Genomic DNA, 56,563 nt, shown 5'->3' on the forward strand with positions numbered 1-56,563 from the left:
GTCAATGCGGAGCCGGTTGTCTATCGCTGGAAATGGAAGCTTGAAGACATCGAGTCCGCATTTACTTAATTGATAACGAATTTATAGATTGAACTACTAGTCGCTGCACTTGGGGTGTTATGCCGAGACGGTTTGTTACAGTTTCGTCTTCGACACGAACAAATTCTAACAATTTGTAATATTCTTGAAAAGAATTTTTGTGAAGTTACAATTTTTTTTAGTGGATACACAAAATAAATACCCATCTAAAAGAAGAACAAAAAGTGTTTAGGATCAACAAAATATGAATGGTTGTTTTGTACTTTACCCCTTTGAGCTAGGAGAAACCCTAACAAAAAGAATAAATGTAGGTGTAAGCACGGACAATAGTTTCGGCTGCGAACTCGCCGAAGATGTTGTTTGCATGGAAGATATTCCGCCTTATGACGTGTCGCTGAGAGACGGATGGGCGATTAGCACAACTGAGGGTAATCACACCTTAGTGGGTGAGCCGGTCAAAAACGGAGAGCAGCCCGCTTTGTTACAAAAAAACGGTTCCCGATGGATCAATACCGGCGGTTTTCTCCCGCTTGCTGCCGATGCCGTCGTTTCAGATTCTGATCCACAAGCCCCGGATTTTGCTGCTGATGTGTATCCCTACGAGAACGTCCTGCCGCGCGGGACAGAATGGACCAAAGGGTCTCTTATTCTGAAAAAAGGTACGGTCCTTGGCGCCGGAGCGCAGGCGCTGCTGTTTGAGGCCGGCATCGAAAAGATTCGCGTCTGGAAGCGCCCCTCGGCCGCGATCCTGGCGACGGGGCACGAGATTGCTGAAGCCGGCGCTTTGAGTTCAGCGGGACGCCACTCCAGCAATGCGGTCTATCTCATGAATCTTCTTTCCGGGCTGGGACTGACGGATACGGCGATCTTTTACGCGAAGGACGAAGCCGATTCGATTGCCGACCGTCTGGAAGTGCTTGCTCAAAGCTTCGACTTTATTATCACGGTCGGAGGAACCGGACAAGGTAAGAGCGATATGCTGCGGCTTGCGCTTAAGCGCGCCGGAGCGAAGCAGTCCGAAGATCAGACAAAACTCTCGAGTTCACTGCCTTTTGTATGCGCAAATCTCAAAGGTGCGGTTTTGTTCGGCCTTCCTGGTAATCCGCTCGGGTTCGTCAACATTGTTCAGCGGGTCGTGCTCCCCGTCATTTGGCAGTCTTTCAGAACGGATCCTTTCTTTGTGAGACGTCAAAAAGTATTCATGGGATTTGATTACGAAGGCAAAGCCGGCGACATTTGCGTGCAGTTGGCGCCGTTCGAGGGCAGAGTCATTGCACTTCCCGTACAGAAGGGAAGCGGCCGTTCGTCGGCTTTTCGAGATGCAGCGGCGGCGATTCCGAATCCCCAGGGCCGAAGGATTGAAGCCGGAGAAGCCGTGGAAGCGCAGCTGTTTTTTAACGGCTTATTGAGTTAAAGCGCTTCTGGCTCGGTAAGATAGGTTAGAAAACCAAAAGACCCGAATCCCATGACCCGTTTGACTCGATTGTCTGCAGCTGCGCAGGCACACTATGTTGTCCTCAGAAGTGTGCCGGAAATCTCTTTGATTCCGTTTGATAAGAACATCGAGAAGCTCTTTCAGATCTTCTCAGACGGCTCTCGTGCGTACAGCACTGACATTTCGGCCTTTGCGGTTTTTACCGACCAAATTCATCTGCTGCTGACGCCGCGAGAAAAAGCGGAGGATCTCTCTCGGTTCGTGCAGCAGCTAAGCCGTCTGTACAGCCATTACTTCAATGACGAGTTTTCGCGAAACGGCAAGATTTGGCAGGGCAGATTTGAGTCTTCGCTTCTGCAGGGAAAAGGCAGGCTTTTGGCGGCGACAATTTATATGGAATGGCTGCCGTTCGTTTACGGTTACGGAGAGCCGCAGTTTTATCCGTGGAGCAGCTACTTCCATCACGCCGGCATCCGCAGCGATTACTTCATGGTGCCTTCCATCGAGTATTGGGCACTGGGCAATACGCCGTTTGAGCGGCAAAAAAATTACAAGGATCTTTTTGAACGCGGTCCTGATAAAGTTTTCGGGGAAAGGCTGATGTCTTGTGTAAAACGCGGCTGGCCGATCGCAGACAAGAAGTTCTTAGAGTCTATAGGCGTTGAGGCTGAACGGATGGAGCCGCAGCGCGGAAGAGGTCGCCCCCGCAAGGCGTCCGCAATAAACCCTCTTGAATCTGACACCAATTTATTAAATAAATAAAGAAAATTTTTATAAATTAGTGTCACATAAAAATATTTCTTTGCATTTTGCGAAGTTAAATCTTCTATAACAAACAAGTCTTCAATAAAGAATCCATTCAGGAGAACCCCATGAGCACTCGCTCAGACCAAAGGAAAGATGCTGCCGAGCACGGACTTTATGATCCCGCTTATGAGCATGACGCTTGCGGTGTCGGTTTCGTCGCCAGTGTCAAAGGACAGGCCAGTCACGAAATCGTGACGCAGGCGCTGCAAATTCTAAAAAATCTTGATCATCGCGGCGCGGTCGGTGCTGATCCGCTGTGCGGCGACGGCGCCGGTATTTTGATTCAAATTCCGGATGCCTTCTTCCGCGCCGAAATGGCTAAACAAAACATCCTTCTGCCGCCCGCAGGCGACTACGGCGTCGGCATGATTTTCCTGCCGCGTGAGCACGCTTCTCGGCGCGCCTGCGAACAGGAATTGGAACGCGTCGTGAAGGCCGAAGGCCAAGTTGTTTTAGGCTGGAGAGACGTTCCGGTTGACACCACTATCAGAATGTCGAAGACGGTTTTGGAAACCGCTCCGGTTATTCGTCAGATCTTCATCGGCCGCGGTCCCGACGTCATGGTGCCGAACGCCCTTGAACGCAAGCTGTACGTCATTCGCAAGCTTGCCGGTCACAAAATTCAGGCTTTGAAATTAAAGCACGGCAAAGAGTTCTACGTGCCTTCAATGTCGACAAAGACCATTGTGTACAAAGGTCTTTTGCTGGCAGATCAGGTCGGTGCCTACTACAAAGATCTCAATGATCCTCGTGTCGTCAGCTCCATTGCTTTGGTTCATCAGCGTTTCTCGACCAACACATTCCCGAGCTGGGAACTTGCCCATCCGTACCGCATGATTGCGCACAACGGCGAAATCAATACGGTTAAAGGCAACTTTAATTGGTTAAGAGCCCGCGAACGTGCCGTTGAAACAGCCGTCCTGGGAGATGACGTCAAGAAGCTGCTGCCGATCATCTACGAAGGTCAGAGCGACACGGCTTGTTTAGACAACATGCTTGAACTTCTGGTCATGAGCGGCTACCCGCTGGCTCAGGCCGTGATGCTGACCATTCCTGAAGCTTGGGAGCAGGCAAAAGGACAGATGGATCCGGCTCAGCGCGCTTTCTACGAATACTACGCAGCCATGCTGGAACCTTGGGACGGTCCGGCAGCTGTTGGATTTACCGACGGTGTGCGCATCGGTGCCGTACTCGACCGAAACGGTCTTCGTCCGGGTCGCTATATTCTGACCAACGACGATATTGTGATCCTGGCTTCTGAAGCAGGAACACTGCCGATTCCTCAGAGTCAAATTAAAAAGAAATGGCGTCTGCAGCCGGGCAAGATGTTCATGATCGATACCGAACAGGGCCGCATCATTGAAGACGAAGAAATCAAACGTACCCTGGCTCTGAGCAATCCTTATAAGGAATGGACAAAGCGCCTGAACATTCATCTCTCTGACGTGGTTGCTCCGCCTCCGCTGCCCAACAATAATCCGGTTCCTCTGATCAAACGTCAGGAAGCGTTCGGCTACGGCGAAGATGACATTAAGTTTGTTCTGCGCCCGATGGCGGAAAAAGGCGCAGAAGCAATCGGCTCCATGGGAAACGACACACCGCTTGCGATGCTCTCTCACCGAGCCAAGCCGTTCTATCAGTACTTCCGTCAGCTGTTTGCTCAGGTGACCAATCCTCCGATTGACCCGATCCGCGAACAGCTTGTGATGTCGCTGGTTTCCTTCGTGGGTCCGCGTCCGAATCTTCTCGACATCAACAACGTCAACCCGCCGCTGCGTCTGGAACTCTCCCAGCCGATTCTCGGTATGGAAGAAATGGCGAAGATGCGCCGCATCGACCGCTACACCGGAGATAAGTTCCGCTCCTATGAAATTGACACGACTTATCGTGTTGCGTGGGGCGAAGAAGGTGTAGAAGCTCGTTTGGCTTCTCTTTGTGCACGGGCTGTGGATGCCGTTAAAGACGGCTACAACATTCTGATCCTGACGGATCGGAAGATGAGCGAAGAGCGTGTCGCAATCCCGATGCCGCTTGCTATCAGTGCGATTCACCAACACTTGATCGCGGCAGGTCTCCGCACGAATACCGGTCTTGTCATCGAAACCGGAAGTGCGTTTCAGACGCACCATATGGCCGTTCTGGCTGCCTACGGCGCCGAAGCAATTCATCCGTATCTCGCACTGGAAACCATCGAACAACTCTACAAGCCGGGCAACCCAAGCGGGATCGATGTAAAGACAGCAACGCAGAACTACATTCACGCTATCGGTAAAACCTTCAAGAAGATTATGAGCAAGATGGGTATCTCAACTTACATGAGTTACCGCGGCGCCCAGATCTTCGAAGTACTTGGTTTGGATAAAGAGTTCGTCGATCGCTACTTCCCCGGAACCAGCTGCAAAGTCGGCGGCTTGGGCATCTTTGACGTGATGCGCGAAGCTATTGAACAGCACAAGGAAGCCTTTGCCGATAAGAACCATCGTCACAAACTGCTTCCGACCTTGGGCGAATATCAATGGAGAGCCCGCGGTGAAGAACATATGTGGACGCCTGAAGCAATTGCCAAACTTCAGCACGCCACACGCGGCAACTCTTATCAGACTTACAAGGAATACGCCGAAATCATCAACGACCAGAGCAAGCGCCAGATGACGTTGCGCGGCCTGATGGAATTCAACGTGGATCCTTCCAGGGCCATTCCGCTGGAAGAAGTGGAACCGGCCAAAGAAATTGTGAAGCGTTTTGCGACCGGCGCCATGTCGCTCGGCTCTATCTCTGCAGAAGCCCACGCGGTCCTTGCCGTGGCCATGAACCGAATCGGCGGCAAGAGCAACACCGGTGAAGGCGGTGAAGATCCGAAACGCTATGAAGCAGAAATGCGTGAAGGCCTTTCGCCTGTTAAGAAGGGCGACACGCTGAAGTCGATCTTGGGCGAAGACCGCATCGTGGCCGACGTTCCGTTGGAAGAAGGCGACTCTCTGCGCTCCCGTATTAAGCAGGTTGCGAGCGGCCGTTTCGGTGTGACTGAAGCCTATTTGTCGAGCGCTGACCAAATCCAGATCAAGATGAGTCAGGGCGCCAAGCCCGGCGAAGGTGGTCAGCTGCCCGGTCATAAGGTTAGTGAATACATTGCTCAGTTGCGTTACTCCATCCCCGGTGTCGGTTTGATCTCGCCACCTCCGCATCATGACATTTACTCGATCGAGGACTTGGCTCAGCTGATCCGAGATCTCAAGATGGCCAACGACAAGGCAGACATCAGCGTCAAGCTCGTGAGCGAGCAGGGTGTCGGCACAGTTGCTGCCGGTGTCGCTAAGGCAAAGGCCGATCATATTGTGATTGCAGGCCACGACGGCGGTACAGGCGCTTCTCCGCTTTCTTCCATTAAGTTTGCCGGTACGCCTTGGGAACAGGGCCTTTCTGAAACGCAGCAAACTTTGGTAATCAACAACTTGAGAGACCGCGTCCGAATCCAGGTGGACGGTCAGATTAAGACCGGCCGTGACGTTGTCATCGGTGCGCTCTTGGGTGCTGACGAATTTGGCTTTGCGACGGCTCCGCTGGTTGTGGAAGGCTGCATGATGATGCGTAAGTGCCATCTCAATACCTGCCCGGTCGGTATCGCAACCCAGGATCCAGAGCTCAGAAAACGCTTCCACGGTGAACCGAAGCACGTTGTGAATTACTTCTTCTTCGTTGCCGAAGAAGTTCGTGAAATCATGGCAAGCCTGGGTATTCGCAAGTTTGAAGACTTGGTCGGCTGCTCCGATCTTCTGCGCCAGAAGAAGATGCACCCGGCTAAGTGTGCTCACCTCGACCTGTCTCGCGTTCTCTATCAGCCGGAGGTTGACGACCCGAACAAGCGCCGTCAAAGCGTCAAGCAGAATCACGGTCTGGAAAAGGAACTGGATTACCAGCTGCTGGATCTTTGCCGCAATGCCATTGAGAAGAAAGAAAAAGTCAGTTTTATCTCTCCGATCAAGAACATTCATCGTACGGTCGGTACGAAGATTTCTTCCGAAATCATTCGCTGCTGGGGTGCCGAAGGTCTGCCTGAAGATACACTGCACATTCAGCTGACAGGTACAGCCGGCCAATCCTTCGGCGCTTTCCTTGCCAACGGTGTCACGCTCGACCTGGTCGGCGAAGCCAACGACTATGTCGGTAAGGGCCTATCCGGCGGCCGCATCATCGTTCGCTGCCCGACCGACTTCCGCGGCAGAGGCGACGAAAACATCATCGCAGGCAACACGGTTCTTTACGGTGCCACCAGCGGTGAAGCCTTCTTCAACGGTGTGACAGGCGAGCGCTTTGCGGTTCGACTTTCCGGTGCAACAGCAGTCTCGGAAGGCTGCGGAGATCACGGATGTGAATACATGACCGGCGGAACTGTCGTGGTTTTAGGCGATGTCGGCCGAAACTTCGGCGCCGGTATGTCGGGAGGTATTGCTTATGTCTACGACGAGGACGGAACGTTTGCGAAACGCTGCAACTCTGAAAGCGTCGAGCTCTGTGCTGTGCTGCCGGATAAAGACCAAGCCGCTTCGGGCGACCACAGCGCCTGGCACCTCGGCAAGACAGACGAAAGCATCCTGAAAGACCTGGTCAATCGTCACTTCCTCTACACGGGAAGTCAGAGAGCTCGAGACATTCTCGACGATTGGCCGAGAAGCCTTCAGAAGTTCGTGAAGGTCTTCCCGAAAGAATACAAACAAGCTTTGCTCAAAGGCATTGCTCATTCAGCCGCCTGAGGTGAACCATGGGAAAAGTAACAGGATTTATGGAATTTGAGCGCCTCGAACAGGCGCACGAACCGGTTGCTCAGCGTAAGACGCATTTTCGCGAGTTCATTACTCCGCTGAGTCAGCAGGAAGCAAAGCAGCAGGCCGCTCGCTGTATGGACTGCGGAACACCGTTCTGCACATTCAGCTGCCCGCTGCACAACGTCGCACCGGAATTTAACGATTTGGTCTACAACGAAGATTGGGAGAAGGCTTATCACGTCTTGTCTTCAACCAATAACTTCCCGGAGTTCACTTCTCGTGTCTGTCCAGCGCTGTGCGAAAACGGCTGCATCATGAATTACACGCAGCGAGCTATGGGCGTTAAGTCCATTGAGCGCGCCATTATCACGAATGCCTGGAATCAGGGCTGGGTCAAACCAGAGCCTCCCAAGGAGCACAAAGATAAGTCGGTCGCGGTCGTAGGCAGCGGTCCTGCGGGACTCGCCTGTGCGCAGCAGCTGGCTCGCATGGGCTACGCCGTCACGGTGTTTGAAAAGAACAAACGCCCCGGCGGCCTGCTCCGCTACGGCATCCCTGACTTCAAGCTGGATAAGAGTCTGATCGATCGCCGGATTGCACAGATGGAAAATGAGGGCGTGCAGTTCCGCTGCTCTACGTCTATCGGCGTTCCAGATCATCCGCACGGAATTTGGAACGACAGTGAACGGACGATCGATGTTTCCGAGCTCCTTCGAGATTTCTCAGTCGTCGTGCTTGCTGTGGGTTCCGAAACGCCGCGAGATCTGCAGGTGAAAGGCCGTGATCTCAAAGGTATTCACTTCGCGCTCGAATACCTCCCGGTACAGAATAAGCACAACGCTTCTGAGCCCTTTGACGAAGATATCAGTGCCAAAGATCGAAAGGTTCTGATCATCGGCGGCGGCGACACCGGCAGTGACTGCCTTGGCACCGCGATTCGTCAAGGTGCAGAAAAGGTCCTGCAGATCGACTTGGGTCCGAAGCCGCCGGAAACCTACGATAAGTCGATGGTTTGGCCTAATTGGCCTGCCGTTATGCGTACCTCTACCTCTCAGGAAGAAGGCGGTGAACGGGACTATGCGATTTCCACGAAGGAGTTTTTGTCCGACGGCGAAGGACGGGTCCGCGGTGTTAAAGCCGTGCGTCTGGAGTGGATGAAAGATCCGGTTACCGGCCGCAGAACTTTCAAAGAAATCCCGGACAGCGAGTTCGAAATCGAGAGCGACCTGGTTCTGCTTGCAATGGGTTTCCTGCATCCGAGCAGCCCGGTGATGGATGCGTTCGGCGTTCAAACCGACATGCGCGGCAATGCCCAGGCGGCGTACGAAGGAAAAGATGCCTTCCGCACGAATGTTCCGAAGGTCTTTGCAGCCGGCGATTGCCGCAGAGGCCAGAGCTTGGTGGTTCGCGCTCTGGCTGAAGGCCGTCGGTGCGCTGAGGCTGTCGACAAGTTCCTCAGCGACGAGCAAAATTAATTCTTTTTTTGCATACTGCTCATGGAACGAATTTTCCGATTTCCGATCAAGGTCGGCAAAGAATCAATTGATGTGCTGGGTCATACCAACAACAAAGAGTATCTGCGCTGGATGGAAGAGGCGGCGCTTGCTCACTCGGACTCTCTTGGGTGGACGATGGACCGCTATCTGGGAATCGGGAAAGTGTTTGTTGCAAGTACTCATAAGATTGAGTACTTGCGGCCCACGTTCGAAGGCGACGAACTCACCATGCTTACTTGGGTAGAGACCATGGACGGCGCCAAAAGCCGCCGCTGCTTTTATCTGAAGCGGGACAATAAAGTCTGTATGCAGGGTTGGACTGAATGGACTTTTGTCGATCTTCAGACGGGGCGGGCCGCAGATATTAGTGCGGAGGTTAAGAAAAATTTTCCGCTTGTGCCTCCGGACGATCCGGACCTCAAAGCATCAGGCGTTCGAAGAAGTCCTTCACAGGCATGATCTCGTAAGTTTGGGCGGCTTCGGCTGCCTTTATTCTTTTTCTGCATAAAAAATGTAAAAAATTCTTTACCCCGTGATTAGCTGAATCCGATTTAACGCCTTTAATCAAAGGAATAGCCCGCGCGGGTGTGGCATAATCGATCAATTAGGCATTTGTGTAAGAATGCCTGTTTTGGTTTTATTGGGTCGACGATGGAGAGACAGGACAACGACTGGATTGTCGAAATTAAGGATATGAGCTTTTCTTATGCGGAAGGCTCCCGCGTCATTTTGGATGACGTGAGCTTATCCTTCCGTAAGGGCGAAGTGATTGCCATTATGGGCGGCTCCGGCATGGGCAAGACAACCCTTCTGAAACTTATCGGAGGTTTGCTGACGCCGGATAAAGGAGAGGTCTTTATTGACGGAGAACGGCTGAATACGGCCAACCTCGAATCTCTGTACCGCATCCGCAGAAAGATGGGAATGCTGTTTCAGTTCGGAGCGCTGTTTACGGATATGACGGTGTTCAATAACGTCGCTTTCCCGCTGCGTGAGCACACGGATCTTCCGGAAGCTTTAATTCGTGACCTCGTTTTGCTCAAACTCAATGCGGTCGGACTTCGCGGTGCCGCTCAACTGTACCCGTCTGAGATTTCCGGAGGTATGAGCCGCCGCGTAGCGCTCGCCAGAACCGTTGCGCTCGATCCGATGCTCATTATGTATGACGAGCCCTTTGCCGGCTTAGATCCGATTTCTATGGGCGTGACCGCTCAGCTGATCCGCAATTTGAACACTGTTCTCGGCTCAACAAGTCTGATCGTCACGCACGACGTTCAGGAAACGTTCGGCATCGCAGATTACGTCTATATGATTTCCAGCGGAAAAGTCGCTGCACACGGAACACCTGACGAGCTGCGTCAAAGCAAAGATCCGTTCGTCTATCAATTTGTTAACGGTTTGCCGGACGGTCCCGTCCGATTCCAGTATCCGGCCGAACCGCTGAATCAGGAGCTTGGTCTGAAATGATGGGTATTTTTAATTGGATCAGTTCCGTCGGCGCCTGGGCGCTTTCCGGCGTGCGTACGCTCGGAAACTTCTCACGCTTTCTTTTCCGTTTAGTTGTAAACCTCGGCCCGTCGTTTACGCGTTTTCAAGACACACTCAAACAGCTGTATTTTGTAGGCAATTACTCACTGGTCATTATTCTGGTGAGCGGATTATTCGTTGGCTTTGTGCTCGGTCTTCAGGGCGACTACGTCCTTTCGAGCTACGGCAGCGAGCAGGCGCTCGGCGTTTTAGTTGCTCTGTCCTTGCTCCGAGAGCTGGGACCGGTGGTGACGGCACTTCTTTTTGCGGGGCGCGCCGGTACGTCGCTTACGGCGGAGATCGGTTTGATGAACGCCGGTGAACAGCTTTCCGCTCTGGAAATGATGGGTGTCGATCCTATCCGCAGAATTTTGGGACCGCGTTTTTTGGCCTGCGTCATCTCGATGCCGCTGCTTGCGATCATGTTCTCCGCTGTCGGCATTATCGGCAGCTGGGTCGTGGCTGTTCCGTTGATCGGATTGGATTCCGGCGCCTTCTGGGCACAGATGCAGGCCGGTGTTGAAGTCGGCCCCGATATCGGCAACGGCATTATCAAAACCTTTGTGTTCGGCGTAGCCGTCGGAGCGATTGCGCTTTACGAAGGCTATACAGCTCGTGCAACGCCGGAAGGTGTTTCGAGCGCGACTACGCGAACAGTTGTTGTTTCATCTCTTGTTGTTTTAGGGTTGGATTTCATTCTGACCGCCTTTATGTTTACGCACGGTTAGAAAGGAAAGTCAGTCATGCAGAATCAGAATACAAAAATTAATTTCCTCGTCGGCTTGTTTGTCCTCGGCGGCATTGTTGCTCTGTTGTTCTTAGCGCTCCAGGCCGCAAACCTGAGTTCGTTCTCTACTTCCAAGGGCTACGAAGTCACCGCCTACTTCGATAACATCGGCGGTTTGAAAGCCCGCGCTCCGGTCAGAAGCGCCGGTGTGCTCGTTGGCCGAGTCAAATCCATCAGCTACGACAACGACACGTTCCAGGCAAAAGTCGTGATCTCTATGGAGAACCAATTCAAGTTCCCGGCAGATACCTCTGCGAAGATTCTTACGGCCGGCCTAATCGGTGAGCAGTATATCGGCCTGCAGCCCGGAGCCGATGATAAGGACTTAACAAACGGCGGAAGAATAGAATTTACTCAAAGTGCTGTTGTTTTAGAGAACTTGATCAGTCAATTCATGTTTAATAAGGCTGAAGAAAACGCTGGCTCGAAGAAGGAATAACAAAATGAAAAAGAAGATCTTGGCTCTTGCGCTCGTCGGAGCTGCTTTACTGTCCGGCTGTGCCTCCGTCCCGAAAGACTCCGGTCAGAATCCCGACGATCCCTGGGAAACCTTGAACCGTCAGACCTTTGCTTTTAACCAAGGTTTGGACTTTATTCTGATCCGTCCCTTGGCAAAGGGCTATCAGTTCATCACTCCGAAGCCCGTGCGCGAAGGTGTGACCCGCGTGTTCCAGAACACGATGGAGCCGTCTAATGCGGTCAACAATGTTCTTCAAGGAAAAGTCGAAGAAGGCATTCTTTCCTTGTTCCGTCTCATGATTAACTCCACTGTCGGCGTCGTTGGTATTTTCGACGTAGCCCAGATGGTTGATATTCCCCGTATGCCGGAAGATTTCGGTCAGACCCTTGCAACTTGGGGCGTTCCGAAAGGCCCGTATTTTGTCATTCCGGTCTTAGGACCTTCAACCGTTCGTGACACCGTCGGCTTGGTTCCTGAAGTCTTCCTGGATCCGAACACGTACGTCGGCAGGGACTGGTTCGTATGGCCGTGGTGGGGCGCCAAGTTCGTCAACGCCAGAGAGCGCCTGCTTCCGGTCACGGATATGTTGGATAAGACCGTCGACCCGTACGTTGCGACACGAAACGCTTACCTGCAGCAGCGCCAGAACTCGCTTCAGAACGGTGACGGCCCTGCAATGATTCAGCAGCCGCTGCTGAGCCCGTTCGGCGATGATGACGCTGACGATGCTGATAAACCCGCTATGGATGAAAAGAAATGAAAAAACTGATTAGCCTGATTGTCGTGTTTTTCCTCTCCGTTTTCGGAGTCGCGGCAACTGCTGAACCGAGTCTTGCTCCGGAGAAATTGGTCATGGACGTATCTACTCAGGTTCTAGATGAAATTAAGAAAGACCCGGCTTTGGCAGCAGCCGACCCGGCGCATGTTAATCAGCTTGTAGATAAAAAGATTCTGCCCTATACAGACTTCGCCACGATGACACGTATGGCCGTGGGTCCTTCTTGGAGAAAGGCTAACGAAGCTCAGCGCAAAGAGATCATGCAACTGTTCCGCACGCTTCTCGTTGCTGTCTACTCGGGCGCCTTGAAGGAAGCCAACAACTACACGGTCGAGCCGGCAAAATCTCGTCCGAGCAATGATCCTCGTCTGACGATCGTCCGCACACGCTTGGTAGCCAGCCAGCGCGATCCGATTCAGCTGGACTACCGTCTGATGAATACCGGTAAAGACTGGAAGATCTTCGACGTTTGCGTCGGCGGTGTTTGGCTCGTTGAGAACTATCGTTCTCAGTTTGCTTCCGTTATCGGGAACTCCGGCCTTACCGGTTTGATCGCTCAGCTGAAAGACCGCGTGCAGAAGCTTGAAGCCAATAAAGGGAAGTAAGGATGAAGTTGCAGGCTCAGCACATCGGCTTTGATAATGCCGTTGCGATTTTGAACCAAGGCATACAGGCCATTGATTCAGGTGACAGCGTGATGGATATGCAAGATGTGCAGAAAACCGACAGCGCCGCGGTGGCCGTCGTACTGGAATGGATGCGAAGGGCTCAGGCAAGAAACGCCGAGCTGAAAGTGATCAATGCTCCTGAGTCCTTCCAAAATTTGGTCAAGCTTTACAGTCTTTCCGACCTGATCAAGTAAGACCTTGAGATATGAAAAAAGCCCTCGAAATTTCAGAGGGCCTTTTCGTAACTGCGTCTAATCAAGGCTGGGCCGAAGCGGGTGCTTGAGCCGGGGCAGGCGCAGCAGCCGGAGCCTGATTCTTCAGGCTGTCGATTGCCTGCTGCTGGCGAACCTTGTTCAGGTCGATTTCGGTCTGAACTTTGGAGCGCTTGGCTTCTAAGTCGAGGCGTTTGCTTTCCAAATCCATCTGCATCATCTGATCCTGATAGTTTTGGAGTTTCTGTTTCTGAGCAGCGGCTTCCGCTTCAGCTGCCTGCTGTTTAGCCTGCTGAGCAGCTTTAGCTTCGGCTTTTGCCTTGGCCTGACGAGCCTGAGCAGCAGCACGCTGGCGAGCGGCTTTCTCAGCAGCGCGAGCCTTTTCCAAAGCGACTGCTTGTTCGTTTGCCTGAATCTGACGTTCAGCCTGCTGGACGTTAAGAATCTGTTGGTCCGACGGAGAAAGAGGGACCAGCGGAGTCACGGTCTCGGTGATCTGAGCCGAAGCGGCCGAGCCGATCGCAAATGCGCATACAGCGGCGAGAAGTTTAAGTTTCATATTCGTTGAACCTCACCAAAACACGGGAACAAAGGTTATCGCTTGCAGCCGTACGGGTTGTTCGGCTGAATACGAGTGCTTGTGGGGCCTGTGGATGTCATGATGGCAGGGCCGTACTTGAATTCGCACATCTGACCGACCTGAGCGGAGTTGAAGATTCTGCCGTTCATCTTGAAGGTCAGCTGGACGCCGTCAACCAAAGAATTTTGCGGAGAGGCCGCGCTGGATCCGGCTGCGCCCAAGGCAGCACCGGCGATAGCGCCGATAGCAGTGCCGCTGTCTCTATGATGTGTTACCTGGTTGCCGATCACAGCACCGAGAATACCGCCGAGGGCGGTACCGACCATCTGAGAAACGTTGCGGTCGGACTGATTATTCACGGCAACGCGGGCAGGCTGAATTGCAATAATTTCAACTGTCTGCACCTGCTGGGCCTGGTTGACCTGGTTGCTCCCGTAAACATCGGAACGATACATGTCGCCGTTAGTCTGACATCCGGCAAGAGCGAAAAGAGCAACTGCAGGAACCAGCAATTTTGTTTTGATCATGGCTGACAAACCCCTTTGTCTGTAAAAGTAAATTCTGATCTCTCAATGATAATGAACAATCCTCGGGGTCGGATACTTCCTTTGCGCCTAACTGAGCCATAAGGCCGGCGGAAGGCTAAAAATTGTAAAGATTAGTGTTGGCGTCGGTGGGGAAGGAAAAAATTCACACATGCAAAAAGCTTATCGATTGTGCAAGATTTGGGGATCGGGCCACTTCTTCGTTCGCAACGCTTTTATACTAGGCGCAGTACTTCGAAGCGACACTAAATTGATATGCTGTTCTCTCAGATTCTTTCCCAGGTGAAAGTGCATACCGGCAGGCTGTCCCGTTGGTTAACGAATAACTGTTCGGGAAAATGGAGCTACCGAATTAATATGTTTTGTTTCGGTTTGGCTTGGCTGATCTTTCCGATTGAGAACAGGTTCTATCAAAAAATTGTTAAAAACCGAACCTATTATTTTCCGCAGATCGACTTTCATAATCTGCGGCCGCTTGATCCCATTCGAGGCCTCATTCAGCTCAGCTTTCTGATGTTTGTTGCTGGCAGCAAAGAAGATGCCGCCAAACGTCTGTCGCATTCGACGTATGCCAGCCGCTTCTTTCTGTTCCGCTGGGTCAATCACATTTTCAAGAGGATTAACCGCGGGACACGAATGATCGCTGAGCGAGTTTCTAAAAAACTGGCTTCGGAAGGCAAGGAAAAGACCGGACAGCATAAGCCTCAGCACCAGAAACTGTCGCTTTTTAAGAAGATCTTCGTGGGCTTTTTGCTCGCGATCGGCTTCGTGCTCTACGTGCTCTGTATCACTCAGCCCTTCAGTTTGGAAGAACAAGTCATCTTCCTGCTGATCTTAGGTGTGATCGCGCTTACACTCTTTCAGGCGCAAACCCGCTTTACGCTGCTGATGCTGATCGTGATTTCGGTCATCGTGTCGTCCCGCTACGTTTGGTGGCGTTATTCGGAAACACTGAATCCCAACAGCTACACCTCTGTGATCTTTACATGGCTGCTGATCATCGCTGAAACCTATGCCTTCATCGTGATGCTGCTCGGCTACTTCCAGGTCTGCTGGGTGCTTGACCGTAAACCCGCCTCTTTGCCGAAGGATAAGGAGCGCTGGCCGAGTGTCGATATTTTCATTCCGACTTACAACGAACCGCTGGACGTTGTGAAACCGACGGTGTACGCAGCGCTCACCGTAGACTGGCCCAAAGAAAAACTCAATGTTTATATCTTGGACGACGGCAGTCGTAAGGAATTTAAAGACTTTGCCTGTGAAGTCGGCGCCGGCTATATCGAGCGCGAAGAACACAAGCACGCCAAGGCCGGCAACATTAACCACGCGATGGGCATCACTAAGGGCGACTTCATTGCCATCTTTGACTGCGACCACGTACCGGTAAAAACGTTCCTGCAAAAGACGATGGGCTGGTTCTTAAAGGACGAGAAAATCGCTCTGGTGCAGACGCCTCACCACTTTTACTCGCAGGACCCGTTTGAAAAGAACCTGCATCTCAAAGAGAATGTTCCGAATGAGAACTCGCTCTTCCATGACTTCATTCAGAAGGGCAATGACACATGGAACGCAACGATGTTCTGCGGCTCCTGTGCCATCATGCGCCGTAAAGCATTGGAAGAAGTCGGCGGCATTGCTGTGGAAACGGTGACCGAGGACGCGCATACCTCTTTGAAGCTCAACCGCAGAGGCTGGTCTTCGGCTTTCTTAAGTACGCCCCTTTCTGCCGGTCTGAGTACGGAAACTTTGGCGGCGCATATCGGACAGCGAATCCGCTGGGCCCGAGGCATGGTGCAGATTTTCCGCTTGGATAATCCGCTTTTCGGCAAGGGCCTGACGATTCCGCAGCGCCTGTGCTTCTTAAATGCGATGATCCACTTCCTGCACGGACTGCCGCGAATCATCTTCTTAATCGCTCCGCTGCCGTTCCTCTTTGCCAATATCTACGTGATTTACGCCAGTGCGATCGCTATTTTCGTGTACCTGATCCCGCATATGGTTCACTCCACGATGACGACGTACATGATTCACCGCGGCTATCGATTCCCGTTTATCAGCGCGCTCTATGAAACGATTTTATCCTGGTACATCTTCGTGCCGACACTCGTTGCACTTATCGCGCCTCACAAGGGTAAATTCAACGTGACGGCTAAGGGTGGCGTAATTGATAAAGAATATTTGGACTGGGCTGTCGCTCGTCCGTACTTCTATTTGCTGCTCCTAAACCTGGCCGGCTTCTTTATCGGCCTCTACAGAATGGTCGGAGCCAGCGCCTACGAAGTTCTGATGCTTTTGATCAACCTCGGCTGGATTATCTACAACCTGATCATTCTGTTTGCCGCGATGGCCGTGACGGTCGAAAGTGTCCAGAAACGCAAATTCCCGCGTGTGTCCTTCACCGCACCGGTACACCTTCAGGTCGGAGAGATTTCGATTCCGGCCGTTATGTCCGCTTTCTCTCAGAAAGACTGCGTCGTAGACTTGAAAAACGCTTCAGACCTAAGCAAGGTTTCGCTCGAAGAGCCTGTAAAGCTGGTTTTTGGCCCTAAGAAAAAGCCTTCGACAACGTTTGACTGCACAGTGACGGCCGCTTTTGAAAACGGCGTTGTCGAGCTTTTGGTCTCTCAGCCGACGCGTACCAAAGAAATGGAATATGTCGAGTGCACGTTCGGAACGCCGGATATTTGGATCCAGAGACAAGCGAAGGTTAGAGACTATGGCATGTTTGACGGCTTCTTTGCGCTGCTGCACATGGCGCGCATGGGCGCTGAGGCATTTGCGCATTTTTCGAATCCTCAGGCCGGCTGGTTCCTGAAGGCCTCGGTTTGGACATTTAAGTGGGTCATCAGTTTTATTCCTCGAGTCCCGTCACTTAGACGCGAAAACAAGAATTCTCCTTTTGAGGAAACCCATCCGCTCTACTTGCCTAAAACAATTTGCCTAAAACAATTTCATCGGCTCATAGCGCGTAATAACAAACTAAAATCTTACGCAGTTAGAAATAATACGGATTAATGAGTAATTCGGAAGATCTCGGTCAGATATGTTTAAGAATAAAAGATTCTCTCTTCTTCTATCCGGTACAGTGCTCTGCGCACTGAGTGTAGCTCTTGCGAGCGTTGCGTCCGCCGCCCCTGAACCCGCCACATTTATGCGGGATGTTCAGCCGGCCTTCCGGACAGACGAAATCCCGGTGATCCGCAAAGACAGCCCCTTGTTTAATTACTCCACGGAAGGAGCGATTGAACAGATCAAGATGACAGGCATCTACAACGAAAGATCTTTCCGTTTTTATTCTGCAAAGAACGAGCTGATTTCCAAGGCTTCGGTCACGCTCCGCTACACGCCGTCTCCGGCCCTGATTCCTCAGCAGAGCCAGCTCAATGTTTACTTAAACGGCCAGCTGCAGAAGAGTCTTCCGATTACCAAAGATCAGCTCGGCAATCAGGTTTCCGCCACAGTCGATCTCAATGCGAAGCAGTTTGACAGCTCCAACCGCCTGACGCTGGAGTTTGTCGGTCAGTACACGCAGATTTGCGGCTCTCCCGCAAATCCTGCTTTATGGCTGACGGTCGACTCTTCGAGCTACCTGTCTTTGAATACTCAGAAGCTGCGTTTGGCCAATGATCTTTCGATCCTGCCGGCGCCTTTTGTCAACACCATCAGTCCGTCTGCAACGACGCTGCCGATGGTTTTTGCTTCTACACCTGATAATCGCTTCAAAGAAGCTGCCGCGGTACTTGCTTCATGGGCCGGTGTGCGCTCCGAGTGGCGCGGAATTGAATTCCCGGTCTACTACAACGAACAGCCGGCCGAGCAGAACTATGTCGCTTTTGTCACCAACGACAGCCGTCCCGACTTCCTGAAGTTCCTGCCCAGAGTCGAAGCGCCAACGATTTCGATCGTTAATGCGCCGAACAGCTTATACGCCAAGGTTTTGGTGATTGCCGGGCGCAACGCCGATGATCTGCTGACAGCTGCCCGTTATCTGGCGGCTGCTGACGCAGGAATTGCCGGCGGTATGGTCACGATTGAAAACTTCAAAGGCGAACCGGATCGCAAGGCTTATGACGCGCCGTCTTGGGTCAACACCGATCAAAAGATTCCGTTCGAGAAGCTTTCCAAGTATCGCGGCCAGCTCACCAGCACCGGTCTGCATCCGGCTCCGATCAAGCTCGACGTACGTCTCCCGCCGGACCTTTTCATGGTCAATCGCAGCAATGTGAATCTAGACCTACGCTATCGCTACACGCGTCCGATGGGCGGAGAACCGGCCCAGATGCGTTTCCTGCTGAATGACCAGTTGGTCGAGTCCTATGACCTGAGCCCGACAAAAACGAGCAACTCGTTTATGTCGCAGTTCTCGTTCATTAATGGCTTGGCAAATCTGTGGAACAACACATCGATTCCGAGCCGCCTGCTGTCCGCGGAAAATCAGCTGACGTTTGACTTCCAATACGGTTTGGCGGTTGACGGCGGAACTCAGGCCAACTGCAAGTCCGTGACCTTGATTCCGAACCAGGTGGAAATCGATCCGAACTCCACGATCGACTTCTCCGGTTTCTATCACTTTGCACGCCTGCCGGATCTGAAGCTCTTTACCGTGAGCGGCTATCCGTTTACGAAGTATGCCGACTTGTCTCAGACCTTGGTGCTGATGAAGAAAGATGCGCCGGCTAACGTCATGACGACGATGCTCAATACAATGGGCCGCTTCGGTGCGCAGACGGGTGCTCCCGTCACGAAAGTTACGTTCGACTCTGCCATCCAGAATGATAACGCTCAGCACCGCGACATTCTGGTCTTTGCTGAAAACAGCGCCGATATCGATAATCTCGGCAAACTTGAGCCCGAGATTATTCTTGAAAAAGTTAAAGGCAACTTGAAGTCTAATTTCGAAGCAAAGTCTAAAGACGCTGCTCCTCAGTCCACTGTCACGGAAGACACCGGCATTGCCACGATTGCTCAGTATGAATCTCCGTACGGCAGCGGCCGCTCGGTCGTCGCAATCTTAGGTGACGGTCAGGACGGAAGCTACCTCCTGAACAAACGCCTGATGAACCCTGGAGACCTGAAGATGGTCGGTGGCGGTGTGGCGATATTCAAACCGAATGCTCAGCCTGCGAGCTACATGGTGGGCCCTGACTACTACACAGGATCCCTGCCGTGGCACCAGAGAGTTTGGTATTCGCTCTTAGACCAGCCGCTTCTTCTTGTGCTCTTCACATTGGTGTGCGCACTGCTCTTTGCAGGTGGCATCTACTACCTGATGCATTCTTTAATCCGCTTCCGCAACCGCCGCAACTAAGAGGAAGGAGACCACAACATGAAAAAGAACTTTCTTCTTGCCTGCCTGATCTCTGCCGTGTTCGCAGCTCCTGCGGGTGCCTGGGAACTTTGGGATCAATTTAAAGCAACGAATCTTACGCCCGAAGGCCGCGTCGTTGACTACAGCGAAGCCAAGCTGATTACGACTTCTGAAGGACAGTCCTACGGGATGTTCTTCGCTCTGGTTGCCAATGACAAAAAGGCTTTTGACGAGATGTTTGCCTGGACGGAAAAGAATCTCGGCGAAAATCAGCCTGCTTGGCTTTGGGGTATTCCGGACGGCAAGCCCAATGGAACAGGCAAGATCTTGGATACCAACAACGCCACCGACTCGGACATGTGGATTGCCTACTGTCTGATCGAAGCGGCCCGCATCTGGAATGATCCTTCCTACCTTCCGAAGGCTGACGGTTACCTTGCCAAGCTTAAAGAGCTCGTTCGTGACGTGCCGACCGTCGGCAAGATCATCCTTCCGGGCCGCGTCGGATTTGAAGAGAAGGGCGTGATCACCATCAACCCAAGCTACTATCCGCCGCACATCCTGCGCCGCTTTGCCGATTACGATCCGTATTGGCTCCCGGTGCTGGAAGGTTCCATCAACGCCATGGTGCGCTGCTCTCCGAGCGGTGTGGCGCCGGACTGGGCTAAATTTGACGCTCAGGGACGCCTTGTCGATCCTCAGCAGATGGAAGGCAGCTACAACGCCATCCGAACCTACCTGTGGTCCGGCATTCTGTCGCCTAAAGATCAGAACTATGAAGTGCTGATGCGCCAGTACGAACCGATGATTAATCTCGTCAAGGCAACCAATATTCCGCCTGAAAAAGTCAACATCGGCGACATGACTGTCAACAATCGTCAGGTCAATGCTTTCGGCGCCTGCTTTCTGCCCTATGTGGCTGCAGATAAGGCTGGTGCGGTGATTCGTACGGTGCTCACCTCGACGGAAATGAAGGGCGATAATTATTACCGCAACGTGCTGACTGTTTTCGGTCTGGGCTTTGATAACCGCACCTATGCCTTCGACGAGAAGGGGCGCCTGATTCTGCCTACCGACAACGTGGCCGTTAAAACAATGACACCTAAAAACAACTAATAAAGTTAAGTTCTGAGCATGGCTGCGACTGAAAAAAACAAGCAGACGAAAGTGAAATGGACCGGCCTCGGTCTGTGGAATGTATTTTTTATCGGAGAATTTTTACTCGGAGGGTTCGGATATCTCTCGCTGAACCTTCTGCAGAATGTTCTGCTCTTGGTTTTTGTCCTCTTCCCGATCGGCAACCGCTATCTGCGCTGGTTTCGTACTTTAGTTGCCGTGGTCTGTGCAGCCGCATTGGTTTACTCCGAAAGCTGGCTGCCGGGGTTGGACAGCATTCGAGGCAACTTCCATAACCTTGCGGCGATGGAAGGCGGCTATCTCCTCGACTCAGCTCTGAACTTTTTGAACTTTGAGATGATCGGCGCCGGAATCGCGCTCATCATCATCTATTACGCAATCCGTGACTATATCCGCGTGACGACGTTTACTGTCGGCTATTTGTTTATTCTTCTTTGCGCACCGCTTTGGCAGCCCTTTGTGGCCCAGCTCAGAGCACCGGCGCCGGCAACTGAGGTTGTCGCTTCAGTTGACAACGCCAAGAAACCGGCAGAAGAAGAAAAGAAGAGCGACCTCATTCCTCAGACTGCTGAACCTACCTCAAAGAATCTCGATGAATGGCTGAAGCGTTTCCACGACACGGAAAAAGACCGCAGAGCCGAGTGGCCGGACAAGCTGGCGAAAGATTCAACGCCGTTCGATATTCTTCTGCTGAATATCTGCTCACTTTCCAACGACGACTTGAAGGCCGTGGGTCTGGAAAATCACGAAGTTCTCAAGCAGTTCAATATCCGCTTCGAGAACTTTAACTCCGCGACGTCTTATTCCGGTCCGGCTGCGCTGCGTCTGCTGAAGTCGGTCTGCGGACAGCCTTCTCATGAAGATCTGTACGAAGGCCGCAATCCCGACTGCGAAATCATGAACCGTCTGGCTCGTTTGGGCTACAACCAGCACGTTTTCATGGACCACAGCGGTAAGTACGACAACTTCTATCAAAGTCTGCGTCATCTGGCCGGGCTTTCACCGCAGCTTGCGGAAATGAAGTATCCGAAGCGCTATGACTCTTTTGACGAAGAGCCGATCGGGGACGCCCGCGCCGTCTTTAAGGATTACGAAAACACCATTGCTGCGGACAAGGGCGGCAGAAGTGCAACCTTTATCAACATGATCGCGCTGCATGACGGCAACCGTTTTGCCAACAAGCGCCGTTTAGCTCCGTTCAAACCCAGAGCTCAGGCCATGCTCGATGACTTAGGCAGCCTGATTACCGATCTGGAAAAGAGCGGACGCAAGGTCATGCTGGTTGTTGTGCCGGAGCATGGCGCAGCGGAAAAGGGCGACAAGGTTCAGGTCGCGCACTTGCGTGATATTCCGAGCCCGGCCATTACACATGTGCCTGCTTTGGTGAAATTCATCGGCGTAACGCCCGCAGACAGCCCGGTTACCGTAGATACTAAGACGAGCTATCTTGCCGTGAGCTCTCTGATCGGCCGTGTTCTAGAGACTAACTACTTCGGAAAACCGGAAGGGGAAGTTCCTCTGAAAGACCTTGTGAAAGACCTGCCGCAGACGCATTCTGTTTCTGAGAATGCCAATGCCAAGGTCGTGAACTATAAAGGCAAGGACTACGTCAAGATGGATAACAAAGATTGGCGCGAATACGCTAAGTAAAAATCTAAAAATCATTGCCGTGATCTTGGTTAAACTCGAGATCACGCTTTAAACTCATTTTGTCCATAAATTAAGAGAGTTAACGCGGAGGTTAACGCTCAAGACGCTGATTCGATTGGAGTTGTTCAGTGCAAAAATTAGTTATCACCGGCGGTGTCGCGCTTGAAGGTGAGATCAAAGCTTCCGGAGCTAAGAATGCGGCTCTTCCCCTTTTGGCTTGCGCACTTCTTACAGATGAGCCGATGACTTTTGTGAACGTGCCGGATCTGGCTGACGTTCATACCATGCTTAAGCTTTTAGAGGAACTCGGCTGCAAGGTCACGCAGGAAGGTCATAAAGTGACGATCGATGCCTCGCATATTACTTCAACCGAAGCTCCTTATGATTTAGTTAAAACGATGCGTGCTTCCATTCTGGTGCTCGGCCCGCTGCTCGCACGCTTCGGAAAGGCCCAAGTGTCGCTGCCCGGCGGATGCTCGATCGGAGCTCGTCCTGTAGATCAGCACATCAAAGGTCTCAAAGCACTCGGGGCCGATATTTCTATTGAACACGGCTACGTCACGGCGCATGCTGACAAGCTTATCGGCACCAATATCGTGACCGACATGGTGACTGTGACCGGCACGGAAAATCTGTTAATGGCCGCCGTTCTGGCCGAAGGCACAACCGTGCTCGCCAACGCTGCCCGTGAACCCGAAGTCGCTGACTTGGCGAACTGTCTGGTGAAGATGGGTGCCAAGATCAAGGGCATCGGATCTCCTCAGATGGAAATCGAAGGCGTCAAAAAACTTCACGGAACGACTTACCGCGTGATTTCCGACCGTATCGAAGTCGGAAGCTTCCTGGTTGCCGCCGTGATGACTAAAGGCAAAGTTCGAGTGACAGACTGCGATCCCCATACGCTGACCGCAGTGATCGAGAAGCTCGAAGAAGCCGGCGCCAAAGTAACCGTCGGAGATGATTGGATCGAGGTTGACGGCACAGGGGAACATCAGGCTGTGGATATCCGCACGGCTCCGTATCCCGGATTCCCGACCGACATGCAGGCCCAGTTCATGGCGCTCAATACGACAGCCAAGGGTGCTTCGCACGTTGCCGAAACGATTTTTGAGAACCGCTTTATGCACGTACCCGAACTGCAACGTTTGGGGGCCGATATCACCATTGACGGCAACAATGCCGTGGTGCGCGGCGTCGATCTTCTTTCCGGAGCCCCGTTGATGGCAACCGACCTGCGCGCCAGTGCTGCGCTCGTGATTGCCGCTTTAGCAGCCGACGGCGAATCGACGGTGGATCGTATTTATCACTTGGATCGCGGCTACGAAAAAATGGAGCAGAAACTTTCGTCCCTCGGCGCCAAGATTAAGAGAGTAAAAGCATGATTACGTTGGCATTATCAAAGGGAAGAATCTTTACTGAGACGCTTCCGTTTTTGGCCGCAGCCGGAATTTATCCGTTAGAAGATCCGGAAACTTCCCGCAAGCTCATTATCGGAACCAATAATCCGGATCTGAGAATCGTGGTTGTCCGCGCGAGCGACGTCCCGACCTACGTCCAGTACGGCGCAGCCGACATGGGCGTTGCCGGCAAGGACTCCTTGTACGAACACGGCGGCGCCGGTCTTTATGTACCTTTGGACCTCAATATCGCCAAATGCCGCATGTGCGTAGCCTGTCCCCGCGATTTTGACTACGCCGCCCGCGTCAAACGCGGTGCACGCTTAAGAATCGCGACCAAGTACATGAAGTACTCGAGAGACTACTATGCGCGCGTCGGTGTGCATGTTGATCTCATCAAACTCTACGGCTCGATGGAGTTAGCTCCGATTTCCGGTTTGTCGGACGCCATTGTTGACTTGGTGAGTACCGGAGCAACACTTAAAGCAAACAACTTAGTTGAGGTGGAGACGATTGACTACATCTCCTCCCGCCTCATCGTCGGCAGTACCGCAATGAAGTTGAAGCGCCAGGAACTGCTGCCCTTAATCGAAATTTTTGCAAACACGGTGAAAAAAGAATGAGCATTAGAAGATTGAATACACAGCAGCCCGATTTCGCGGCCAAATTCTCTGAGCTTGTTGCAGTCGACAGCTCTGTTGATCCCGAAATCACACGCCGCGCCGAAGCCATCGTTCAGGATGTCCGCGCCAGAGGGGACGAGGCCGTCCTTGAGTACACCAATCGTTTCGACCATATGGACGCCAAGAGCGTTGCCGAATTCCGTCTGACCGAAGACGACCTGAAAGAAGCTCTTGAAACGCTTCCGAAAGACCAGAAAGACGCCCTGACTCAGGCTGCTCAACGTATCCGCGAGTTCCACGAACACGAACTCGGACAGAGCTGGTCCATTACGGAAGAAGACGGAACAAAGCTCGGCATCCGCTACATTCCGCTCGATTCCGTCGGTCTCTATGTTCCTGGCGGTAAAGCCGCGTACCCGTCTTCCGTTCTGATGAACGCCATGCCTGCTCACGTTGCCGGCTGCAAGAAGATTGTGATGGTTGTTCCGACTCCGGGCGGCAAACCCAATCAGCTCGTTCTTGCCGCGGCCTGCCTGGCCGGCGTTAAAGAGTGCTACACCATCGGCGGCGCGCAAGCCATTGCCGCTTTGGCTTACGGCACGGAAACTATTCCTGCCGTTGACAAGATCGTCGGACCGGGCAACGCCTACGTGGCTGCTGCCAAGCGCTATGTGTTCGGTACCGTCGGCATTGATATGATCGCCGGTCCTTCTGAAATTCTGGTGATTTGCGACGGTAAGACCAATCCTGACTGGATTGCTATGGATCTTTTCAGCCAGGCAGAACATGACGAATTGGCTCAGGCAATTTTGCTGACCGATGACGCCGAATTTGCCGACAAAGTGGCCGAATCCATTGATCGTCAGATCAAAGGCATGTCCCGCAAAGACATCATTTCCGCTTCGCTCAATAACCGCGGTGCCATCATCGTGACGCGTTCCATTGAAGAAGCCTGCAAGGTTGCCGATACGATCGCTCCCGAACACTTGGAACTCTCTGTTCAGGACGCCGACAAATACATTGACCAGATTCACCACGCCGGTGCGCTCTTCGTCGGCCCTTACACTTGCGAAGCTTTAGGCGACTACTGTGCCGGCCCGAACCATGTTCTTCCGACCTCCCGCACCGCCCGCTATTCTTCCCCGCTCGGTGTTTGGGACTTCCAGAAACGCATGAGCGTTTTGAAGGTCAGCAAACACGGCGCAGAAAAACTCGGCCGTATTGCCGACGTGCTTGCCCGCGGCGAATTCCTGACGGCCCACGCTGCCAGCGCCATGTACCGCGTTCACGATCTGGAAAAGAAATAAGGATTTCATCATGACGAGACGAGCCGATGTAAAGCGTCAGACGGCAGAAACATCGATCCTGGTATCGATGGATCTTGACGGCAGCGGTAAAGCTGATATTCGTACGGGTATCGGATTCTTCGACCACATGCTGCACCAGATTGCACGCCACGGCCAAATCGATTTAACCGTGATGTGCGACGGTGATCTTCATATCGACGGACACCACTCCGTCGAAGATATTGGAATCGCGATGGGCCAGTGTCTGGCCAAAGCATTAGGCGACAAAGCCGGAATCACACGTTTCGGCTCTGCCTACGTGCCGCTTGATGAAGCGCTCTCACGCACGGTTTTGGATATCTCGGGCCGTCCTTATTTGGTCTGGAATGTCGATTTCACTGCCGCGATGATCGGCGAATTTGATACCCAGTTGCCGAGAGAGTTCTTCCTGGCGCTCGCGAACAATGCCCGCATCACGCTCCACATTGACAATCTGCGCGGCATCAACGCTCATCATCAGTGCGAGTCCGTCTTTAAGTCCTTCGGCCGCGCGCTGCGCATGGCCTGCGAGTACGATCCCCGCGCCCGCAACGTTATCCCGTCCACAAAAGGTGTGTTATGAAAATAGCCATCGTTGACTACGGCTCCGGCAATCTGCGCAGCGTCAGCAAAGCCATTGAAAAAATTGCACCGATCAGCACGCAGGTGCTGGTCACCGGTGACCCCGAAGAGGTTCTGAAAGCAGACCGTGTGGTCTTCCCCGGACAGGGCGCGATGCCCGACTGCATGAAGAATCTTCGCACGACCGGTATGGAAGAAGCGGTGCGTGACGCGATCCGAAACAAACCGTTCTTTGCCGTTTGTGTGGGCGAGCAGATGCTCTTCGAACACAGTGAAGAAGGCGATACGCCGGGCCTGGGCATTTTCCCGGGCGACGTCGTTCGCTTTGCTTCCGACCGTGTGGATCAAACTGGCGCACGCCTCAAAGTTCCTCAGATGGGCTGGAACCAGGTGACGCAGACCCGCGAACATCCCATGTGGAACGGTATCACCAACGGTGCTTGGTTTTATTTTGTTCACAGCTATTACGCCAAACCGACAGAAGCAGACTTGACCGTCGGAACGACGTTCTACGGCGAGGAAGTCACCGTGGCTGTCGCCCGCGACAACGTTTTTGCAACGCAGTTCCATCCTGAAAAAAGCGCTGCAGCCGGTTTAGCTCTCTACCAAAACTTTTTGACTTGGAATCCTTAACGAGTATTTATCATGTTGTTAATTCCCGCTATTGACATTAAAGACGGGCACTGTGTTCGTCTTCGCCAGGGAGATTTAACTTCCAACATTACTGTCTTCAATACCGACCCCGTTGCTCAGGCCCGTCATTGGGTTGAACTCGGCGCCGAACGTCTGCATCTGGTTGACTTGGATGCGGCCAGAAGCGGAAAGCCCGTGAACCTTTCCGTGATCCGCAAGATCTGCAGTGAATTCGCAGAAGACGTTGAAATTGAAGTCGGCGGCGGTATGCGCACGCTGGAACGCGTCGGCGAAGTGCTCGACCTCGGCGTGGACTATGTCGTGATCGGAACGGCTGCCGTGAAAGCTCCGGGATTCCTGCATGACGTCTGCAGTGAGTACGGCGGCAGCGTCATTGTTTCCTTGGATGCCAAAGACGGTATGGTTATGACCGACGGCTGGACAAAGAACACTGGACACTCTGCCACTGACTTAGCTAAGAAATTCGAAGGCTACGGTGTGGATGCCATTCTTTACACCGACATCAGCCGTGACGGCATGCTTACCGGCTGCAACGTTGAAGCCACGGCCGAATTAGCCAGCCAGCTGTCTATTCCCGTTATTGCTTCCGGCGGTATCCGAGACCTGGATGACATCCGCAAGCTGCTTGCCGTTGAAGACGACGGCGTGACGATGGCGATTTTGGGCCGCTCTCTTTACGAAGGTACCTTGGACTTCACACAGGCGCTTGATTTAGTCGAGGCGACAGAAGCCGCAAAAGACAATCAGGCTAATAACGAAGGATAAATTCATGCTCGCAAAACGCATCATTCCGTGCTTAGACGTGACCGGCGGCCGCGTGGTCAAGGGAACGAATTTCGTCGACCTGAGAGACGCCGGAGATCCGGTGGAAATTGCTCGCCGATACGATGAGCAGGGCGCCGATGAACTGACCTTTCTGGATATCACGGCGACTTCGGACGAAAGAGATCTGATCCTCAAAGTGATTGAAGACGTTGCGGCTCAGGTCTTTATTCCGTTGACCGTCGGCGGAGGGGTGCGTAAAGCGGAAGATGTTCGCCGTTTATTAAATGCCGGTGCGGATAAAGTCTCGATTAACTCCGCGGGCGTCAATAATCCCGATTTGATTGCCGAGGCCTCTTCGATTTACGGCAGTCAGGCCATTGTGGTTGCCATTGATGCTAAGCGCAGAAGCGACGGCACGTGGGAGGTTTATACCCGCGGCGGCAGAACGCCGACAGGCATTGATGCGGTTGAGTGGGCAAAGAAAGTTGAAAAGCTCGGCGCCGGCGAAATTCTTCTCACCAGCATGGACGGCGACGGAACGAAAGCCGGATTTGATCTGGAACTGACACGCGCTGTGAGCGACTCGGTTTCGATCCCGGTGATTGCCTCCGGCGGCGTCGGAAATCTCCAGCATTTGGTTGACGGCATTGTTGAAGGTCATGCCGATGCGGTACTCGCCGCTTCGATTTTCCACTTTGGCGAATACACCATCGAAGAAGCCAAGCGCTATATGCAGGAGCGCGGTATTCCTGTCCGTCTTGACTAAGGATCGTTTCGAGAATGATTGAAGAAGTCCGCTTTAACTTAGACGGTCTGGTTCCCGTGATAGCACAGGACGCCCATGACGGTACGATTCTGATGCTTGCCTGGGCGAATAAAGAAGCCTTGGAAGAGACGCTCAGGACCGGATTCGGTACTTATTTTTCTCGCTCTCGCCAAAAGCTTTGGCGTAAAGGCGAAGAGAGCGGCAATCGTCAGAAAATTTTTGAGATTTTGCTCGACTGTGACGGTGATTCCGTTATCTACAAGGTCGAACAAAAAGGAAATATTGCCTGTCACACCGGCCATAGAAGCTGCTTTTACCGCAGCTGGGACGGTAAAGACTGGAAAGAGAATGCTCCTGTCCTGAAGTCTCCGGAAGAGATGTACGGCAAGGGACATCACTAAAGGAATAAAAAATGGAACGAGTTCCTGTAATCAGCGAAATTGCCGATGTCATCGATAGCCGCAAAGGCGGAGATCCTAAGGTTAGTTACGTTGCTAAATTATTTTCGAAAGCACCCGATGCCGCATTAAAGAAGGTCGGTGAGGAAGCTACCGAGGTCGTGATGGCCGCAAAAGACGGCGATCGCGACCATCTGATCTACGAAACGGCCGATCTCTGGTTTCATTCCATGGTTGTGCTCTCCCAGGCCGGAATCCGTCCTGAAGAAGTGCTGCAGGAGCTCGCCCGCAGAGAAGGAACCTCAGGTTTGGTCGAAAAAGCGAATCGAAAAGAATCGTGAGAAAGCGTTAATGAGAACCCTATGGTAGGGTTATCCATATTGAGCCGACGGCTGAATTCTTTAAAAATATAAAAGTAACTTGGAGAATGGTATGCAAAAGGAAGATTGCCTTTTTTGCAAAATCGCAAGGGGAGAGATCCCTTCCCAGAAAGTTTATGAAGATGACGAAGTGATTGCCTTTAAAGACATTCACCCTGCTGCGCCTGTTCATCTCCTGATTATCCCCAAACAGCATTACGACTCTTTGGCTGTCATGGGCAAAGCAGAAGAGCCGCTTTTAGGTAAAATGCTGGCTTTAGCGCCTGTGTTGGCAAAAGAAGCGGGTGCAAATAACGGCTTCCGCGTTGTGATCAACACCGGACATGACGGTGGTCAGGAAGTAAATCATATTCACGTACATGTCTTGGGCGGCCCGCGTCCTTGGACAAAACTCTAGGAGTAAAAAATGGGTTCTCTTTCCATCTGGCATTGGTTAGTTGTGCTGGTTATCGTTGTTCTGATTTTCGGTACCAGCAAACTTAAGAACATGGGCAAAGACCTCGGCGGCGCCGTTAAGGGCTTCAAAGAAGGTATGAAGGAAGCTCAGGACGAACCGGCTAAACCGGCTCAAGTTGCCGACCAGAAACCGGCTGAAGCACCTGCTGCTAAAGAAGAAGCTAAACCTGAAGAAAAGAAACAGGCTTAATTCAAACACGATTGAGTACATATGCTTGATTTAAGCATGGGCGAAATCGGGGTCATCGCGGCCATCGCGTTGGTCGTCCTCGGCCCCGACAAACTCCCTCAGGTAGCAAAGACTGCGGGCTCTCTTATGGGGAAAGCCCAGAGATTCGTCTCGCAGGTTAAAAACGATATCGACAAAGAGGTCGAACTTTCTGAACTGAAAAAGATTCAGGAGGACGCCAAGAAGATGGCGAGCGACCTTCAGTCGAGTCTGAAGAACACAACCGACTCTATTGAAAAACAGGTCAGCGATGTGCGGGACTCCGTCACTTCCGCCGGCCAGGAAGTCAAGTCCACGATGGACAACGCTTCCAAGGAGCTTAAGGATCAGTGGATGGAATCCACCGCTCCGAAAGCCGAGCTTTCAATGGAGAACATCGTAGACGGTACTGCTAAGACCGAAACTGCTTCGACCTCTGTCGCTGCCGGTCAGGGCAAGAACGCCGCCTGGGAAAATCTCGACAAGTCGGTCGACACCTCTATGCTGGAAAAGGCATTTGACTGGGGTGCATCCGACATCAAACCGACGTTGCCTCAGGAACTGAGCGGCCCGGCTCCTACTGTCGACTCCTACAATTTCGGACAAGCGCCGGCCAATGCGCCGATGGCCGACCCCAACGCTCCTACGCTTGCCGACTTAATGCGTGAAATCAATGCGCTCAAGCAGCAGGTTGAGGCTCAGAAGGTCGCTTCTGTTTCCAAAACCGGCGCCGGACGCTTTGCGCCGCGCAGTCATGTTAACAAAACCCGTATTTCACGCGTTTAAATAATGAGTGATAAAGATTTGGTAGAACGCCCGGAAGACGGGCCGGAAGATGACCGCGAGCAGACACTCGTCGCTCATTTAATTGAGCTTCGCTCCCGTATTGTCCGTATGGCTGTGTCGGTTCTGCTGGTTTTTGCCTGCTTGTCGCCGTTCATGAAGCAGATTTTCGACTACCTGAGTAAGCCGCTGATGGTGGCTTTGCCTCAGGGCGCAAAACTGCTGGCCACCGGTGTGATCGCACCGTTTATGGTGCCTTTGAAAGTGACGCTGTTCGTCGCTTTCGTGATTGCACTGCCTTATGTGCTGTGGCAGCTCTGGGGCTTTATCGCTCCGGGACTTTATCGAAAAGAGAAGAAACTTGCCGCTCCGATCATTATTTCGAGTTTGGTGATGTTCTTCCTCGGAATGGCTTACTGCTATTTCATTGTGTTCCGTATGGTGTTCCAGTTCATTGCCGGATTCTCCCCGAACTCTGTGAACTTCGCACCAGACATTGATTCGTACTTTAGCTTTGTGCTGGCGCTCTTCTTAGCGTTTGGTTTAACGTTTGAAGTGCCGATCATTGTGGTTGTCTTGAACCGCATGGGCATTACTTCGATTTCAAAGTTAAAGAAGGCTCGCCCTTATATGGTCGTCGGCGCTTTCGTTCTAGCCGCTATTGTGACGCCGCCGGATGTTCTTTCCCAGTGCTTGCTGGCATTGCCGCTGGTGATTCTGTACCAGGTCGGCATTTGGCTGTGTGCAGTATTCGGCAAGAAGGATGAGCCTGAGGAAGAAAGCGCAGAGTCATCTTAAAGAAATTTAAGTAAAGAAAAATCCCGCTCTCACCGAGGCGGGATTTTTCTTTGAGTGCTTTATCGCGAAACCGGTCTAAAGTCTCGTTTTCCTGTGATCACAGAAAAAAATGAGAAGGAGGCCAGCTAATAAGAAGACGAAGCTCCAGCTAAACGAAGCAAGCTTGATGTCGCCGATTCCAACCAGCGGGGCGGCTAAACCTCCCGCGAGATAGCCGAGGCCTCCGACAACGGAGGAAGCAATACCTGCGTATTTTCTGCCTTTCTCCATGGCCAAGGTGGTTGAGCTAGGAAACATGAAACCGAGTCCGAAGAGCATCAGGGCGACAGGAACTAGGTAAGCGAGGAGCGACTGACTAAGGAAATATAAAAGCAGACAACAGCCCGCCCCGAAAAATGCAAGAAGTGCTCCGAACTTTAAAGATTTTTCAACAGAACTGAATTTGACGGACAGGATCGAGCCGCAAGCGATGACCAACGCGTTGAAAGCAAAGATGAGGGAGAACTGTACGCCGCTCAAGTTATATTCCTGTTGAATGATGAACGGAGCTGCTGAGATATAGCAAAAAATGGCGGATATTGAGCATGCATAGGCAAGGGAGGCGGGAATGAAACCTTTTTCTCTGAGAATGTCGCCGAAACCCTTTAAAACATTTTTCCAGCCAGCACCGCTTCTTCTATCCGGAGGCAGACTTTCTCGAAAAAACAAAGACCCTAACGTCAAACAAATTCCTAAGGACAAAAGGATCAAAAAAATTCCCCGCCAGCCGACAATTTGGGCAACGAGGCCTCCGCTCAGTGGGGCGGCGATGGGCGCTAATCCGTTGATGGCACTAATGAATGCAATTATTTTGGCGAGTTGTCTCCCATGATAGAGGTCGGTTGCAACGGAGCGGGAGAGGACGATACCTCCGGCAGCTCCAATCCCTTCAAGAAAGCGGAAAAAAGTAAAAATCCAGATTGATTCGCTGCAGAGACAGCCGACAGTGGCGGATAGATACAAAAACAGAGAAAAAAGAAGAACCGCTTTTCTTCCGAACCTATCACTGACCGGACCGAGTAAGACTTGGCCGACGGCTAAGCCGCCCATGCAGAAAGTTAGACCAAGCTGGATGACGGAAGCAGATGTTTTAAAGACATGTGTCATCTCAGGCAAAGCCGGAAGATACATGTCGATCACGAACGGGCCAAAACCGTTTAGAAGACCTAAAAATAGGACGAGGTAAAGGAAATAGCCTTGAGAGCTTTCTTTTTCCATTATCAGAAATTGAAGATATTATTTTCTTTTGAGACAAAGCCTGTCGACACCGAAGCACCGAACCATTCTGTAAGCAGTGAGGCGAATTCATCACGAGCTTTGATAACGTCGTCATCGTTGGTTCCGATGAAACCATCAAGCGGAATCAGGTATTCCGTGGTGAGGTTGGTGATTTTTCCGTCATCGCTTTGTCGCCAAATGAATCGACGCGTTTTCACCTGATGTCTAGAAACGTAAACAAGTTCTCCCTCCGGAACGGCTTCATCCGTCAGAGTTCCCATCGGTCTGAAAAGGTCTCCCGCTTCAGAAAATCTGACTGCGATTGAGTTCTCTTGTGCGTTTGCTAAATCATGGGCACCGACGGCCAGCAGATACTTCAAAGAGATGGCATTTCCAAGATCAACGATTGGGTCGATCTCGGGGAGCACACCGCTTTTCTGTACTCTTCTAGACAGAGCCTCGATAGAACACATAAATTTATTTGGATTTATTCCAGCCTTTTGTAGGGCGGAACGGTAGGCAGAAATGTTTTTGGTTTCTCTTAACGCAACACCTTGAGACTGATGAAAGAACCGTTGAAGTTCTTTTCTGAATAGTTCGCTTACTGCGTTGGCCGCGCCCTCTTTGTTTGGAATGGAGGTGCGGATGACGCCGACGCAATAATCGGGGAGAACCTCAAAAACTTTTTTTTCCACACTGAAAGAATTATTCATTTTTTTGCCTCACTGGTATCTGAATTTCTGTCACGTAAAGGTTTTGATCGGAAGTGAACCCTGAATCGATCAAGGTTATTTCTCGGGAAAAATCGGTAATTTCTAAGTTATTTGCGGAGATGAATTCCAATAACTTCGTGTAGGCAGCAGGAGCTTCTTTGTGGAGGCCCTTAAAGCGTGTGACGACGCCGAGCTGAGGAGGTGTAGTGAGAACTTTCCCGGATAAGGAATCTTCCTTATCAAGCATCAAAAAAACGAAGTCGTATGTCTCCAGGCTGCCTTCTTTGAGATGATTTTTCGAAATGCCGAGACCGACTTTGCCTAGAAAAACCAATGAGTCTTTTTGATTTTTCTCTAATTCTTGTACGGCCATTTCGAGATCGTCATTATCAGGGTTGACGAGTTTCGTTTCCAAAAGCAAGAACTTTTGTTTGTCGAGCGTCACGAGCTGTATTTCATCGATCGGACTACCGAGTGCGTCCTTGATGCTCTGGATTCTTCTTTCTAACTTTCTTTTTGTTATTTTCAGCTCTCTTTGTTTGGCGGCAATTTCCATCTTTTGAGCTTCGAGAAGTTCAAGTATCCCTGAAACGTTGCGATCCCTTAGAAATTCTCCGATTGCTTCGAGTGTCATGCCCAATGATCTGAGATACCTTATGGTGTGCAGGACTTCAAGCCGTGAGAACTCATAGAATCGATAATTTGTTTCCGGGTCAACAAATGAAGGTTTAAGTAGACCTAGGCTCTCGTAATGACGTATTGTTCCCGGCGTTACATGAAAAACTGTCGCAAGCTCTCCAATGGAAAATAAGCCTTTTCTTTTTACTTGAAATTTCATGCCGGATTCTCTTGATGCAAACTATTGAAAAATTATTAACCTTACAATTATTGTAGAGTCAAACTAACTTATTTATTAATTAATTCATTGATTTAAAACATTATTATCTATTACTCTATATTGTTTTTCTTTGTGCCGTAAAAAAATTGCTCTATTGATAAAACAGAAGAGAAGAATGGATGGGATGTAATAAAAGGAGGTATCAGATCTCAAAGATCTAGATACGAACACGGCCTTGTTTGGCCGACAAAATTTTGGCATGGTCGGTCATAACTAAAAACATCTTAGGGGGCACACGTACGTTACGGTTTTTTCACTATTAATCTATAATTTTTTCACGAATAGACAGTGAGATAACACTGTTAGGTGAATTTAGAATAACGTGGGTGCTCATAAAGACCGATGACTCAGACGGATATCAAACCGTTTACTAAAGAAGATCTCGAGAAGGCAGATGTGCAGCTGCTTCGTGGCGGTCGGTGGGGAAATGCCCGGGTGTCAGTGGCTAACATCAATGGTAAGCGCTGGACAATCAAAGACTTTTCCGATCGCCGTTGGCTTGTAAAAAACAGTTTTGCTAAGTTTGTGCTTTGGCGTGAACTGAAGGCGGTCCGCAAGCTTCACGGCCTCGAAGGCGTTCCGACAGAAGCCTTCATGGTGACGCCGCATATGCTTGCGATTGAATATATTCCCGGCCGCGTTTTAAACCGTGTTCCGAAGGAAGAGGTTTCTCCGACTTTCTTGGAAGAATGCGAGGAGATTATTCGGTCGATCCATGCCCGGCATCTGGTTCATTTGGATACCCGCGGGACCAGCAACTGGGTCATGCAGGTCAACGGAAAGCCCGCGTTGATTGATTTTCAGGCAAGCGTAGATACGCAAGGTCTTCCTCAAAAGATTCGTTCCTTTATGGAAGACATGGATATCGGCGGTGTTTATAAGAAGTGGAAGAAGTATTGCCCGGATGAGATGGGCGAGTTCCGTGAGAAGGAAAATGAACGCATTGCCAAGCTCAGAAAACTCTGGGTTCTTCGCGGGTACTTCGGCGTGAAAAAGCGCAATGCCAAACACGGCAAGCCGATTGACAACTAATTAACGAACACTATAACCAGCTTATTTTTATGGCTCAATTTGTATACACAATGAACCGCGTGGGCAAAATTGTTCCGCCCAAGCGACAAATTCTTAAGGACATTTCTCTGTCTTTCTTCCCGGGCGCCAAAATCGGCGTCTTAGGTTTAAACGGCGCCGGTAAATCCACGCTGCTCAAGATTATGGCCGGTGTGGATACTGAGATTGAAGGCGAAGCCATTCCGATGCCCGGCATCAAGATCGGTTACCTGCCGCAGGAGCCGGTTCTTGATCCTGAAAAAACCGTTCGCGAAACGGTTGCCGAAGGCCTAGGCGACATTTTCGATGCCCAGGAAAAGCTCAACAAAGTCTATGAGGCTTATGCCGATCCCGACGCTGATTTTGACGCCTTAGCTGCCGAGCAGGCTCGGCTTGAAGCCATCATCGCTACCGGCGGTACGAACGCCGATACGCAGATGGAAATTGCTGCTGACGCGCTTCGTCTTCCGCCTTGGGATGCCAAGATCGGTAATCTCTCCGGCGGTGAAAAACGCCGTGTGGCTCTCTGCCGTCTGCTGCTCTCCAAGCCGGACATGCTCCTCTTGGACGAACCGACCAACCACCTGGACGCAGAAAGTGTGGATTGGCTTGAACAGTTCCTGCAGCACTTCCCCGGAACCGTGGTTGCCGTGACCCACGACCGTTACTTCCTGGACAACGCTGCCGAGTGGATTCTCGAATTGGACCGCGGACACGGTATTCCCTGGAAGGGCAACTATTCCTCCTGGCTTGATCAGAAGGAACAGCGCTTAGAGCTCGAGCAGAAGAAAGAAGACGCCCGCATCAAGGCAATGAAGCACGAGCTTGAATGGGTTCGTCAGAATGCCAAGGGCAGACAGGCCAAGAGCAAGGCTCGTCTGAACCGCTTCGAAGAAATGTCTAGCTACGAATACCAGAAGCGCAACGAAACCAACGAAATCTTCATCCCGGTGGCTGACCGCCTCGGCGATAAAGTCATCGAATTCAAGAATGTTTCTAAGGGTTTCGGCGATCGTCTCCTGATCGATGATCTGAGCTTCTCCATTCCTCCCGGAGCCATCGTCGGCGTGATCGGTCCGAACGGCGCCGGTAAGTCCACGCTCTTCAAGATGATCACCGGTAAAGAAACTCCGGATTCCGGTGAAATCGATATCGGACCGACCGTCAAACTCAGCGCGGTTTCTCAGACCAGAGAATCTCTCCCGAACGACAAGACCGTTTGGGAAGCGGTTTCCGACGGTTTGGACATTCTGAAAGTCGGTAAGTTTGAGATGCCGAGCCGTGCTTATCTCGGCCGCTTCAACTTCAAGGGCGGAGATCAGCAGAAGATCGTCGGAACGCTCTCTGGCGGTGAACGCGGACGTCTCCACATGGCCAAAACGCTTCTTGCCGGCGGCAACGTTCTTCTCCTTGACGAACCGTCTAACGACTTGGACGTTGAAACACTGCGTGCTCTGGAAGAAGCGTTGCTGGAATTTGCCGGCTGCGCTATGGTCATTTCTCATGACCGCTGGTTCTTAGACCGCATCGCTACACACATTCTAGCTTTTGAAGGCGATTCCAAGGTCGAATTCTTCGCCGGCAACTATACGGAATACGAAGCAGACAAGAAACGCAGACTCGGAGATGCGGCAATACCGCACAGACTGCGCTTCAAACCGCTCAAGAGCTAAGGGTCAAAATGACCATTGTTCAAGGGAAAATTTCTCTTGACGACCGGGGCTGTGCATACAGCCCCGAGTTCGGCGATGTTTATGCATCCAAAGACGGGGCTTATGAACAGTCCCGTTTTGTTTTTTTAGGCGGAACCCAGCTGCCTGAAAGATGGCAGGGCAGAGATCAGTTCACGATTGTTGAGAACGGGTTTGGACTCGGCACAAACTTCTTGACGACGCTTAAGGCATGGCGGGAAGATCCGCAGAGAAGCGGCAAGCTGTTTTATTTGGCGATAGAAGGCTTTCCGCTCCAAGCGTCGGACATTAAAACATTCGCCTCTTTAAGCCTTAAGGCTGAAGCTGAAGAGCTGGCAGCTAAATGGCCGACCCTGACGCCGGGTGTACATCGTCTGACATTCGATGAAGGGCGCGTCGTCTTAGATCTTTACTTCATGCCGTCTTCTGCAGCCGTCAAGAAGCTTTCCGGCGCTTTTGATGCTTTCTATCCGGACGGTTTCTCGCCGAAGAAAAATCCCGAGATGTGGGAGCCGAGACTTCTCAAAGCAATCTGTTCGCACGCTCGAGAAGGTGCCACACTTGCGACTTGGTGTGTAGCTTCGGCCGTCAGAAAAGCTTTTACGGAAGCAGGATTCACGATCCAAAAGGTTCCGGGTTTCGGGCATAAGTCAGAAATGACCGTCGGCCGCTTTGAACCTAAGTTCAAGCATCGCCGCTCAACGACATTTTTAAATTCAGCCGAAAAACCTCAGTCAGCTATTGTCATCGGGGCCGGACTTGCCGGTTCGGCGGTGGCTTGCGAGCTGGCACGCCGCGGCGTCCAAGTTCAGGTCGTCGATGCCGGTCCCGTCGGTGCTTCCGGCGCCTCAGCGCTTCGCTGGGGCGTGGTGCATGCTCAGCCTTCAGGTGACGATAATCAGCTGTTCAGGCTGACAAGGTCGGGTTTGGAGATGCTGCGGGAAGAGTTGCTCTGCTATCCGGAGTTGGTCCGGACTGAGGGGCTTTACCAGATGGCCAGAGATGGAGCCGAACTTCAAAAATGGCAGCAGCAGTTTGCTCAATTAAAGCCGTTCAGTTTTCCGAAAGATTTCCTCCGACTGATGTCAGCAGAGGAAGCCGAATCAAAAATCGGTCTTAAGCCTCGATTAGGCGGTCTCTGGCACGAAGGCGCCGGTATCGTTGCTGTGGCTGAATGGGTTAGAGCGCGTCTGAACCGCTCGGGTGCTTCCTTGCTGTTTAACACTCGGGTCGGCTCTCTGTCGAAGCAAGGAAAAAATTGTCAAGCCAAAGATGCCTTCGGACAAATCATTGCTGAAGCAGATGCGGTCGTTGTGTGCTGTGCGGCTGAAACCGCTAATCTTCTTCCCGGAATCGAACTTCCGTTAACCCGATGGAAAGGCAGATTATCTCTTCTCTGCGAGGGCGCCTTAACGGATTTAAAAGGCGCGGTAACAGGTCCGGGTTATGCCATTCACAGTCCTGATGATTGGATCGGTGTCGGTGCAACCTATGAAAGCGCTGACAAACAGATGTCTTCAGAAGAAGCACACGGCAAAAATCTTTCTCATTTGACGGATCTATTTCCGCAGCTAACTGAAGCTGACGCGGCTGGATTTTATGAAGGGTTTCGATGTGTTGCACCGGATCGACTGCCGGTTGTCGGACAAGTTCCGGCAGCGGAAGGCTTTCCGAATGCGACAGGTATTTACGTGAGCTGTGCTATGGGGTCTCGAGGTACCGTGTTCAATGAACTTGCCGCTAAAGTCATCGCAGCGCAAATGTTTAATGAGCCGATTCCGTTGGAGGCCGATCTTCTGTGTGCGATTGATCCAGGCAGATTTTTCAAAAAGCCTCGGTAAACGGAGCATTGTTGAGCCTGCGGTCGGCTCGTAGAATATCAGCCACAACAAACCTCAAAAACTACAATCTATGACCGCTCAAACCAAGGGACTTCTTGCCGCTGTCGGCGCATACCTCTGCTGGGGCTTTATGCCTTTGTACTGGGCTTTATTCGGAGGTGTGCGAGGTTGGGAAGTCATCGGTCACCGAGTACTTTGGTCTCTGATTTTGATCTCGGCATTTTTGATGCTAATCGGGCGGTTTTCTGAGATTTTCAGTACGCTTCGTACTTTCAAAAAGCAACCGATTCAGTATTTCAATTTATTTGCTGCGGCTGCGATTGCGGCGATCAACTGGTGGATCAATGTCTACGCGGCAACATCTAACCAAGTTGTCGAACTTGGCATCGGCATGTTCCTAACGCCTTTGTTTACTGTCGCGCTGGGCGTAGTGTTTTTTAGAGAGCGGCTGAGCCGATTAAAGCAGCTGAGTGTATTCCTGCCATTCCTCGGCGTGTGCATCATGATCTACACACTCGGCCGCATGCCTTGGATCGCATTGGGTGTTTCTTCTTCATGGGCGCTTTATGGGGTCTTTAAAAAGCGCCTCGGGATTGACCCTTGGGTGAGCAATGCCTTAGAAGCCTCTCTCATGCTTCCCTTTGCCATTGCCTACCTGTTTTATCTTGATGCGAACGGCGTCGGCGCATTCCTTGCCGGCGGAACCTACATCACGATTCTTCTCATCAGCGTGGGGCTTGTGACGTCCGTGCCGATGATTGCTTTCTCGGCTGCGGCCAATGTTCTTCCGCTGACGATCCTTGGATTCATCCAGTACATGAATCCGATCCTTACGCTAATTGTCGGATTGGTTTTCTTCCATGAGCCGTTCAATCACCAGCAACTCATTCCTTTGCTGTTTATTTGGGCTGGAATTCTGACTTTCATCTATAGCGAATTTAAAGAAAAGGCGGCGAGGAAGGTTCAGGCTGCGCGGGCTTAAATTCGGATTCGAGCCAGAAAAAGAATGCGCAACTAGGTATCAAAACTTCCCGTGAAAAGACTATAGATTGCACGCTAACTGCCTGAAGGAACGTCAAAAATCACTTATCATTACGCCTTGCTTTTTTGTTTTGGTCGGTGTTTTCTATGTTTATCGTCTCTCGTTATCGAGCTCCGTGGGTCGCTTTTGCTTTTATCGCAGTGGTGTCGATCGGTGCCTTCATGCGCTTTCAGCAAAGTGCGGAAACCGACGCGAAAAACTTAGAACTCGACCGAGCAGAGTTTCAGCTTTTTAAAAAAGATTTAGCTCCGATTAATTTGCCCGAGAAGATGATGAATTCGACAGTTCTTTTCGAGCTGTTCCGCTGCGGTGTTCGTTCTATTAACGAAGCCGGCTACTGCAATAAGATCGGAGAGGATTTTTTCAGCCAGCTGTCTGACGAACAAAAGAAAGCCATTCGTCCGATTTTCAATAAATATTTCAGTAACCGTCCCGTCAGGTAGGCAGTATTCTCATGGATTGGATTCTTTATTTAAAAGCCGTCATTCTCGGTATCGTTGAGGGTTTGACGGAGTTTTTGCCGGTCTCTTCCACCGGTCACTTGATTGTTGCCGGCAGCTTACTTGACTACACAGGACAGGAAGCAGATACCTTTTACATCGCGATTCAGGCCGGCGCTATCTTTGCGGTGTGCTGGCACTATCGTCAGCGCCTGATTGATATCTGTTTGGGCCTTTTCTCCGATAAAGTTCAGCAGCGTCTGGCAATCAACACTATTGTTGCCTTCCTGCCCGCAGCGGTGATTGGCGTATTGGTAGCAAGCTATATTAAGAAATGGCTGTTTAACCCGATTGCGGTCGCAACGGCCTTAGTTGTAGGCGGCGTGATCATCCTCATCGTTGAATACTTCCAAGATAAGAAGACTTACAAGCCGCGCGTAGAGACGATGGACGATATGAGCTGGAAAGACGCTCTGAGGGTCGGTTTTCTGCAGTGCTTGGCCATGATCCCGGGCACCAGCCGTTCCGGCGCAACCATCATCGGCGGTCTTTGCATTGGCTTGTCCAGAAAGGCAGCGACGGAATTTTCTTTCTTCCTGGCAATCCCGACGATTTTCGGCGCTACAGTTTATGACCTTTGGAAGTCCAGAGACGTACTGACAGCAACAGCGCTTCCGATGATTTCCGTGGGTTTCGTCGTGTCATTCTTCTCCGCACTCGTCGTGGTCCGCTGGCTGCTTCATTACGTTTCTAAGCATGACTTCTCCGCATTCGGCTGGTACCGAATCTTTTTCGGCGGCGTCATTCTTCTGACGTGGTGGACCGGACTGGTTCAGTGGTAACGAGTCAAAAGAAACGATCCAAACCAAACGGCGCCGAGGCGCCGTTTGGTGTTCCTGAGGCCTTAAATCTTGCGGAAAACGAAATCCCAACAGCCGTGACCCAAACGGTTGCCGCGTTCATTGAATTTTGTCGTCGGACGCTTAATAAGCGGATTTTCCGGCTGGGGAGCGGCTCCTTCGTGGAGGTTTTCTAATGTCGGCTCTGCAGATAAGACTTCCAGCATCTGTTCGGCATAGTTTTCCCAGTCGGTGGCGCAGTGGAAATAGGCGCCTTTTTTCATTTTCGGAACGAGAAGTTTTAAGAAGCTCTCGTTGATCAGACGGCGCTTATGATGACGGGCTTTTCTCCAAGGATCCGGGAAGAAGATATGCACGCCGTCTAAGGAATTGTCTTCGAGCATGTCTCTGACGACTTCCACCGCGTCATGACGGAAAATACGGACGTTTTTGAGGTTCATGTCATGAAGACGTTTGCTTAGGGCGCCGACGCCGGCAGCAAATACCTCGCAGCCGATGAAATTGATTTCAGGATGAGCCTGTGCAATCGCAGCAGTGGTTTCGCCCATGCCGCAGCCGATTTCCAGGACCAGCGGATTGTTGTTTCCGAATGTCTTGACCGCATCGAACATTTGATTGGCGTCATAGGGAATTTCATACAGTGGAAGCAGTTCTTCCAGCGCTTTTTCCTGGGCGTTGCTGATGTGCCCGCGGCGCATGCAGAAGCTGCGGATATGACGTTTTTTCAGTTCTTCGATTTGTTCGGGAGTCAGCGGTTCTGTTGACATGTGAAAGGATCCTTAATAAAAGCGAGGCTCAATTTTAGAAAATTAAGACGTGATTGTCTGCGATATTTTCTTGAAGTTACAGGCGGTTATAGATTAAGTATTGTTTGTTCAAGAGTTAACTGCGTGAAGTCAAAGTAGGAATGAGAAGGATTTTTCGATATGCCTAGGCATGCCTAAGAACACACGTTGTATGCCGTTTAGTGGTGGTGGAGATACTGATGGGTGACGTGCAGTCGGCTCTTGTAGAATGTCCGCAAAGGATCGAGCCTATGACAACCTACAGCAAGAGAGAAAAACTCAAGCCGCTTATAAGAATCGTGGATGATAACCAGGCGATTCTCAACTCATTGACCTTCATGCTTACTTGTGAAGGATATGAAGTTGCGTCATTTAGCTCGGCAGAAGCTTTTTTGGCCGGAGATACACCCAGCCGAGAGGGTCTGCTGATTTTAGATGTTCAAATGCCGGGGCTGTCGGGATTGGAGCTGTTTAAGGTTCTCAATATGAGGGCTTATAAACTGCCGATTATTTTTCTGACGGCCCACGCAGATGTTGACATGGCTGTTGCGGCAATGCGGGAAGGCGCCTGCGATTTTCATCAAAAACCGATCAATCCTGAGACATTGCTTCCTGCGATTGCCAGAGGTTTAGAAAAAGCTCGCATCAGCAAGAGCGGCTTAGGCGATATCAAAGAGGAAGTTGAACGTTTTAAAGCACTGACCGAGCGGGAAGAGCAAATTTGCCGCTTAGTCGCAAAAGGCCTTGTTAGCCGTGAGATTGCAGAGCGTTTAGTGATTTCTCAGAGAACCGTTGATCACCACAGAACGGCGGCACTTTCCAAATTGAACATCCGAGAGCCCGCAGAGCTTGCTTTGTTTTTCGAAAGAATCGACGCATGGCGCAAGAGCGCCGGCCACGCGGGTCAGAACTTATTCTGAAGAACCGGGATTCTCATCGGCTTCCGGCAGAAAAATAACTGCCTTCAGACCATTCTCCGGACCTCTGAAAAATTCCAACTGACCTCCGTGATTCTCGACAATCAGCCGCACGATAGATAAGCCGAGCCCTAAACCGTCGATCTTTGAACTGGATAAGACGGAGCTGAGTTTTTCAAAAGCCTCATCGCTCAGGCGCGGACCGTTGTCGCTGACGCTAATGGCAATTCGTGGCGAACCGCCGGAGGACTTTTCCTTATGAACGGAGACGCTAACAGACGGATTCTTTTCAGAAGAAACGGCGTGGAGGGCGTTTTTCAATAAATTTTGAACCGCAAGTTCGAGCTCCGTCTTGTCGCTCCAGATCTTGTCGTCTCTGCCCTTAAGCCCTGAAAAAGTTACTTTAGTAGGAGACAGCATGGCCTCATTGAGCGTGTTGACGGCTTCAAGAACAATCTCATTGGCATTTAACAAAGAACGAGGCTGACCTTTTTTGCGTGCATAGGAGCGAACTTTTTCAAGGATAGACTCTGCAGTTTTAGCCTGAGATTTAATGGCACCTATGCCGGAACTCAGCATTGCGGAATTTGCCGGATTGTTTTGGTCTAGAAGCCTTTCAATTCCGTGGAGGTACCCGCTAATCGCTGAGAGCGGCTGCCTGAGTTCATGAGCGACGATCAAAGACATTTGACCGACAACACCAGTCTTTTGCAGGGAGGCCATTTTTTCCTGCGCGCGTCTGGCCTTTTCTTCCAATCTCCTTTGGTTTTGAAAAGATTCTCTGAGCTGGCGTGTCCGTTTTTCAACTAAATAACCGGTTCGAATATTGTGCGCAATGCCCGTGGCCAAGAGAACTAGACCTAAGAGACACCAGGGCCAATACATATCCCAGAAACGTTTCAGGTTCCACTCTCGAAGATAGGCATAAGGTCCTCTGCGAATTTGCTTGTACATAGCATCCGCCCCTGAGTAGTCACTGGCCACGGTCCAATGGAGTCCGCCTGGGTTAGACGGAAGTGAAAACAGCTTGAGAACTACTCGGCGGGAAAGCTCAGGCGAGAGGCGCGGTGTTGCAGCGATTGTCCAGTTGGGATAAAGATCGGTTGAAGTTAGACAGCGCTCAGACTCTCCGACATCTTTAACTAGGAGCGGCTTGATATCGTCAACGTTGTCTCCTTGTTTCTTCAAGTTTTCCAACAGGCAATTTCGAATAATGCCGATATCTGCCTGATTATTCCGAAGTTTGGTCAGGACGGCCGGCATGTCGTAGTGCGTATAGATTTCAGAGCTGAAGAAATGATCTGGGTCTTGGCCTCTCTGAGCCAACTCTCCCAGAGCTAAGTCGTGGCCGGCAAATCCATTCGGGCCTGTGGCTGCAAGCCGTTTTCCTTTCATGTCTTCCAGCGTGTTGATATCGTTCCGGCTTTTTAGTGTGACAAAAAGACTGCCTTCCGCTTTGTTGGGGTCGGGATGCAGATCTGAAGCGACAGTCGCTAAATCTCGAAGACCTTTGTTCGGCATGCGAAGATATGTTCCTGTTGAGCCAAGGACGAGATCGGCATCTTTGATGTCTTCCGGGTTTCCGGAAAACAGCACCGCACGGAAGTTGTTCGGGCCGAAAACTTCTTGGAGGGTACGGAAAGTCTGAGGAATGATGTCTTCTTGACCGTTCGGACGTGCCAGCGGGGACACCAGCATCGTGATGAAGGGGCTGTTCGGATCCGGTCTCCCGAATGGCTTAACGAGTACTTCCGAGGGCGAAACTGATTCTTCCGATAAAGCGGACAGAGATAAAACGCACAGACAAAGAAGAGTAAGAGTTCTCAGAAAAGTCTTCATATGACCATCAAACCGAAGCGTCGGATGTTTTCAATTTAAAAGAGAACGAAGCTCATGAAAATTGGCACAAGCGACTAATTGACGATAGTTTGACAATAGACAATATGCCTAGGCATGTCTCAAAAACATAATGCATTCAATCGGACAAGAAAATAGTTCGTTACTTCCTCTAAACAAACAGGAATACATTATGGTCTCAAGAAGAAACATGCTGAAAACAGGTCTGACCGCCGTGTTCGGAGCCTGTGCCGTCCAGACAGCCTCTGCTTCCGAAGTACAGCAGAAGTCTCAGAACAATTTTGATGTCGTTATTCTCGGTGCCGGTACCGGTGGCTTAGTCACTGCCATTGAAGCGGCCGATCTCGGACTGAAGCCCGTCGTCTTAGAAAAAATGGAATGCAGCGCTGGAAACTCCCTGTATGCATCTGGTGGTATTGCAGCCTGGGGCACCTCTCAGCAAAAAGAAGAAGGCAGGAACGAAACGAAAGAGTCTTTCAGAGAAGACATGATGAAGGTCTCCGAATATCGTGCCGACCCGGCCCTTGTTGGCGCCTATGTCAACCATATTCCGGAAGACTTCGAATGGCTCAAAAAGCAGGGTGTTAAGTTCTCGAAGATCGGCAAGAAGCCCTGGCCACTTAATTATCGAATGCACAATGTGGACGGACAGGGTTTGACGGGCGGTGCTCGTCTCGTCCGCTATCTGCTCGAAGCCTGTGAAAAGCGCAATATTCCGATTATCTACAACACTAAGGCCATCGAACTTTTAACGAACGACGCAGGCCGCGTAATCGGTGTCAGAGCCCAGGGAGATCTTCACAAGACGGACTATTTTGCTAAGGACGGTGTAGTGATTGCGACCGGCGGTTTCTCCGCAAATCGTGAACTGCTTTGCCGTTATATGGGCGGTCCGCTTTCTCGCCTGGTTCTTCGCGGATCCCCGTATGTAACCGGGGACAACCTTATGCTCACCGCACCGGTCGGAGCGCAGCTTGTTCATATCGACCAGTTCCACTGCGGCCCGATCGTTGAGGAAACGCACGCTAATCCGAACTTTGTGATCGATGCCGGACAAGGTATTGATGTGGATGTGCGCGGTCATCGCTTCATGGACGAAATCTATACCTACACTCAGAAGTCTATGGCTACGGCAACCAAGACGCCGGAAAACATGGCTTATCACATCATCGATGCTCACTGGCCTAAAGCCGAAAGCGCTGCGAAGAAGTTCCTGGCAATGAACACCAAAGTCCTGGTTGCTCAAACGCCGGAAGAGCTCGCCAAGAGAATGGGCGTCGATCCGAAGGTTATTCTTTCGCTCTTCAAAGAGTACAACGACGCGCTTGCCGCCAATAAATTGAAAGAACTGAATCCTCCGTGTTCTTTGAAGGAACCTCAGCCGTTAAATAAGGCTCCTTACTACGCTTTCCCGTTCCAAGGCGGTATTACAGCAACATTCGGCGGTCCGAAGATTAACGCAAACGCTCAGGTGATCAATAACGAAGGACGAGTGATTCCGGGACTCTATGCTGTCGGAAACGCAGCCGGCGGTCTGTTCTACGGAAACTACATCGGCGGAACACAGTTGGGAGGCGCAACGGTCTTCGGAAGAATCGCCGCCCGAAAGATGGCCTCTCTCCATAAAAACAACTGATAAAGGAATCTGAAAATGAAACACCTCTTAGTGCTCGTGTTATCCGCGCTCACCGCCTCTGTTGTTTTTGCACAGCCTTACACAGCAGACCGCCATCTTGCTCGGAAGGTTCCCTGTCAGGCTTGCCACGTGACCGGCGACACTTCGGTTCCAGTCCGAAAACAAAACTGCTTAGCCTGTCATCAGAGTTATGAAGTGGTTGCGCAGAAAACTAAAGATCTGAAACCGAATCCTCACTTCAACCATTACGGCGAACGTGATTGCTCAACCTGCCATTCAGGACACAAACCAAGCGTGACATCCTGCAATCAATGCCATAAGTTTGATTTGAAGACGCCGTAAAGGTTTCTAAGTTTGAAATTTCGACGCCGGCACGTTCCGGCGTTCTGTTTAAGCTCGTGAAATTTAGAATTTGACAGCGTTGTCTCGATGTTATATTTGGTCTTATTGCGGAGAGAAAAAGATCGTTCTAATGTTAACGACCTATTGCCCGTCTCGAAGAGTGTCGTCTGCTCTTAATCATCGACGGTATTCCATAAATAATCAGGGCGGACGAATAGCCGATCAAGATAGCCGTTCTCTTCTATATCCCCGAACCCTACGATCGTCCGATCGTCAATTGCGACAAAACTAATGTGCTTTTCAAAGTCACGATTCCAGTCCTTTAGATTTCTGGACCTGGGCGCCCAAGCGTCCAATTGCTCCTTTGAATAATCCTTTGCATTTGCAGTGTGAACTGTAGAGTAAAAAAGTTCTGCAAGGTCAGCACAGTCAGAAGCTTGATATTTTCTAATAAGGAGCATTGATTGGGTTTTTTATGGTGGATTTGGACGGCGTGGCGACTCCCTAAACACGTACACTGTTGGAGAAAGGAAACCGGAGGGAGAACGGGAACTGGAGCGGGTGAGGGGAATCGAACCCCCGTCGTAAGCTTGGGAAGCTTCTGCTCTACCATTGAGCTACACCCGCATTCGATAGAGCAAGATTGTACTCGAAATTTCACAAATTATTTCAGGCTTCGAAAAGTTCTATTCACGTGCTTTCTCTCATATGGCGCCCACCGCTTATGTGCAAGAATTAAGCAAACTAACTTCAACATCAGATCTCATGTCCTCTATTGCTTTGGTTTATTTCTCTCCTACGGGAAACACTAAGAAAGCGGTTTCTTCGATCGGGGAGCTGCCGTGTGTCACTGTCAAGACCTTCGATATCACAGGCAACGTAGAAGTTCCGGAAACCGATCTCAGCGGTTTTGATTTTGTCGTTTTCGGGGCGCCGGTTTATGCAGGACGAATCCCAGCCTGCAGCGTAGATCGTTTTGAAAGGATGAAAGGAAGCGGTACTCCTTGTGCGTTAGTGCTTACTTACGGCAATCGGGCTTACGAAGATGCCCCAAGAGAGCTTGGTGACATTGCTGAGGCTAACGGCTTCAGGATCAAGGGAGTGGCTACAATGGCGTCCCAACATACTTATGGGCAGATCCAGTTAGGTCGTCCGAACAAAGACGACATTGCCGAGCTTCAGGAATTCTATTTTCATATGCTGGCCAAAGCTGAGGAGCCTGAGACAGTGATTCCTCCGGGAAATTATCCTTATAAGGTCGTTGAAACTAAAGCCAAATTTAAACCGACGACCAACGGTAATTGCTTGGCTTGCGGGATGTGTATCAGAGATTGTCCGGTCGGAGCGATCGAAGAAGATATCAAGACGGTAAACGACAACTGTATCGGTTGTATGCGCTGCGTTAAGAATTGTCCGATGAAAGCGAAGTCGGTTGTTGCAGATGCATTCTCAGATTTTGAAAAACTCCTCTCGGAACGCCTCAAGAACCGTAAAGAAAACGAATTCTTTGTGTGAGGATTGGCGTACCTCAGGCGGCTGAACTTAAGGCCAACTGAGAAGCAACTCGGAGAAAAAACAAACCCGGCGTATCGAGAAGAACGCCGAGTTTGAAATTGCTGGGGATCGATTAGCGGTGAGAAACTCTTCTGACCATCCAATCGCCGAAGCTCTGCAGACTTTGGACGAAGACAATCAAAATGATGACAACAGCTGCCATGACTTCAGGCATGAAGCGCTGATATCCGTAACGAATACCCATGTCGCCTAAACCGCCGCCGCCAACGGCGCCGGCCATAGCGGAGCTGCCGACCAAAGCAACAAAGGCGATGGTGAGGCCGGCAAGGATGCCGGGCATCGCTTCCGGAAGAAGCACTTTGCAAATAATCTGAGTGTTCGTAGCGCCCATGGACTGAGCAGCTTCAATCAGTCCCTTGTCGACTTCACGCAGACTGGTTTCGACCAGACGAGCGATGAGCGGAGCAGCGGCAATCGTCAGGGGAACGATAGCAGCAACGGTACCGATGGAAGAGCCGACGATTAAGCGCGTAAACGGAATGATGGCAACCAAAAGAATGATGAACGGCGTCGAACGCACGGCATTCACAGCAGTGCCGATGATGCGGTTGACGTACGGCTTGGGCATGATGCCTTTGGGAGACGTAACGAACAGGAAGACGCCCAAAGGAATACCGATCGCAGCGCCGAGTCCGCCGCTCACGCCGACCATCAGAATGGTTTCAAGGAAAGATTCCCAAAGAAGATTGATGATGTTAGATGACATTTGTGAGCTCCTCGACGCGAACGCCTCTTTCGGCGATGTAGTTCAATGCCAGATGGAAGTTTTCTGTAGTTCCTTCCATCACGATCGTGAGAGTGCCGTAGCTTTCGCTTTGGATCTCATCCACCTGTCCTAAGAGGATGTTGAAGTCCAGATCGAATTTGGAGCAGGCGCGGGAGAGGACCGGTTCGGTCGTTGAGCTGCCGACGAACGTCAAACGAATGAGATGATTCTTGCGTCCGTTTTCTCCCGGCGTGTTCAGAACTTTCTTCACACGCTCGACCATGCTTGCCGGAATTGTGCGGGCAGCAAGAGCCGTGCCGAGCATCGCCTGAGTAACTTCGTTCTTCGGGTCGCGGAAGACCTCGAGCACGTCGCCTTCTTCGACAACGACGCCTTTATTCATCACGACGACGCGATTGCAGATCTGTTTCACTACGTCCATTTCGTGCGTGATCATGACGATCGTCAGACCGAGCTCCTTGTTAATCTTCTTGAGGAGCTGAAGCGTTGCCTGAGTGGTTTCCGGGTCAAGAGCAGAAGTGGCCTCGTCGGAAAGAAGAATCTTCGGATCGGAAGAAAGCGCACGAGCAATACCGACGCGCTGTTTCTGACCGCCGGAGAGCTGAGACGGATACTTGTTGACGTGTTCGCTTAAGCCGACAAGTTCAATCAGCGGCATTACTTTTTCGCGAATCTTATCCTTCGGCATTCCTGCAAGTTCCAGAGGAAGCGCAACATTGCCGTAGACGGTACGGGAGGAGAGCAGATTAAAGTGCTGGAAGATCATACCGATCGAGCGTCTTTCCTCACGCAGTTCGGATTCCGACATCTTGGTTAGATCCTTGCCGTCGACGATGACGGACCCGGAAGTCGGGCGGTTGAGAAGGTTGATGCAGCGAACCAGCGTGCTCTTACCGGCGCCGCTTCGGCCGATAATGCCGAAGATATCGCCGGGTTTGATGTGGACGTTTACATCCTTACAGGCAAAGAATTTTCCTTTACCGTCAGCAGTATCGTATTCCTGCGTTATGTGTTTTAACTCAATCATTTAATTTATATCCCAGGGCGAGGTTCTGACACCTCGAGGTCCTGCCCTTTCAGCAGGACAAATCATTTCTACGCGGACTTTTCAGTCAATGGGCACAAAGTAATGTCCACGGGAAATTATCCTTGATTCTTTTTAAAGAATTATTATTTTTCGGAAAATATTTCATTAGTTTTGTTAAAAAGGAAAAGTTTCAATCCTCGGATTTCTTCTCAGAGCCAGCGGGCCCGGAGCTTATACGTTTACGAAAGGTTAAACAGTTGTGCCCAAGAGCAAGAAAAAATTGAGAGCAGATAAACGAGAACCGATGAGCTTTCGATCGGAATTCGAAGGAGGGACAGCATCGGTTCTGCTGAGGTTTCTTTATGGCCGGTACTTTTCGCCGCCCCTTAAAGTGGTCTGAGCAGGTTATTTCGAAAGAATATGTTCGGCTGCGCGACGTCCGCTCCAAACACCATGAGGCGTGCCGGAGTCGTATGTAAGCTCGCCAACCGCATAGAGATTCGGAATTACCTTACCGTCTGCCTTGACGCACTGCATGAAGTCGTTGACGTCAACACCTCCTACGCTTACCTGTGTACCTGGAAGAATGGCCGAGGCATAGTAAGGAGGTGTAGAGAAGTCGGTCTTCATGTTGATGCTGCGGCCGAAATCCAGATCTTTGCCGTTGCGAACAAATTCCGCATAACGTTTGATCGTCTTTTCCAAGTTTTCTGGCGGAATGCCGATTTTTTGAGCGAGCTCAGGGATCGTTTGGGCTTCTACGAAATAGCCGCTCTTCAAGAAGCTTTGAAGGCGTTTGGAGGCTTTCATAGATTTACCGTCAATGATGACGAAGCTCTTTCCTTCCGGCTGCTCCAGCATTGCTTGGGCCATCTTTGTGTAATCCGGCCAATAGTCATTGCAGAAGCGGTCTCCTTTCAAGTTGACCATGATGCCGCCTTCCAGCCGAGCAGCACTCATGGAAACGTTTTTTCCGCCCTGAGAGTGAATAGAAGGGTTAAGGCCGACTTCTCCGGCATTTTTGATGTTCACTCCGTACTTCTCTGCGAGGATGAGACCGTCACCGGTTGAGCTCACGGCAGTTGTGGTAGGCAAACCTCTCCACTGAGGAGCGTATTTGGAAATCAATTTTTGGTTCTGATTGAAATTGCCTGTTGCCAGAACTACGTTATCGGCAAATACCTTGTATTTTTCTTTGCCGTTTTCTACAACAACACCTACCGCTCTCCCATCTCTAATTATTAAGTCAAGAACTTTACTGTTCATCTTCACTGGGATAGAAAGTTCTTTGGCCCTTGCGCTTAATATCTTCATTAACCGTACGCCTAGAGAACTTCCGTCGGAAATACCCATTTGATAATCGCTGACCGGACGAGTTAGGCCGGCGCCTAAGCTGTTCAACCAATCAATGGATTTTTGCGAGTCAAACATTCTTTGTTCTGTACGCGGGAGCATTTCGGAATTTCGGCCGGTTTTCGCTGTTCTTTGGATGTAGTCAGGCACAGATAGCTCTTTACCGTTAGCAACTTGATCCTTCGTTCCCACAGAAACAAAGTATTGCGCAGCCAAGTTCGTGGTGCCTCCCATGAAAGGCATTTTTTCAAGAACTAAGACATTTTGTTTGTGCTCTTTGAGCAGGATCGCAGTAGTGAGACCTGAAACACCGCTTCCGACAATGACTGTTCCTGTATGAATGTCTTCAAGCGCAACGGCGTATCCGGGAATAAGAATAGAGGTCAAAACTGCAGCAATAATCGTTTTATGCATGTGATTTCTCCTTGGAAGTTACAGGGATATTCTTATTGAGGAGAAATAGATTGGAAACTTAGAATAATTAGAACGAATCGATCGAAAAATTAGAGCTATGAATATCAAACAACTTCAGATCCTAGACGCGGTTGTGCGCCTTGGTTCATACCGTAAAGCAGCCGCTCAGCTGCGCTGCTCTCAATCGACAATCACATTTCAACTAAAAAACTCGAAGATTCTTTGGGATGTTTTCTTTTCGAGAAAACCGGCCGTCACATGGTTTTGACACCCGCCGGGCAGGCAGCCCTCAAAGAAGCACAGAAGATATTGGCCAGTCATTCGGTGCTAATGAATCTCAAAGGCTCAAAAGCTTCTCTTACCGGAAGACTTAAGGTCGGAGTGAATGAAACACTTCTCGAATTCATGCTGATCGACGTGATTAAGGAGTTTCGACTTTTGGCGCCGGAAGTATTCTTTGAAGTAGAGATTCTGGATGCCTACCGGTTAAAGACGAAAGTGAAGGATTCGGAGGTAGACATCGGGATTACTTTTAATACAGGAGACTATCCGGCTCCGTTGATTGCTCTGCCTTTGACGGCAAGCCCGCTCGGTCTCTTTGCCTCACCGACATTATCAATAAGCGAAAGTTGTTTCTTCCTTCCCGGTTTAGCGCCGGAACTGCCCCTCATCACAGGGAGTGTTAAAAGCGGTCCGTATAAAATTTTTAAGCGGTTTTTGGATGGACGCGGTATTCGTTTAGGAAAAACTATGCAAGTGGGTAATGTGCATATCGTTAAAGCGCTTCTTGAAGGAGGATTGGGCGTCTCCTATCTCCCTAAAATCTGTGTGGAGAAAGAACTTGCTAGAGGATCGCTTGTTGAGGTACTGACCGGGCTGGGTGAAATCAACTTAGGCGTACTTCTTCTCAAAAATGCCAACAAAGAGGAATCGGCGGCTGCCAGCCTACTGTCGAAAATGATTCGGACGAAACTTTTGGATCCGAATTTAAGAACGAAGGATTTTTTCGAACGAACCTGTCTGATGAAGCGGAAGTTCGAATAAAAGAAAATGCCCGGAAGTCTTCCGACTACCGGGCTGAATTCTGGTGGGGGCACAGGGATTCGAACTCTGGACCTACGGATTAAGAGTCCGCTGCTCTACCAGCTGAGCTATACCCCCACAATTGGTGGGCTGTGCAGGACTCGAACCTGCGACCAATGGATTAAAAGTCCACTGCTCTACCAACTGAGCTAACAACCCTTTGTTTCGATCTCTGTTTCGCTCCGAAGCGCGTCTCATCAATCGAGAAGTCGAATACTACACAGGTTTTTTCGGTTCGTCAAACCAAAACTAAAAACAGTGAATTTATGAGACATAAATTGACGTATACGCCTTTACTATGACTACAGCAGAAAAATGAGTGAAGAGATTTGATTCGGCCTTGTTAAATTAATTTTTTTCGCTAGTATTAGACAACTTAGGTCAGTTTCGTCTGATCGGAAAATGATTAGGAAATAAAGATGGCAGAAAAGAAAAAAGTTAAACCGCCCGTTGAACAGCTCGTGGATGCGGATGCTCGTAAAAAAGCCCTAAAGATGGCCTTGGATCAGATTTCCAAGCAGTTCGGCAAGGATGCGATTCTGAGCATGGGCAGCCAGCCTGACCAAAATCTGGATGTTGTTTCTACCGGCTCCTTTACTTTGGACTTAGCACTCGGCGTTGGTGGTCTTCCCCGCGGACGTATCGTTGAAATTTACGGACCAGAGTCTTCCGGTAAAACGACTCTGACGCTTCACATTCTTGCTGAAATGCAGAAGCTCGGCGGAACCTGCGCTTTCATCGACGCAGAACACGCATTAGACGTTAAGTACGCCAAAGCCCTCGGCGTTAAAGTGGACGACTTGCTCCTGTCTCAGCCGGACAGCGGTGAACAGGCTCTTGAAATTACAGACGCTTTGGTTCGTTCCGGTGCCGTTGACCTCGTCGTTATCGACTCCGTGGCGGCTTTGGTGCCTCGTTCTGAAATTGAAGGCGACATGGGTGAAGCCCTCCCGGGTCTCCAGGCTCGTTTGATGAGTCAGGCACTTCGTAAGCTCACTTCCAGCATTAAGAAGTCCAACACTTTGGTTGTCTTCATTAACCAGGTTCGTCAGAAGATCGGTGTGGTTTACGGTTCTCCGGAAACAACCACCGGCGGTAACGCACTGAAGTTCTACGCCACGATTCGTATGGATATTCGCCGTACCGGCGGTATCAAGCAAGGTGATGAAATTCTGGGTAACGAAACCCGCGTGAAGGTGGTGAAGAACAAAGTTGCGCCTCCTTTCAAACAGGCTGAATTCGAGATCATCTACGGCCAGGGTATTTCCCGCGAAGGTGAAATTATCGATATCGGTACCGATATGGATATCTTCAACAAGTCTGGTGCTTGGTACTCTTATCAGGGCAACAAGATCGGTCAGGGCAAGGCAGCCGCCAGAGAATGGCTGAAGTCTCATCCTGAAGAAATGAAGATGATTGAAGAACAGATCAAGGCCGCGATCAAGGGCAAAGATCACGAAGAAGATGCTGCCGAAGAGGTCGTGACCAAAGAAACAGAAGAAACTTACGAAGACGCTCAATAATGTTTGATCCTGCTGATCGCAGAAAGCAGATCTTATATAAGGCGGTAGCAGCTCTCGCACGTCGAGAGCGCTCCCGCCTCGGCCTTTATAAGAAACTGTCAGAAACTTTCAACGAAGACGGCGACAAGGAATTGGTCAATTCCGTTCTCGACGAGCTCGTCAGTAAAAAGTATTTATCCGACGAGCGGTATGCTCGTATCCAGGTTTTGACGCGCAGCGCCAGATACGGCGACCGCAAGCTCTTTTGGAACCTCCAGCGGGACGGCGTGTCTCGTGAAATCGCTGAAGAGGCTTTGAAGCAGAACGAGGAGTCGGAATATGACCGAGCACTCGTGCTTTGGAAACGAAAATTCGGTGAGCCGCCCGAGGATTACAAAGAACGCGCAAAGCAAATTCGCTTCCTCGCCAGTAGAGGTTTTACCTTTAAAACCATTGAAAAAGTCTTGAAGTGCGAACTTCCTGACGAACTCTTTTAAGACTGTTGTCTGAGATCGTTATACTTTTGTTCACAAACAAAAGTTAACAATTTCACGGCTATGAAAATTCATGAGTATCAAGCACGTCAAATTTTGAAGAATTTTGACGTTCCCGTTCCTGTTGCTGGAGTTGCTTCAAGTCCTGAGGAAGCTCGAAAAATTGCCGAAGAAATCGGCGGAAAGATTTGGGCAGTTAAATCCCAGATTCATGCCGGCGGCAGAGGTAAGGGCGGCGGTGTAAAACTCGCTCGCAGTCTGGATGACGTCAGCAATCTCTCCCGTCTTATGATCGGCAGCCGCTTGGTCACCAAGCAGACCGGCCCTGCCGGAGCCCCCGTGAGCAAGGTCCTTGTTCAGCAGGGCCTCAATATCGTTCAGGAGTTCTATGTCGGTTTCCTCATTGACCGCAAGCTGCAGAAACCGGTTCTTATCGCTTCTGCTGAAGGCGGCATGGAAATTGAAAAAGTTGCCGCCCAATTTCCTGAAAAAATTATCAAGACGGTTATCGATCCGGTGGCCGGTCTTTCTGTTCCCGAAGCTTTGGAAGTTGCTACTCGTTTGGGAGTTCCTGCCGACATTGCCGGAGACTGCGCAGAAGTCCTGAGGAAACTGTGGAATACGTTTGTTTCGATGGACTGCTCTTTGCTTGAGATCAATCCGCTTATCGTGACAGCAGATAAAAAGGTTTATCCGCTTGACGTGAAGATGACGTTCGATGACAACGCACTTTTGCGTCATCCCGAACTTGAAGAACTCCACGATCCTGAGCAGGAAGATCCGACAGAACTTCGTGCCCATAAGGCCGGTCTTCAGTACATTCAGCTCAACGGCAATATCGCTTGCCTTGTGAACGGCGCCGGTCTAGCCATGGCGACGATGGATACGATCAAGCTTTTCGGCGGTGAGCCCGATAACTTCCTTGATATCGGAGGCGGGGCGTCCCCTGAAAAGGTCACGGCAGCTTTTGAAATCATGCTGGCCCAGCCGGAAGTCAAAGTCATTCTCGTCAATATCTTCGGCGGCATTATGAAGTGCGACGTCATTGCCGAAGGCATTGTCGAAGCCTGCCGACACGTCAAATTAACCGTTCCCTTAATCGTCCGTATGAAGGGTACGCACGAAAAAGAAGGCAAAGAGATTCTCAAGAACAGCGGTCTGCCGATTATCTCAGCCGAGTCTTTTGGCGACGCCGCGAAGAAAGCCGTAGAACTGGCAGCGGAGAAATAACATGAGCATTTTGGTAAATAAGAACTCCCGCATCATCACCCAAGGTATGACCGGCAAAACCGGCCAGTTCCACACTCGTCTCTGCAGAGACTACGGCTTTGGCAAGGAATGCTTTGTCGGCGGCGTGAATCCGAAGAAGGCCGGACAAGTCTGGGAAGGCTTGCCGATTTTCGGCTCCGTTAAAGAAGCCAAAGAAAAGACCGGCGCAAACGTTTCCGTAATTTATGTCCCGCCTGCCGGTGCGGCAGCCGCTATTCAGGAAGCAAGTGACGCCGGCATTGACCTCATCGTCTGCATCACAGAAGGCATCCCGGTCATGGATATGGTCAAGGTTCGAGATCATATGAAAAAGACCGGTTCTAAATCTCTTCTTCTCGGACCGAACTGCCCAGGTATTATGACGCCGGGAGAAGTCAATGTCGGCATCATGCCTGCGCACATTCACCGCAAGGGCAGAATCGGTGTCGTTTCCCGCTCCGGTACACTGACCTATGAGGCGGTT

General features: G+C 50.9%; 55 protein-coding genes and 3 tRNA genes (1 of these 58 cut by a window edge). 44 read left to right on the top strand and 14 right to left on the bottom strand.

Features of this window, described 5'->3' with window-relative positions; genetic code table 11:
- The first annotated feature begins 283 nt into the window (after nt 1–283).
- The 11 genes from ACZND6_RS04080 (at nt 284) to ACZND6_RS04130 (ending at nt 12,954) form a co-directional block, all read left to right on the top strand.
- Nucleotides 284–1,453, top strand: a complete 1,170-nt coding sequence (locus ACZND6_RS04080) for a molybdopterin-binding protein (RefSeq protein ID WP_489524405.1) — start codon at nt 284–286, stop codon at nt 1,451–1,453.
- Between the two features lie 51 nt (nt 1,454–1,504).
- The gene (locus tag ACZND6_RS04085; protein WP_008810488.1) at nt 1,505–2,236 is read left to right on the top strand and encodes a transposase; all 732 of its coding nucleotides are present in this window, start codon (nt 1,505–1,507) and stop codon (nt 2,234–2,236) included.
- A gap of 110 nt (nt 2,237–2,346) precedes the next feature.
- The gene (locus ACZND6_RS04090; RefSeq protein WP_489524406.1) at nt 2,347–7,032 is read left to right on the top strand and encodes a glutamate synthase-related protein; all 4,686 of its coding nucleotides are present in this window, start codon (nt 2,347–2,349) and stop codon (nt 7,030–7,032) included.
- 8 nt (nt 7,033–7,040) lie between these two features.
- Nucleotides 7,041–8,519: a glutamate synthase subunit beta gene (locus ACZND6_RS04095; protein ID WP_008864574.1), complete on the top strand. Its 1,479-nt coding sequence runs from the start codon at nt 7,041–7,043 to the stop codon at nt 8,517–8,519.
- Nucleotides 8,520–8,540: 21 nt separating this feature from the next.
- Nucleotides 8,541–8,999 carry an acyl-CoA thioesterase gene (locus tag ACZND6_RS04100; RefSeq protein ID WP_008810491.1) on the top strand — a complete coding sequence of 153 codons (459 nt, stop codon included), beginning with the start codon at nt 8,541–8,543 and terminating at the stop codon, nt 8,997–8,999.
- Between the two features lie 192 nt (nt 9,000–9,191).
- Nucleotides 9,192–10,007 (top strand): ABC transporter ATP-binding protein, encoded by an 816-nt coding sequence (locus tag ACZND6_RS04105; protein ID WP_008810493.1) that lies wholly within the window; start codon nt 9,192–9,194, stop codon nt 10,005–10,007.
- Nucleotides 10,004–10,795 (top strand): lipid asymmetry maintenance ABC transporter permease subunit MlaE, encoded by a 792-nt coding sequence (mlaE, locus tag ACZND6_RS04110; protein ID WP_008810494.1) that lies wholly within the window; start codon nt 10,004–10,006, stop codon nt 10,793–10,795. Before ACZND6_RS04105 ends, mlaE begins: the two co-directional genes overlap by 4 nt.
- Before the next feature lie 15 nt (nt 10,796–10,810).
- Complete coding sequence (mlaD, locus tag ACZND6_RS04115; protein WP_008810495.1) at nt 10,811–11,293, top strand: outer membrane lipid asymmetry maintenance protein MlaD; 483 nt, start codon at nt 10,811–10,813, stop codon at nt 11,291–11,293.
- Between the two features lie 4 nt (nt 11,294–11,297).
- Nucleotides 11,298–12,074: an MlaA family lipoprotein gene (locus ACZND6_RS04120; protein WP_008810496.1), complete on the top strand. Its 777-nt coding sequence runs from the start codon at nt 11,298–11,300 to the stop codon at nt 12,072–12,074.
- Complete coding sequence (locus tag ACZND6_RS04125) at nt 12,071–12,697, top strand: MlaC/ttg2D family ABC transporter substrate-binding protein (protein ID WP_008810497.1); 627 nt, start codon at nt 12,071–12,073, stop codon at nt 12,695–12,697. The genes ACZND6_RS04120 and ACZND6_RS04125 overlap by 4 nt, the downstream gene beginning before the upstream one ends.
- Before the next feature lie 2 nt (nt 12,698–12,699).
- Nucleotides 12,700–12,954 (top strand): STAS domain-containing protein, encoded by a 255-nt coding sequence (locus tag ACZND6_RS04130; RefSeq protein ID WP_008810498.1) that lies wholly within the window; start codon nt 12,700–12,702, stop codon nt 12,952–12,954.
- A 61-nt stretch (nt 12,955–13,015) separates the two neighbouring features.
- Here the strand turns inward: ACZND6_RS04130 and ACZND6_RS04135 are convergent, their stop codons facing one another.
- Together ACZND6_RS04135 and ACZND6_RS04140 are read right to left on the bottom strand one after the other, a co-directional pair.
- On the bottom strand, nt 13,016–13,531 hold the full coding sequence (locus ACZND6_RS04135) for a hypothetical protein (protein WP_008810499.1): 516 nt from the start codon (nt 13,529–13,531) through the stop codon (nt 13,016–13,018).
- A 35-nt stretch (nt 13,532–13,566) separates the two neighbouring features.
- Nucleotides 13,567–14,079 (bottom strand): glycine zipper 2TM domain-containing protein, encoded by a 513-nt coding sequence (locus tag ACZND6_RS04140; protein ID WP_008810500.1) that lies wholly within the window; start codon nt 14,077–14,079, stop codon nt 13,567–13,569.
- Between the two features lie 273 nt (nt 14,080–14,352).
- On the opposite strand from ACZND6_RS04140, the gene bcsA reads away from it, so the two are divergent.
- The 17 genes from bcsA to tatC all read left to right on the top strand — a co-directional run bounded on the left by bcsA (nt 14,353) and on the right by tatC (nt 31,327).
- On the top strand, nt 14,353–17,112 hold the full coding sequence (gene bcsA, locus ACZND6_RS04145; RefSeq protein ID WP_418573106.1) for a UDP-forming cellulose synthase catalytic subunit: 2,760 nt from the start codon (nt 14,353–14,355) through the stop codon (nt 17,110–17,112).
- A gap of 28 nt (nt 17,113–17,140) precedes the next feature.
- Nucleotides 17,141–19,405: a cellulose biosynthesis cyclic di-GMP-binding regulatory protein BcsB gene (gene bcsB / locus ACZND6_RS04150; protein ID WP_008810502.1), complete on the top strand. Its 2,265-nt coding sequence runs from the start codon at nt 17,141–17,143 to the stop codon at nt 19,403–19,405.
- 18 nt (nt 19,406–19,423) lie between these two features.
- Nucleotides 19,424–20,521: a cellulose synthase complex periplasmic endoglucanase BcsZ gene (bcsZ, locus tag ACZND6_RS04155; protein WP_008810503.1), complete on the top strand. Its 1,098-nt coding sequence runs from the start codon at nt 19,424–19,426 to the stop codon at nt 20,519–20,521.
- A gap of 18 nt (nt 20,522–20,539) precedes the next feature.
- Nucleotides 20,540–22,192 (top strand): cellulose biosynthesis protein BcsG, encoded by a 1,653-nt coding sequence (gene bcsG, locus ACZND6_RS04160; protein WP_008810504.1) that lies wholly within the window; start codon nt 20,540–20,542, stop codon nt 22,190–22,192.
- A gap of 128 nt (nt 22,193–22,320) precedes the next feature.
- Nucleotides 22,321–23,574 carry a UDP-N-acetylglucosamine 1-carboxyvinyltransferase gene (gene murA / locus ACZND6_RS04165; protein ID WP_008810505.1) on the top strand — a complete coding sequence of 418 codons (1,254 nt, stop codon included), beginning with the start codon at nt 22,321–22,323 and terminating at the stop codon, nt 23,572–23,574.
- Nucleotides 23,571–24,212, top strand: a complete 642-nt coding sequence (hisG, locus tag ACZND6_RS04170; protein WP_008810506.1) for an ATP phosphoribosyltransferase — start codon at nt 23,571–23,573, stop codon at nt 24,210–24,212. The genes murA and hisG overlap by 4 nt, the downstream gene beginning before the upstream one ends.
- Nucleotides 24,209–25,519, top strand: a complete 1,311-nt coding sequence (hisD, locus tag ACZND6_RS04175; RefSeq protein ID WP_008810507.1) for a histidinol dehydrogenase — start codon at nt 24,209–24,211, stop codon at nt 25,517–25,519. Before hisG ends, hisD begins: the two co-directional genes overlap by 4 nt.
- 10 nt (nt 25,520–25,529) lie before the next feature.
- Complete coding sequence (gene hisB / locus ACZND6_RS04180; RefSeq protein ID WP_008810508.1) at nt 25,530–26,120, top strand: imidazoleglycerol-phosphate dehydratase HisB; 591 nt, start codon at nt 25,530–25,532, stop codon at nt 26,118–26,120.
- Nucleotides 26,117–26,752, top strand: coding sequence for an imidazole glycerol phosphate synthase subunit HisH (gene hisH, locus ACZND6_RS04185; RefSeq protein WP_008810509.1), 636 nt, complete (start codon nt 26,117–26,119; stop codon nt 26,750–26,752). Before hisB ends, hisH begins: the two co-directional genes overlap by 4 nt.
- Before the next feature lie 12 nt (nt 26,753–26,764).
- Nucleotides 26,765–27,538: a 1-(5-phosphoribosyl)-5-[(5-phosphoribosylamino)methylideneamino]imidazole-4-carboxamide isomerase gene (gene hisA, locus ACZND6_RS04190; protein WP_008810510.1), complete on the top strand. Its 774-nt coding sequence runs from the start codon at nt 26,765–26,767 to the stop codon at nt 27,536–27,538.
- Nucleotides 27,539–27,542: 4 nt separating this feature from the next.
- On the top strand, nt 27,543–28,304 hold the full coding sequence (gene hisF / locus ACZND6_RS04195) for an imidazole glycerol phosphate synthase subunit HisF (protein WP_008810511.1): 762 nt from the start codon (nt 27,543–27,545) through the stop codon (nt 28,302–28,304).
- 14 nt (nt 28,305–28,318) lie between these two features.
- Nucleotides 28,319–28,705 (top strand): phosphoribosyl-AMP cyclohydrolase, encoded by a 387-nt coding sequence (hisI, locus tag ACZND6_RS04200; RefSeq protein WP_008810512.1) that lies wholly within the window; start codon nt 28,319–28,321, stop codon nt 28,703–28,705.
- An 11-nt stretch (nt 28,706–28,716) separates the two neighbouring features.
- Nucleotides 28,717–29,043 (top strand): phosphoribosyl-ATP diphosphatase, encoded by a 327-nt coding sequence (locus ACZND6_RS04205; RefSeq protein ID WP_008810513.1) that lies wholly within the window; start codon nt 28,717–28,719, stop codon nt 29,041–29,043.
- A gap of 91 nt (nt 29,044–29,134) precedes the next feature.
- The gene (locus tag ACZND6_RS04210) at nt 29,135–29,479 is read left to right on the top strand and encodes a histidine triad nucleotide-binding protein (protein WP_008810514.1); all 345 of its coding nucleotides are present in this window, start codon (nt 29,135–29,137) and stop codon (nt 29,477–29,479) included.
- A gap of 9 nt (nt 29,480–29,488) precedes the next feature.
- Entirely contained in the window at nt 29,489–29,728 is a 240-nt protein-coding gene (gene tatA, locus ACZND6_RS04215; protein ID WP_008810515.1) for a Sec-independent protein translocase subunit TatA, read from the top strand.
- 21 nt (nt 29,729–29,749) lie between these two features.
- Nucleotides 29,750–30,532, top strand: coding sequence for a Sec-independent protein translocase protein TatB (gene tatB, locus ACZND6_RS04220; protein ID WP_008864549.1), 783 nt, complete (start codon nt 29,750–29,752; stop codon nt 30,530–30,532).
- Nucleotides 30,533–30,535: 3 nt separating this feature from the next.
- Nucleotides 30,536–31,327 (top strand): twin-arginine translocase subunit TatC, encoded by a 792-nt coding sequence (gene tatC, locus ACZND6_RS04225; protein WP_008810517.1) that lies wholly within the window; start codon nt 30,536–30,538, stop codon nt 31,325–31,327.
- 75 nt (nt 31,328–31,402) lie between these two features.
- Here the strand turns inward: tatC and ACZND6_RS04230 are convergent, their stop codons facing one another.
- From ACZND6_RS04230 to ACZND6_RS04240, 3 genes are read right to left on the bottom strand one after another with little or no spacing between them, the layout of a single operon-like run.
- The gene (locus ACZND6_RS04230) at nt 31,403–32,584 is read right to left on the bottom strand and encodes a multidrug effflux MFS transporter (RefSeq protein WP_039895780.1); all 1,182 of its coding nucleotides are present in this window, start codon (nt 32,582–32,584) and stop codon (nt 31,403–31,405) included.
- A 2-nt stretch (nt 32,585–32,586) separates the two neighbouring features.
- A complete protein-coding gene (locus tag ACZND6_RS04235) occupies nt 32,587–33,297 on the bottom strand; it encodes a B3/B4 domain-containing protein (RefSeq protein ID WP_008810519.1) in 711 nt (236 codons plus the stop codon).
- A complete protein-coding gene (locus tag ACZND6_RS04240; RefSeq protein WP_489524407.1) occupies nt 33,290–34,135 on the bottom strand; it encodes a MerR family transcriptional regulator in 846 nt (281 codons plus the stop codon). The genes ACZND6_RS04235 and ACZND6_RS04240 overlap by 8 nt, the downstream gene beginning before the upstream one ends.
- A 402-nt stretch (nt 34,136–34,537) precedes the next feature.
- Here ACZND6_RS04240 and ACZND6_RS04245 point away from each other — a divergent pair, with 402 nt between their 5' ends.
- The 6 genes from ACZND6_RS04245 to ACZND6_RS04270 all read left to right on the top strand — a co-directional run bounded on the left by ACZND6_RS04245 (nt 34,538) and on the right by ACZND6_RS04270 (nt 41,101).
- Nucleotides 34,538–35,227, top strand: coding sequence for a BUD32 family EKC/KEOPS complex subunit (locus tag ACZND6_RS04245; protein WP_489524408.1), 690 nt, complete (start codon nt 34,538–34,540; stop codon nt 35,225–35,227).
- A gap of 29 nt (nt 35,228–35,256) precedes the next feature.
- Complete coding sequence (ettA, locus tag ACZND6_RS04250; RefSeq protein ID WP_008810522.1) at nt 35,257–36,918, top strand: energy-dependent translational throttle protein EttA; 1,662 nt, start codon at nt 35,257–35,259, stop codon at nt 36,916–36,918.
- Between the two features lie 8 nt (nt 36,919–36,926).
- Entirely contained in the window at nt 36,927–38,777 is a 1,851-nt protein-coding gene (mnmC, locus tag ACZND6_RS04255) for a bifunctional tRNA (5-methylaminomethyl-2-thiouridine)(34)-methyltransferase MnmC2/FAD-dependent 5-carboxymethylaminomethyl-2-thiouridine(34) oxidoreductase MnmC1 (protein WP_008810523.1), read from the top strand.
- A gap of 70 nt (nt 38,778–38,847) precedes the next feature.
- Nucleotides 38,848–39,759, top strand: coding sequence for an EamA family transporter RarD (gene rarD / locus ACZND6_RS04260; protein WP_008810524.1), 912 nt, complete (start codon nt 38,848–38,850; stop codon nt 39,757–39,759).
- A gap of 146 nt (nt 39,760–39,905) precedes the next feature.
- A complete protein-coding gene (locus tag ACZND6_RS04265) occupies nt 39,906–40,262 on the top strand; it encodes a hypothetical protein (protein WP_008864546.1) in 357 nt (118 codons plus the stop codon).
- A gap of 11 nt (nt 40,263–40,273) precedes the next feature.
- Nucleotides 40,274–41,101 carry an undecaprenyl-diphosphate phosphatase gene (locus ACZND6_RS04270; protein WP_008810526.1) on the top strand — a complete coding sequence of 276 codons (828 nt, stop codon included), beginning with the start codon at nt 40,274–40,276 and terminating at the stop codon, nt 41,099–41,101.
- A gap of 62 nt (nt 41,102–41,163) precedes the next feature.
- Here the strand turns inward: ACZND6_RS04270 and trmB are convergent, their stop codons facing one another.
- Complete coding sequence (gene trmB / locus ACZND6_RS04275; protein ID WP_008810527.1) at nt 41,164–41,886, bottom strand: tRNA (guanosine(46)-N7)-methyltransferase TrmB; 723 nt, start codon at nt 41,884–41,886, stop codon at nt 41,164–41,166.
- 269 nt (nt 41,887–42,155) lie between these two features.
- On the opposite strand from trmB, the gene ACZND6_RS04280 reads away from it, so the two are divergent.
- Complete coding sequence (locus ACZND6_RS04280; protein WP_008810528.1) at nt 42,156–42,824, top strand: response regulator transcription factor; 669 nt, start codon at nt 42,156–42,158, stop codon at nt 42,822–42,824.
- On the opposite strand, the gene ACZND6_RS04285 is transcribed toward ACZND6_RS04280, so the two are convergent.
- Nucleotides 42,816–44,660, bottom strand: coding sequence for a sensor histidine kinase (locus ACZND6_RS04285; RefSeq protein WP_489524409.1), 1,845 nt, complete (start codon nt 44,658–44,660; stop codon nt 42,816–42,818). The genes ACZND6_RS04280 and ACZND6_RS04285 overlap by 9 nt on opposite strands.
- Before the next feature lie 190 nt (nt 44,661–44,850).
- Here ACZND6_RS04285 and ACZND6_RS04290 point away from each other — a divergent pair, with 190 nt between their 5' ends.
- Together ACZND6_RS04290 and ACZND6_RS04295 are read left to right on the top strand one after the other, a co-directional pair.
- Nucleotides 44,851–46,314, top strand: a complete 1,464-nt coding sequence (locus tag ACZND6_RS04290) for an FAD-dependent oxidoreductase (protein ID WP_008810530.1) — start codon at nt 44,851–44,853, stop codon at nt 46,312–46,314.
- 15 nt (nt 46,315–46,329) lie between these two features.
- A complete protein-coding gene (locus ACZND6_RS04295) occupies nt 46,330–46,656 on the top strand; it encodes a cytochrome c3 family protein (protein WP_008864541.1) in 327 nt (108 codons plus the stop codon).
- Between the two features lie 173 nt (nt 46,657–46,829).
- Here ACZND6_RS04295 and ACZND6_RS04300 read toward each other — a convergent pair whose 3' ends face one another.
- Both ACZND6_RS04300 and ACZND6_RS04305 read right to left on the bottom strand, forming a co-directional pair.
- Nucleotides 46,830–47,117: a GNAT family N-acetyltransferase gene (locus tag ACZND6_RS04300; RefSeq protein WP_489524410.1), complete on the bottom strand. Its 288-nt coding sequence runs from the start codon at nt 47,115–47,117 to the stop codon at nt 46,830–46,832.
- 92 nt (nt 47,118–47,209) lie between these two features.
- Nucleotides 47,210–47,283: transfer RNA gene (locus ACZND6_RS04305), tRNA-Gly, on the bottom strand.
- Nucleotides 47,284–47,421: 138 nt separating this feature from the next.
- On the opposite strand from ACZND6_RS04305, the gene ACZND6_RS04310 reads away from it, so the two are divergent.
- The gene (locus ACZND6_RS04310; protein WP_293737450.1) at nt 47,422–48,171 is read left to right on the top strand and encodes a 4Fe-4S binding protein; all 750 of its coding nucleotides are present in this window, start codon (nt 47,422–47,424) and stop codon (nt 48,169–48,171) included.
- 112 nt (nt 48,172–48,283) lie between these two features.
- Here the strand turns inward: ACZND6_RS04310 and ACZND6_RS04315 are convergent, their stop codons facing one another.
- The 3 genes from ACZND6_RS04315 to ACZND6_RS04325 form a co-directional block, all read right to left on the bottom strand.
- On the bottom strand, nt 48,284–48,937 hold the full coding sequence (locus tag ACZND6_RS04315) for a methionine ABC transporter permease (protein WP_278385719.1): 654 nt from the start codon (nt 48,935–48,937) through the stop codon (nt 48,284–48,286).
- Nucleotides 48,927–49,985 (bottom strand): methionine ABC transporter ATP-binding protein, encoded by a 1,059-nt coding sequence (locus ACZND6_RS04320; RefSeq protein WP_293737449.1) that lies wholly within the window; start codon nt 49,983–49,985, stop codon nt 48,927–48,929. Before ACZND6_RS04320 ends, ACZND6_RS04315 begins: the two co-directional genes overlap by 11 nt.
- 405 nt (nt 49,986–50,390) lie before the next feature.
- Complete coding sequence (locus ACZND6_RS04325; RefSeq protein ID WP_489524411.1) at nt 50,391–51,752, bottom strand: FAD-dependent oxidoreductase; 1,362 nt, start codon at nt 51,750–51,752, stop codon at nt 50,391–50,393.
- A 97-nt stretch (nt 51,753–51,849) separates the two neighbouring features.
- On the opposite strand from ACZND6_RS04325, the gene ACZND6_RS04330 reads away from it, so the two are divergent.
- Nucleotides 51,850–52,020 (top strand): LysR family transcriptional regulator, encoded by a 171-nt coding sequence (locus ACZND6_RS04330; protein ID WP_008864535.1) that lies wholly within the window; start codon nt 51,850–51,852, stop codon nt 52,018–52,020.
- Between the two features lie 113 nt (nt 52,021–52,133).
- A complete protein-coding gene (locus tag ACZND6_RS04335; protein ID WP_293737447.1) occupies nt 52,134–52,796 on the top strand; it encodes a substrate-binding domain-containing protein in 663 nt (220 codons plus the stop codon).
- A gap of 41 nt (nt 52,797–52,837) precedes the next feature.
- Here ACZND6_RS04335 and ACZND6_RS04340 read toward each other — a convergent pair.
- Nucleotides 52,838–52,913: transfer RNA gene (locus ACZND6_RS04340), tRNA-Lys, on the bottom strand.
- Nucleotides 52,914–52,918: 5 nt separating this feature from the next.
- A tRNA-Lys gene (locus tag ACZND6_RS04345) sits at nt 52,919–52,994 on the bottom strand.
- A gap of 260 nt (nt 52,995–53,254) precedes the next feature.
- Here ACZND6_RS04345 and recA point away from each other — a divergent pair.
- The 4 genes in view from recA to sucD are tightly spaced (at most 60 nt apart) and all read left to right on the top strand, a layout consistent with a single transcriptional unit that may run on beyond the window.
- Nucleotides 53,255–54,358, top strand: coding sequence for a recombinase RecA (gene recA / locus ACZND6_RS04350; protein WP_022100894.1), 1,104 nt, complete (start codon nt 53,255–53,257; stop codon nt 54,356–54,358).
- Nucleotides 54,358–54,834: a regulatory protein RecX gene (locus ACZND6_RS04355; protein ID WP_293737446.1), complete on the top strand. Its 477-nt coding sequence runs from the start codon at nt 54,358–54,360 to the stop codon at nt 54,832–54,834. Before recA ends, ACZND6_RS04355 begins: the two co-directional genes overlap by 1 nt.
- Nucleotides 54,835–54,894: 60 nt before the next feature.
- Nucleotides 54,895–56,061 (top strand): ADP-forming succinate--CoA ligase subunit beta, encoded by a 1,167-nt coding sequence (gene sucC / locus ACZND6_RS04360; protein WP_300875742.1) that lies wholly within the window; start codon nt 54,895–54,897, stop codon nt 56,059–56,061.
- A gap of 1 nt (nt 56,062) precedes the next feature.
- Nucleotides 56,063–56,563, top strand: the 5' portion of a protein-coding gene (gene sucD, locus ACZND6_RS04365; RefSeq protein WP_293737444.1) for a succinate--CoA ligase subunit alpha. 396 nt of this gene lie beyond the right edge of the window; 501 of the gene's 897 nt are visible here — the first part of the coding sequence; its start codon is at nt 56,063–56,065; its stop codon lies beyond the right edge, outside the window.

The organism is Parasutterella sp., from assembly GCF_057870745.1.

Bases quoted from the DNA above. Each gene is read 5' to 3' on its own strand.
- ACZND6_RS04325 (WP_489524411.1), bottom strand. From the start codon at position 51,752: ATGCATAAAACGATTATTGCTGCAGTTTTGACCTCTATTCTTATTCCC.
- bcsG (WP_008810504.1), top strand. From the start codon at position 20,540: ATGGCTGCGACTGAAAAAAACAAGCAGACGAAAGTGAAATGGACCGGC.
- mnmC (WP_008810523.1), top strand. From the start codon at position 36,927: ATGACCATTGTTCAAGGGAAAATTTCTCTTGACGACCGGGGCTGTGCA.
- ACZND6_RS04090 (WP_489524406.1), top strand. From the start codon at position 2,347: ATGAGCACTCGCTCAGACCAAAGGAAAGATGCTGCCGAGCACGGACTT.
- ACZND6_RS04230 (WP_039895780.1), bottom strand. From the start codon at position 32,584: ATGGAAAAAGAAAGCTCTCAAGGCTATTTCCTTTACCTCGTCCTATTT.
- hisF (WP_008810511.1), top strand. From the start codon at position 27,543: ATGCTCGCAAAACGCATCATTCCGTGCTTAGACGTGACCGGCGGCCGC.
- ACZND6_RS04135 (WP_008810499.1), bottom strand. From the start codon at position 13,531: ATGAAACTTAAACTTCTCGCCGCTGTATGCGCATTTGCGATCGGCTCG.
- ACZND6_RS04140 (WP_008810500.1), bottom strand. From the start codon at position 14,079: ATGATCAAAACAAAATTGCTGGTTCCTGCAGTTGCTCTTTTCGCTCTT.
- bcsB (WP_008810502.1), top strand. From the start codon at position 17,141: ATGTTTAAGAATAAAAGATTCTCTCTTCTTCTATCCGGTACAGTGCTC.
- hisD (WP_008810507.1), top strand. From the start codon at position 24,209: ATGAGCATTAGAAGATTGAATACACAGCAGCCCGATTTCGCGGCCAAA.
- tatA (WP_008810515.1), top strand. From the start codon at position 29,489: ATGGGTTCTCTTTCCATCTGGCATTGGTTAGTTGTGCTGGTTATCGTT.
- hisA (WP_008810510.1), top strand. From the start codon at position 26,765: ATGTTGTTAATTCCCGCTATTGACATTAAAGACGGGCACTGTGTTCGT.
- ACZND6_RS04080 (WP_489524405.1), top strand. From the start codon at position 284: ATGAATGGTTGTTTTGTACTTTACCCCTTTGAGCTAGGAGAAACCCTA.
- ACZND6_RS04320 (WP_293737449.1), bottom strand. From the start codon at position 49,985: ATGATTGAGTTAAAACACATAACGCAGGAATACGATACTGCTGACGGT.
- ACZND6_RS04280 (WP_008810528.1), top strand. From the start codon at position 42,156: ATGACAACCTACAGCAAGAGAGAAAAACTCAAGCCGCTTATAAGAATC.
- rarD (WP_008810524.1), top strand. From the start codon at position 38,848: ATGACCGCTCAAACCAAGGGACTTCTTGCCGCTGTCGGCGCATACCTC.
- ACZND6_RS04310 (WP_293737450.1), top strand. From the start codon at position 47,422: ATGTCCTCTATTGCTTTGGTTTATTTCTCTCCTACGGGAAACACTAAG.
- mlaD (WP_008810495.1), top strand. From the start codon at position 10,811: ATGCAGAATCAGAATACAAAAATTAATTTCCTCGTCGGCTTGTTTGTC.
- ACZND6_RS04330 (WP_008864535.1), top strand. From the start codon at position 51,850: ATGAATATCAAACAACTTCAGATCCTAGACGCGGTTGTGCGCCTTGGT.
- hisG (WP_008810506.1), top strand. From the start codon at position 23,571: ATGATTACGTTGGCATTATCAAAGGGAAGAATCTTTACTGAGACGCTT.
- ACZND6_RS04240 (WP_489524407.1), bottom strand. From the start codon at position 34,135: ATGAAATTTCAAGTAAAAAGAAAAGGCTTATTTTCCATTGGAGAGCTT.
- ACZND6_RS04130 (WP_008810498.1), top strand. From the start codon at position 12,700: ATGAAGTTGCAGGCTCAGCACATCGGCTTTGATAATGCCGTTGCGATT.
- ACZND6_RS04125 (WP_008810497.1), top strand. From the start codon at position 12,071: ATGAAAAAACTGATTAGCCTGATTGTCGTGTTTTTCCTCTCCGTTTTC.
- ACZND6_RS04265 (WP_008864546.1), top strand. From the start codon at position 39,906: ATGTTTATCGTCTCTCGTTATCGAGCTCCGTGGGTCGCTTTTGCTTTT.
- ACZND6_RS04285 (WP_489524409.1), bottom strand. From the start codon at position 44,660: ATGAAGACTTTTCTGAGAACTCTTACTCTTCTTTGTCTGTGCGTTTTA.
- ACZND6_RS04095 (WP_008864574.1), top strand. From the start codon at position 7,041: ATGGGAAAAGTAACAGGATTTATGGAATTTGAGCGCCTCGAACAGGCG.
- ACZND6_RS04085 (WP_008810488.1), top strand. From the start codon at position 1,505: ATGACCCGTTTGACTCGATTGTCTGCAGCTGCGCAGGCACACTATGTT.
- ACZND6_RS04355 (WP_293737446.1), top strand. From the start codon at position 54,358: ATGTTTGATCCTGCTGATCGCAGAAAGCAGATCTTATATAAGGCGGTA.
- trmB (WP_008810527.1), bottom strand. From the start codon at position 41,886: ATGTCAACAGAACCGCTGACTCCCGAACAAATCGAAGAACTGAAAAAA.
- tatC (WP_008810517.1), top strand. From the start codon at position 30,536: ATGAGTGATAAAGATTTGGTAGAACGCCCGGAAGACGGGCCGGAAGAT.
- bcsZ (WP_008810503.1), top strand. From the start codon at position 19,424: ATGAAAAAGAACTTTCTTCTTGCCTGCCTGATCTCTGCCGTGTTCGCA.
- ACZND6_RS04235 (WP_008810519.1), bottom strand. From the start codon at position 33,297: ATGAATAATTCTTTCAGTGTGGAAAAAAAAGTTTTTGAGGTTCTCCCC.
- ACZND6_RS04100 (WP_008810491.1), top strand. From the start codon at position 8,541: ATGGAACGAATTTTCCGATTTCCGATCAAGGTCGGCAAAGAATCAATT.
- ACZND6_RS04245 (WP_489524408.1), top strand. From the start codon at position 34,538: ATGACTCAGACGGATATCAAACCGTTTACTAAAGAAGATCTCGAGAAG.
- recA (WP_022100894.1), top strand. From the start codon at position 53,255: ATGGCAGAAAAGAAAAAAGTTAAACCGCCCGTTGAACAGCTCGTGGAT.
- ACZND6_RS04210 (WP_008810514.1), top strand. From the start codon at position 29,135: ATGCAAAAGGAAGATTGCCTTTTTTGCAAAATCGCAAGGGGAGAGATC.
- tatB (WP_008864549.1), top strand. From the start codon at position 29,750: ATGCTTGATTTAAGCATGGGCGAAATCGGGGTCATCGCGGCCATCGCG.
- ettA (WP_008810522.1), top strand. From the start codon at position 35,257: ATGGCTCAATTTGTATACACAATGAACCGCGTGGGCAAAATTGTTCCG.
- mlaE (WP_008810494.1), top strand. From the start codon at position 10,004: ATGATGGGTATTTTTAATTGGATCAGTTCCGTCGGCGCCTGGGCGCTT.
- ACZND6_RS04120 (WP_008810496.1), top strand. From the start codon at position 11,298: ATGAAAAAGAAGATCTTGGCTCTTGCGCTCGTCGGAGCTGCTTTACTG.
- ACZND6_RS04295 (WP_008864541.1), top strand. From the start codon at position 46,330: ATGAAACACCTCTTAGTGCTCGTGTTATCCGCGCTCACCGCCTCTGTT.
- hisB (WP_008810508.1), top strand. From the start codon at position 25,530: ATGACGAGACGAGCCGATGTAAAGCGTCAGACGGCAGAAACATCGATC.
- ACZND6_RS04205 (WP_008810513.1), top strand. From the start codon at position 28,717: ATGGAACGAGTTCCTGTAATCAGCGAAATTGCCGATGTCATCGATAGC.
- bcsA (WP_418573106.1), top strand. From the start codon at position 14,353: ATGCTGTTCTCTCAGATTCTTTCCCAGGTGAAAGTGCATACCGGCAGG.
- ACZND6_RS04105 (WP_008810493.1), top strand. From the start codon at position 9,192: ATGGAGAGACAGGACAACGACTGGATTGTCGAAATTAAGGATATGAGC.
- hisI (WP_008810512.1), top strand. From the start codon at position 28,319: ATGATTGAAGAAGTCCGCTTTAACTTAGACGGTCTGGTTCCCGTGATA.
- ACZND6_RS04315 (WP_278385719.1), bottom strand. From the start codon at position 48,937: ATGTCATCTAACATCATCAATCTTCTTTGGGAATCTTTCCTTGAAACC.
- hisH (WP_008810509.1), top strand. From the start codon at position 26,117: ATGAAAATAGCCATCGTTGACTACGGCTCCGGCAATCTGCGCAGCGTC.
- sucC (WP_300875742.1), top strand. From the start codon at position 54,895: ATGAAAATTCATGAGTATCAAGCACGTCAAATTTTGAAGAATTTTGAC.
- ACZND6_RS04270 (WP_008810526.1), top strand. From the start codon at position 40,274: ATGGATTGGATTCTTTATTTAAAAGCCGTCATTCTCGGTATCGTTGAG.
- ACZND6_RS04300 (WP_489524410.1), bottom strand. From the start codon at position 47,117: ATGCTCCTTATTAGAAAATATCAAGCTTCTGACTGTGCTGACCTTGCA.
- ACZND6_RS04290 (WP_008810530.1), top strand. From the start codon at position 44,851: ATGGTCTCAAGAAGAAACATGCTGAAAACAGGTCTGACCGCCGTGTTC.